Below are 57,671 nucleotides of genomic sequence, written 5' to 3' on the forward strand. Positions count from 1 at the left end.
TGAACTCTAAGGGCCTGTTCCAAACTTTAATATCAGAATAGCCGTAGGGGGTACCAGTCACGGCATCCAAGACCAAACTTGGATGAATAAAGAATCCCAATCCTTGGGAGCCCTTTGCATTGGTAGTACCCACAAAGCTATCTTTGTTGATCCTTTTACCATGGCTGCTTAAGTTGATTTCTGTGGTATCTTGGATACAGACAACGAATCTGGCGGCACATGCCATCCGGCAATTATGAATCAGGTTTTCTATAATATCTTTTTCACTGACCCTGTCGTTCTGCAAAAAACGGTAAACCGCTTTTGCCTCTGATTCATTCCTGTTAATCTGACGGATTGAATGGACGCTTTTACTGAATAAATCCGATAAAATCTTATTGCCTCTATAAACTAAACGTTTATCCTCTAAGTCTGTGAATCCCCTTTTCATTTTATTAGCAAAACTATTATTAGTCAGCTAAAATATTAAAAAATTGTGTCCACACGATAGGATGGTTCGGGAGGAAAATACTTTTGAAATTTCGAGGCATCCCGAGAGTTCGGGACGGAGAACCTGCCCAGCCAGTCAGGCGGGTTAAACCCTCAATGAGGGATAAAATTCCCTGAAAACATTCGTGAATTCGTGGCTTCAATTTAAGTATTTCTAGCATCAGGAAGAAATTCAATAAAATGCCAGTTTCCTATGCTAGATAAATTATTTTGTTACGGGTCTCAGACAGAGATAGGTTTAGAAACATTGAACTTATCGGAATGTGCTTTCCTTTTTGGAAGAAGCTTCGACATGCTCAGCTTGAAATTGAGCTTGTCGAAATGTGTTTTTTCAAAAAAGCCTCCACTAGACACGATTGAAATAATTTTTAAAATTGGTAATACTTGCCAATTTTAGCTCAGGAATAAATGGCAAATTATTCACTAAGATTATATCATTGTTTTAAAGTCCTCCCTCGGGGGAGGATTTAGGAGGGATGGAGTATAATTTATTTTAACTCTTCCTAGGAACTGCCTTTCCCCAAGGGAAGGGAGCAAATATTTTCTCATTATCAAGACGTTTCTAAACTAGAACCTTCACTAATTGTGTATTAAAAATTCCCTGAAAACATTCGTGAATTTGTGGCTTCAATTTAAGTGTTATTCCTCAGGAGAAATTCAATAAAATTGGTAAATTTCCTAGGCTATATATTTTTTTTCACGGATCTCAGCACGACCAAACCCACTTTATTTGTAAATGCGGAAATACAAAGAAAAATTAGCTTGATTTCTTCTTCGAAACCTTATTCCATACTTTTTGCCATTTAGATTCTTCATCTACTCCGTACCCATAGCCGTAAGAGTAACCATATTTTGCTCCATATGAGAATTTAGAATAATCTACATCATTAAGGATTACAGCTAGACCTTTTAATTTACCTTGTTGTTTAAGTTCCTTAGGAAATTCTAACAATTTCTTCTCTGTATATCCTGCACGTGTAACATAAAGTGTGGTATCAGCTAAAGGACTAATTAAGAGGGTGTCGGTGACTATCATAGTTGGAGCAGTATCTACAATAACAAAATCGTAAAGAGTAGAAAGATCATTCAATAAATTATTCATTCTATCGCTCATAAATAACTCTGCAGGATTTGGAGGGATTGAGCCCGACAGTACTATATCTACCTTTATCTCTTTATCCAAAGAATCATTAATAATATCACTTGTTACTAAATCATAATTATAAAGATAATCAGATAACCCTTTGCTTTCCATAGGCAAATCAATATATCTATGTAATTTTGGATTTCTAATATCCGCTCCAATAATTATAACTTTTTTATTTGTAGTAGATAGAGTTCTTGCTAGGTTGAAAGAAATAAAGGTTTTACCCTCCCCTTTAATTGTAGAGGTGATATAAATTATTTCACCCTTATTATCAGCTTTAGGTTTTAATAAATAGGCCAAATTCGTCCTCAAAATTCTAAAAGACTCGGCCAATGGTGATCTGTCATTTAACTGAATAATTTCGTCTTGCTTCTCACCAATTTTTGGAACTTCTCCTAAAAACGGAATGTTTTTAATTAATAGCGCTAAATCTCCTTTGTGATGAACCTTCGTGTCCAGCATAAATTTGATAAGAAGAATAATTATTGGTAAGATAAGCCCAACTAAAAAACCTCCAACTAAAATTAACCATGGTTTAGGGTCTACAGGATCAGAAATTGTATATGCAGGATCTATAACCTTAGCTACTGGGCCAGTCACTGCAAATGCTATTGCGGCTTCCTCCCTACGTTGAAGCAGGAATAAATACAATTGTTCTTTAATTTGTTGTTGTCTCTCAATTCCGCGCATTCCTTTTTCCATTCCAGGAAAAGAACTAAACTTGCTCTGAGCTGATCTATCTAATTGGTTTAATTCGCTCAATTTGATATTTAGTGAACTTTGTTGACTATTAATATTGTCAATTAAATTTTCTTTTAGAGAATTTAATTGAGAAGTAATCAATTCTACTGCGGGGTTTTTAATAGTTGCATTTCTCAGGTAGGCATTCCTTTCCAAAACCAAAGCATTATAAGTTGACATAAACCCCGACAAACTTCCTTCTTCACCAATATTTGATGGTAACAATTCATAACCATCTCTAGAATTTAGTAAATTTTTTACCGATTTTATAATCATCAGCTGTGTTTTAATATCAAAAACTTGCTGTTCAGCTTGACTGGATTTTGATAGAAATTCTTGTGCTCCTGAAGAAACATCCATGAATTTGTTCTCCCTCTTAAAATTTGCCATTCCGCCTTCTACCGAATCCAATTCAGAAGTAATTATCCCTAAACGATCTTGAATAAATTCAGTTGTACTTAAAGCAACCTGTCTTTTATCTGCCACTCCATCAGAATTAAACTGGAACATAAGATTATTTAAAAAATCTTGAGATTTTTCTTTCTCAGCATCTATAATAGACAATGACAAAATATCTGCGGCCTTACCTTTTGGTAAAATTACAAGTCTTGAAATATAGTCGCCAGCAATCTGATCTACTGGGCTTATATTTATCTGAACCGTTCTAGTTTTTTTAAAAATCGACTCAACACCTATAGTTCGTGGTACAATCGAAAATTTTAAGCCCTCTAATTCTATTATCTCTCCAATTGTATGATTTTTCTCATATCCAGTAGCTTCATTCTTTAAGAGAAAACCAGTATCCGAAATAGGAGAAATAAACAATGTTTTAGATGTATTTTGGACAATACTATCTGGGGAAATAAGCTGAATTCTTAAAGGACTGTCTTTATAAGCCTCGGTAGTAATAACATTCCCTTCAATAAAATAGGAGATATTATGATTTAACTCCTCAACTACTTTTTCAACTAATCGTTTAGACTTGAGTGTTATAATCTGATTATCTAATGAGTTATCATCAAAAGTCAAAATAGATCCTCCCCCTGATGGCAAAGCACTGGCCATATTACTTTTTTCTTCGTTCAGGATCATCATGGAAGCCTCTGTACGAAATTGAGGAATTGTATATCTATTATAAAGAAAAGCAAGTAATCCTCCTAACAAAAAACCTAATACTAGCCATTTCCAATAGGCTAGATATTTAAATATTTCTGCTTTTAAATCAAAATTTGATTCTTTTTCTTCTGTAAATTCTTGTAATTCTTCCATTAAATGCTATCTCGTAAATAAGATTACTAAACCAAAAATAGTTGTCGCTATTGATATTAACCCAGTATAACTAGTAATAAAACCGGCCTGCTTAACAGTCTTGTAATTTGGTTCGACATAAACAATGTCATTTTGTTTTAAGTAATAAAAAGGACTTTTAAAAACATCTGCACTTGTCATATCCACATAACCTACGGTTTTAACCCCATTCACTTCTCTAAAAATCATAATATTATCACGCACCCCACCATAACTAATACCTCCTACAGTCGCAAATAATTCTGGAATTGTAATTTGTTCATTTTCAACTTGTACTACAGTTTGACTTCCTGCCTCACCTAAAACAACAACTCTAAAATTTAATAACCTCACCGCTACAACCGCATCCGTAACATAATCATGAATTTTTTCTGTTAACTTAGCCTCAAATTCACTTCTGCTTTTACCGGCAACTTCAATCTTTCCTAGTACTGGAAATTGTATATTCCCATCTACATCCACCAAATAACCCATAAGAGAAGGATTCTGTTGTCCACCTCCACCTTGAGATTGACCTCCTGTTCTCATTTGGAATGGAGCAGCGACCTCCTCATTCATGGAAGAAACTTTAATATGAAGTATGTCATTCACCTCAAAAACAGGTTCGAAATTTTTAATTTTCTCCATTGATTCCAAACTCTCAGGATTCTGAAAGTAAAGAATTTCTTTTTTTGTAGAGCAGCTAAAAAAAAGGGCACTAATTAATAATAAAACAATCTTATTTTTCATGGAATTCTTTTGAGGTATCAAATATAATATGATTTTGATTAAATCATATTTCAGTCTTATTTTGTTCTTGAGAAATATGTTCTTTTCTTAATTTAAATGGGATTTTATCTAAACTCTGATAAGAAGAGTTATTGCTAATAAATTCAGGAATCAATTCCTTCAATTTGGCAACTACTTTGTCATTCTTTAATTTTTCGGAGGATTTTATAATTTTCTCAATTTTCAAATTAATAAATTCATAGTCCTGAATTTTATCAATCCCTATCATAATTTTCTTATGATGGGTTGGTAAAGTTTTACATTCATCATTTAACAATTCTTCGTATAACTTTTCGCCAGGTCTAAGTCCGGTAATCTTTACTTTAATATTTTTATTCGGGGTATAACCTGCCAGCTTTATCATCTTAATAGCAAGATCCATGATTTTTACAGGCTCTCCCATATCGAACACGAAGATCTCTCCACCTTTCCCCATTGTTCCAGCCTCCAATACTAATTGGCAAGCTTCAGGAATTGTCATGAAATATCTGATGATATCAGGATGAGTAATAGTTACCGGACCTCCTTTTTCTATTTGTTTTCTAAACAAAGGAACCACAGAGCCATTAGATCCCAACACATTACCAAAACGCGTAGTTATAAACTTAGTTTCTTTCTTATCAAATTTTGCTTGATCATGATACAGCGCTTGCACATACATTTCAGCAGCTCTTTTAGAAGCTCCCATCACATTACTAGGATTTACAGCTTTGTCTGTAGAAACCATTACAAAATGTCCTACATCATACTTAACAGCTAGATCTGCAAGATTCTTTGTTCCGCGGATGTTTACGGAGATAGCTTCATGCGGATTTGCTTCCATTAAAGGAACATGTTTATAAGCTGCAGCATGATAAACCACATCTATGCTGTGATTTTGAAACATTAACTCCAATCTTTTTTGATTTCCAACATCGCAAATTATAAATCTACATTTCAAACCAGGGAATTTGGCTTCTACTTCTAGTTGAAGATTATGTAAAGGCGTTTCTGCCTGATCTAAGATAATTAGCTTTTTAGGATTGTATTGAGCAACTTGTCTTACGATTTCACTGCCTATAGATCCAGCGCCGCCAGTTACCAGAATTGTTTTTCCAGTGAGCTGAGCCATTTTATTTTCTCTATCCAAGACAATTGGTTCTCTATCTAAAAGATCTTCAATTTGCAAAGTTTTAATCTTCTGTGCTAGCGGTTTATCATCGTCTTCCCAATTAGACACTAAAGGCGCATTAAAAACTTGAATATCATTTTCTAAACAATCTTCTACCAGTGCGAATTTTTCTTCTGAAGTGCAATTTTGCTCAGTAAGTATAACTGCTGTAGCATTTAAAATTTTAAGCTGATTATGAATAGTAGTTCTATATTTTACAACAGGTTTATCAAGAATTCTAATACTATTATTATGCTTGGTTTTTGTTAGAAAACCTACAATTTTAAATCTTCGCGGATGTTCAATATTTAAAGCTCCTGCAATAGAAATAGCATTCTCATCTGCTCCTATGATAACGGCTCTTTTTATTTCATCACCGCGCATAACAATCTTATAAAACTCATAAACTTGTTTGACACCTAGACGAAATAAAAATAGTAACGAAAATGAGATCCATAAATTGATTAGTAAACCTCCAACTAAATAGATCTTTTGACCAATGACAAAAAATATGATATAGTTGATAATAACCAAAGTTATAAACGAAGATGTAGTCGCTAATATTAATTTCAAGGCATCTATATTGGAAGAATACCTAATAATTCCAGCATAGGTTTTAAAAACAAAGAAAAAGAGAATATTGGTTAAAATAACAATAAGAGCCTTTATTGGAAATGCTAATAAAGTATAATAATTGGGTGTAAGATCTACAATTATTAATATAGTAAGTATTGAGGATGCAGAAACTAAAAATATATCAATAAGAAAGACAGCCCATCTTGGGAGATACTTTAAGTTTCTCAAATTCAGTGCGCTGTCTTTAGCGGCCAAACTTAATTTTAATGCTGAAAGTAAACGCTCACCCATTTGTAAAATATTTATTTCTATGCTTTAAAAAACTCATTTATTCCAAGACCTATTCTTTCTCTATCATCATCAGTTAAATTAGAACCTGAAGGTAAACATAAACCAGATTCGAATAATTCTTCCGCTAAACCATCACCATAAAAGGGCATGTTTTTAAATACTGGTTGCAAATGCATAGGCTTCCAAAGAGGCCTACATTCAATATTAAGTCCTTCCATATATAGCCTTAATTGTTCTCTTGTTTTCCCAGTAACCTTTGCATCAACAGAAATTATTGTTAACCAATTATTACAAAAATAGTCATCATTTGGTTCAGAAAAGACAGTAACTCCATCTATATTCAAGAATATATCCCGATAAAACAAATTCATCTCTCTTCTTAAATTTACATGCGCATCTAAGACTTCCATTTGTCCTCTTCCGATACCTGCTGAAATGTTACTCAATCTGTAATTATAACCAATTTCAGTATGTTGATAATGTGGAGCATCATCACGTGCCTGAGTTGCTAAAAATATGGCTTTTTGTTTAACCGCCTTGCTTTTAGCGACTAAAGCACCTCCGCCAGAAGTAGTTATGATCTTATTACCATTAAAAGATAATATTCCTATTTCCCCAAAAGTACCGCATTTTCTTCCTTTATAAGAACTACCCAAGGCTTCTGCACTATCCTCAATAATTGGAATTTCAAATTTATCAGCCACTTGCTGAACTTCATCAATTTTATACGGCATGCCATACAAATGAACAGCAATAATAGCTTTCGGCTTTTTACCTTTAGAAATCCTATCTTCAATTGCTTTCTCCAACTGAATTGGACAAAGATTTAAAGTATCACTTTCACTATCAACAAATACGGGTGTTGCGCCTAAATACATAATAGGGTTTGCTGAAGCTGCAAATGTCATACTTTGACACAACACCTCATCACCTGCCTTAACTCCTAACAAGATCAAAGCTAAATGAAGCGCAGCAGTTCCTGAACTTAAAGCTGCAACATGAATTGAAGTTTCCTCATTTTTTGAGTTCGATAAATAACTTTCTATATCCAATTCAAACCCAGTAACGTTTGGGCCAAGTGGTGCTATCCAGTTTGCTTCAAAGGCTTCATTTACAAATTTTCGTTCACTTCCACCCATATGAGGTGAGGAGAGCCATATTTTGCTCTGTTCCATATATTTTAATTTAAATACTTTATAATCTTACCAGGATTCCCAACTACTACTGCATGGTCTGGAACATCACGTATAATTACAGCTCCAGCACCAATGGTTACCCAGTTACCAATTTTTATACCAGGAATAACGACGGCTCCAATACCAACGTGAGTTCCTTCATTAATAATAACATTTCCAGCAATAGCTGCATTAGGGGATATATGAACATAATTCCCTAAAACACAGTCATGATCTATTGTTGAAGCAGTGTTAATAATACAATGTTCTCCAATCGATGTTGCAGAGTTCACAGAAGCATTAGGCATAATAACTGTGCCTTTCTCTACAATTGCATTTGGGGAAATTATAGCCGATTTGTGGATTATTGCCTCTGCAATTTTGCCCTTAAACGAATCCGCAACCCTCTTTCTAATTTTGTTATTTCCAATGGCAATAATTGTATCAGAATTTAAGAAGTTTTTATTTAAGTCATGAATAACCGATATCTCGTTAAGCGTATAAATTTTATTATTGTCATCAAAAATTTGATCAATAGTAATATTAATTGACTCAGCAATATCTATAATTACTTTTCCATGACCGCTGGCTCCGTAAATATTCATAGTTAATTATTTCCATTAAAAGGTTCAGTAGTGGCCATGTTCTCTGCATTGATGCCTTCAGAAACCAAAACTTTTTGAACAGTTTTAAACAGGATTTCCATATCTACCAAAAAAGATATATTTTGAACATACCAAACATCATATTCAAATTTTTGGGTCCAACTAATAGCATTTCTACCATTCACTTGGGCCCAACCAGTTATTCCTGGTTTCAAATTATGTCTTTTATATTGATGTGCTGTATATATAGGCAAATATTGAGGCAAAAGAGGTCTAGGACCAATAATACTCATATCCCCAATTAAAACATTCCATAATTGAGGAATTTCATCTAATGATGTTTTTCTAATAAACTTACCTATAACTGTCAATCTTTGGGAATCCGGCAGTAGAATGCCATCAACATTCTTCTCATTGGTCATGGTCTTAAATTTAACAATATTAAAAATTTCGCCATTTTTACCAGGTCTTTTCTGTACAAAAAAAGGATTTCCTTTATTCGCCAAAAATAAGAGAATTGTAGCTATTAATAATAACGGACTTAAAATTAGAAGTGCCACTAATGAAATAAGGAAATCACAAAATGGTTTAAAAAATAAAATATAAATCTTCAATAAGTCTGTTTTAAATTATAGAATATCTCCATTTGTATTTGATTAAAATATTCGGAGATAAATTCGAGCAAAAGTACAAAATTCTTTGCAGTAAATATTTTATTACTCCTTACTCGATTTGTTTTGCATTTCCAGGTCTTTATATTCAGCTAAAAGAAGATTCCAAAATTGTTCCCTTTCATAGTTAGCAGTAATATGAACTCTCGCATTCTTTTTTAAGCTCTCTAAAAGGATAGGATCATTTTGCAATTGACTCATTGCATCATATAAACTAATACTATTCTTTACAGGGATTATAATTCCATTTATATTATTCTCAATTATTTCGTTACAACCATTGATATCGGTAACTATAGAAGGTAAATTCATAGCTCCTGCCTGCATAACAACATTTGGAAAGCCCTCTCTGTAACTTGGGAATGTGAGAATATCTGAAATAGCCAAATAGGGCCGGACATCTTCTTGATAACCAACAGAAATAATCGCATTATGGGATTTTATGATTTCTAAATTAGAATCATCAATTGGATCCAGATCACTTTCAAATGGTCCTACCAGCAATAACTTCACATCCGGAATAACTTCGTATAATTTTTTAAATGCTGTAATTAGTTCGTTAATCCCTTTTTCTGAAACGATCCTTCCAATAAAAATATAGACAAGCTCATTCCTATTTATACTTAGTTCTTTTCTAAGCGTGTCATTATCCTTTTCAGAATACAACATTGGATCGAAATATTTAGTATCTATTCCGTTTGAGCTTCCTTTTCCTAAAATTTTAAGCTTTTTGTTTGATGTGAATTTTTGATTAAGGATGATCTTTTTCAATCCAAAAGAATTAGGGTAAATCTTAGTAGCCAAGCTATAAGTAAGCTTTTCTACGAAATTTAAAATCTTTCTTTTAGTTCCTGTAGTTTCAAGCAAGGGTAATCCAGCCACTGTATGCAGTCTAATTGGAACTCCTGCTAATTTCGCAGCAAACATTCCAACAATTCCTGCTTTTGGAGTATGCGTATGTACAATTAGAGGCTTTTCAGTTATGAAATACCTATATAGCTTAAGCACCGCTTTTAGATCTTCAAGAGGTGTTATTTTTCGAGTCATATTGACCCAAAAAGTTTTTACAGAATTATCTCTCCCATACTTTTCAAGACGCTCTTTTTCTGCAGCTATCGCAATAACTTCGTAATGACTATTCATAAAGGAAAGTTGCCCTTCTAAAAGTTTCTCTAAAGAAAGCGGGATGGTGGTAATGCGTATGAGTTTGTGCAAATGAAATCAGATTAAGTATCAAAATTGAAAACGAGAAGGACAAATATATATTAACTGAATAAATTTAGATTGATCATTAACATTAAATATATTAATTGAATCATACATTTGGATTACACCTTATAGAAAGCTAGAATCAAAATTATAATATTGCCAAGATATTTCTAAGCTGCATTTAACAATTGTTTAGAATCAATATTTAAAATTTCCCTAGATTTTAATTTTAACTGCTTTTCATGAGCCAAGTAATAATATATTACAAAAAAGATAAAATACATTATCATAGATTTCTGACGTATTATAATTCCTAGATTAGTCATGACGAAAGTCATGGCAAAAGAAGTAATTAAAAATAAGGCTAAACTCATTTTAACATTAACTGGAGCAAATTTAATGAATTTAAGAAAATCCCATTTCACAATTTTTAAAAAAAGCAGTATATAGATCAAATTCTCAACAGAAACTATAAGCCCTAAAATTCCTGGAGCATCAAAAAATAGGGGTCTAAACCAGAAACTAAATATTTTTTCTGGAAGAGAATATCCAGCCATATTTAAACCAGAGCCTGAATTGCTAAGTGAGTCTGCCCGGTTCGAAGTGAATTTCAGAAAATCTGAAATGAGATTGTTAGAGTTTTCAAGATTGACAACCGAAAGAATTGAATTTTGAAGTAAAATAAGACTTAGCAAAAAAATGCCAACTGCAAAACTTTTTTGCTTCCAAGTAAATTTCCCTACCCCAGTTAGGAATCCGATTAGTGATCCTATTGCTAAAATCAGGAAAATGTGAGGACGAATATAAAAAACCAGCAATGAACCAAGTATTAAGGTAATAACACGTTCTTTTGGTTTGGAAATTGCATATCCAAAAAGCATTAATCCTAAAAATATAAGGGCTCCTTTACCCAAAGAGGCCGTCCAGAAATGCATATTCGGAAGAAAAAGAATTAGGGTAAGCAAATCAATTTTTTTAAACACTTTCACATCCAAAGGGATGTTTTCTTTAAAAAACAAGTATGCATAAACAAACCCCATAAAGCCAATCCAAGTAAAAAGCAACATCATCATTTCATAGCTAAAGCCAAGATAATTGATGAAAGGGTAAGAAATGAATTTTATAAAAGTCGTTTCGGTTCCAAAAAACTCCAACCAGCCTTTGTTAATATTCTGGGAAGCTTTAAAATATTTTATCGAATCTGACCTGTTGAAAAGAGCATAAATATAATATATACCTCCAAAACCTAGATGATACAAAGAAAGTACATTCATCAGTTTCTTATTAAAAAAGGAGTGTCTAAATTGTAACTTGGAGAAAATTTGCTGATTCATAAAAAACAAAACCAACAATAATAAACCGGTTTGAATTAAATTAATAAAGTCAATATCTAAAATTTCCATACTTAACTATAATGTGTTAGCAGGACATTACAATTATAAGACCGCTTGAAAATAAATTTAAGCTTTCCGGACATTAAGCATAAGAACATACTATTAATCAATGCTTTAAGGATATTTGTTTTTTAATTTATTAAGCAAACTATATATCACGTGATCAAATTATCCCACCAATGTGTGGAAATATTACATAATGTAAAAAAAAGTGAGGTTGTGATGGAGTGAAGAGTACGATGGTGTAACGCTGTAACCGACTGAAGGAGTGTCCGTGTGACGCTGTGATGAAGTAACGCAGTGAAGGAGTGACCCAGTAATGAAGTAAAGAATAAAAACTAACGAGTTAACAAACCAACGTCATTCATTGTCACTGATTGAAATCCGTATTTCTCATTACAAACTAAATAATGATTTAGAATTTCCTTTAAGTCGGCGAGGTTCTCATCAGGATTGTTTCCAAAATTATGAGGATGCCACCACAAATGGTAAATTTCATTATTTTTTGCTGCGGTTGTCATTTCCGATTTAATCCTTTCTAATTTTAGATCGTTGAAAAATTTATTTGCAGAATAAGGACGCAATAACCTGCTAGCTTTTTGAGCCAAGGGTTTTCCTTGTCCAACATTCAAATCTGTTAACTTGTATGATTTATTATTGGAACCTAAATATGCATCGCCTGTTCTGAAAATTTTATTTGCTAGAGAATCATTTTGAGTGTCTTTCCAATACCAATCGGTTGGATTGGATCGCACATTTTCGATTCCTAATTCATAACAAGCCTTTAAATATTCTTCATTGAATTGATTTCTCGGAAATACTAGGGATTTAAGTTCTATTCCCAGTTGTTTGGCGAGTTTTATAGATTTCTCTAGATCGGCTTTGAAGGAGGCTAAAGTCTGACCTTCTTCCAGGCAATAATAATGTGAATAGGTATGGGTTCCAATTTCCTGATTAGGAGTTTTTTGGATTTGCTGAACAAGATCCTTTGCGAAGCAAAAAAATTCTGTCTCCGGCGAATTTAATGCTTTGCCATAATCATAAGCTGAAAGATTAGTGTTTTTATAATTTGGCAAAATTTTCGGTATATTATCCTCCCATTCCTCCCAATTTTTATTGAATAACATTCCCACGGTAGCCCATGTACAATGAATTTCATATTCTGAAAACAGGCCTAAAATTTCCGGAATAACTCTTCGCGTATTTTTAAAGTAAGTTTCCTTTTCTTTATAATTCACCTTGTCGAAAACTCCCCAAAGAAGTTCAAAGTCAAGAGAAATTACTAAAAAGCCGTTTATTGATTGGTTCATTCGTTGATTCGTTAATTCGTTTACCCCCCAGCCCCCTAAAGGGGGAGAAGGAGATTTTTTTGTTTACGGTTTTCGGTTCTCTGTTCTCTGTTTAATATTCAAAATAACACAGTATTACTTCATCACAGCGTCACTTCTATACTCCTTCACTCTTTCACTCTTTCACTCCATAACATCGTCACTTCATCACAGCGTTAGATCGTCACAATTTTTCCCACCTCAAGTTCCTTTGCACGCTTAAACTTCTTCAATCTCAAAATCTTATCATACTTTTTCTGGGCCAGGTAATAATAGATCACAAAAAATGCAAAATACATGACCATAGATTTTTGGCGCATAATGATTCCTAAATTGGACATTATAAAAGTCATTGCGAAGGAGGAAAGGAAAAATACCACCAAACTCATCTTTACTACGACATTTGAATTTTTTATAAAAGTAATAAAGTCTTTTTTTAAAATTTTTACAAATAATAATAAATACATTAAATTTTCTACTGAGGTAATTAATCCAAGAATTCCGGGAGCATCAAAAAATAAGGGGCGAAACCAAAAGGTGAATAATTTAAGAGGTAATGGATAATTAGACATATCTACTCCTGAGCCCGACTCACTTAATGAATCTGATCTGTTATCAGAAAAATTACCGAAATCCTCAACCAAATCATCAGAACCTTCCAATCCTGCTACCCCTAGTATGGTATCCTGGACCAAAACCAATCCTCCAATTAAAACGATATATATAAATAATTTTTTACCAAATGATATTTTTTCCTTTCCACTCATATATCCAAGAACCGTACCCACTGCCACAAACATAAAAACATGTGGACGGATATAATATATTAATAATGAACCCAAAATTAATAGTATAATTCTAGATTTTGGATTCTTAATAGCATAGGCAAATAGCATCAAACCAAGGAAAATAGGCGCACCCTTCCCTAAAGATGCTGTCCAAAAGTGCATATTGGGAAAGAACAAAATTAAGGTGAGCAAATCAAATCTTTTGAAAACCGTGATCTTAACCGGAATATTTTCCCTGAAAAAAAGATAAGCATAAACAAACCCTAAATATCCTAACCAGGCGAAAAACACCATCATCATTTCATAATTGAAGCCTAAGAAATTGATAAAAGGATAGGAAAGGAAATCTATGAAGGTAGTACTTGTACCAAAATGCTCAAACCAATTAAGAAATTCATTTTGAGGTCTTTCATAATATGATCTGGAATCAGATCTATTGAACAAAGCGTATAAATAGTAAACCAACCAAAAGAAAAGATGATAGAAAAATAATATATTCATTAATTTCTTAGAAAAGAATTTATGCTTCTTTTGGAAATTACTCAAAATGCCCTGAGTAATTAAAAGCAAAATAATTATAAGAAAAATGGCTCCAAGCATATTAAAATAATTCCAGGTCCCCTAAGGTGTAGGACCAATTGTTAAGCTGTAATAATTCATGTTTTAAATTTGTGGTCAAATTCACATCTCTCAAGGTTAATACCGGACCATAGTTTCCAGAAAAACCTATTGCTAAATTTAAATCTGAAGAAGTTGTTACAACTTGCGCACCAAGTTTCTTGGTCAATTCTTTTGCTCCTTTATTCAACTTTTCCAGACCTAAGTTGTTGATAAAAATATGCTCAGTTATTCGAAGTTCTTTAAAATACTTGTGTTGTTTTATATATCCTGCGATAAAAAAATCTTTATCTGCCTTGACCTCGTATTCTTGTAAAGGATTATTCTCATACCGCCAGGAGAGATATTCCGGAGATTTCAAAGTAAATAATTTATTTTTCTCAGCTTTTATTAAATTATATTTTGAGATCAACTCAATTAATTGAGCATCGGAACTATTATTGTTTATCCCATAGTTCCCGGGCTTTTTATTTCCAAACCAATTCAACGGATTAACAGAAATAATCCGGATCTTTAATTTATCCACTTCTTCCCAACCCATTTTCAGATATCCCGGTAAACTTTGGGTATTCGGGGTGTTAAAAATAAAATGATCACTTTGCTCCCTAGCAATTTCTATAGCTTTCAAAGTAAGTTTTTTAAAAACCCCTTTACCCTGGTGTTCGGGATGTGTTGCAGTATCTACTGCTCTCAATGTTGAAAACACCTGCTTACCCAATTGCCATTTCCATCTCATCAAAGCACGAACCCCAATAAGTTTGTCATTTTCCACAGCCACCAAAACAAGTGATTTTCCAAAGGGATTTTCAATGTGTTTGTACCTCCACACCGCTTCCGTCTTTTTTGAGGAAGTTTCACCAAGGCTTGCCTTTAGTACCTCTAAAATTTCCGATATATCCAGTTCTGTAGCTTCTCTAATTTGCATTTTTTCGGTTTTCAGTTTTCAGTTTTCAGTTTTCAGTTCTCGGTTTTCGGTTTTCAGTTTTCAGTTTACTATTCAAAATAACACAATATTACTTCATCACATGGTCACAATTTCACTCCATCACAACGTAACTTGTTTACCCTTCACTCTTCACTCCATAACATCGTCACTCTTAACCCTTCACACCTTCACAGCATCACTCCTTCACAGCATCACTCCTTCACTTTACGCAGCTTTACTTCATCACTCCGTCACTAAATTTTACCCCCCGCCCCCTAAAGGGGGAGAAGGAGATTTTTCTGTTTATTGTTTATTGTTCCAAATAACACAATATTACTACTTCATCACTACCTCACTCCGTTACAATTTTACTTCGTCACTTCATCACTCCTTCACTTCATCACAGATAAATAAATCTCCTCTAAAGAATCCACCATCCTTTTTAAGCTAAACGAATTCACTGCGCGTTCACGGGATGCTTTTTTATACTTGCTTAACTTTACAGGATCATCAATTAAGAACTGGCACAAATTTGAAAGTTTTTCCCAGTCTTCCACTTTGCATGTCAGTCCGTCCTGTTTATCGCGAATTACTTCTTTTATCCCTCCAGCGTTAGTAGAAACAATGGCACACTCCATACTCATAGCTTCCAAAAGGGCAATGGGCAATCCTTCAAAAGAGCTGCTCATCATAAAAATATCCATTGCAGAAAAATAAGGTTTAACATCGGTTTTTAAACCTGGAAAGAAAACTTTCTTTTCTAATTTCAATCTTATCAATTCAGCTTTGATCTCTTCTTCCAAAGGTCCGGCGCCGACTATTATCCCATATACGTTTGGATTTTTAGCTTCAATTTCCTTAAAAACCTGTAACCATTCAACAAGTCTCTTCTGAAACCGGAAAACAGCCACATTTCCTATGACTAATGCGTTTTCGGGAATTCCCAATTCCTGCTTTGTTTTAATTCCCAAATCAGGATTTCTTCTGAATGAATCTGTATTGGCACCATTTAGAAGTGTTTTAACAGGAATTTTTGGGTTGATATTTTTCTTTATTGAACTGGTTACATCCTCTGAAACACCTAAAGCTAAACTCTGTGAATTAAACGTAAGTTTATTTATTGTTTTAGTAGCTATATGATACCTCTCTTGCATATTATGCTCTGTATATACAACAGGAATTTTAGTTTTTGCAAAAACCAGTCTTCCTAAAAAGCCAGCCCAGGGTAAATGACAATGGATAAGATCTATTTCATTTGCTTTACAATAATCAATAATTCCGGAATACTGTTGCATTAATTTTATATTATTGGAAGCCGAAAAACAAGTTACCTTTCCCCCTGCATTTTCAATACTAGAGACCATCTGATCTTTCCACGGAAGAAAATAAATTGTATGAAACTCAAATTTGGAAGTATCATGAATTTTTAAGGTTTCAGGCAACAACATTTCAGCTCCTCCTCTACCTAAAGATTTTATGATATGAAGAATTTTCACTTTGCTCATGTATTAATCAACTTAAAATTTCAAATAAAATTATTAACAAATAGAAACAGCTTTTGCCAGTGATTTTTTATTTTATAGATACACTCGCGATTGATAAAGATATTATAATAGGAAAAAATTATTTTTTGGTAGATTCAATAAGACTACGATATAAACTTTCAAACTTCTTAACATTTTTTTCTGGGTCAAAACCTTTCGAAATCATATTAAATGCGTTCTCTCCAAATAAGATTCTTTTTTCATCATTCTCCATTAAGTCTACAAGTCTATCTTTAAAGCTCATTACATCAAAGTTCTCTATTAAATACCCAGTCTTATCATTAATTAAGACCTCCGATACACCGCCAACATTTGTAGAAATAGATGGTGTTTTTTGCGTTCCAGCTTCTAAAATAACACCTGGCACTCCTTCTATTTTACTAGATAATACTAAACAGTCAGAAGCAGCGATAAGCTCAGGAATATCTTGTCTAAATCCAAGCAAGAATACGTTTTGTTCTAATCCCCTTTGATGAATAGTCTGTTTAACTTTTTCAAATAAAACACCATTCCCCACGCAAACTAATTTAATATCTGGATGCTCATTCTTTAATTCATAAAATAAATCTAAGAGGAATTCATGATTTTTTTCAGGGCTAAAATTACCAACATGAATAGCTATTTTCGCATTTCGTTTAAAACCTAAATCTCTCCTTAATTCCTTTGCTAAATTCTTTCCATCTACTTTTTTAACTGGAATACCCCTCCGAATTACCTCTGTTTGAGTTACAGGGTAATCATAGGTCTTAATAAAATCTGCCATTGCTTCTTCACCTACTGAGGTGACATAAGCTATGCGGGTAAACATTCTTTTATATAGTAGTTTTTTAGGTTTGCTATTTACCCATTCACTAATTATACTAATATTTCTATACACAATTGGAATTTCTTCTAAAAAGCAGGAAGCAGAAACCATGTATTTGAGCGTATCTGAGCCATTGCACTGAATTACATCAGGTTTTATCTCTTTTACAAGCTTCGTAATTTCTTTAACGATTTTGAACGAAAAAACGCTCTTTTTTACTTTAACTAAATCTCTGTTGTCCGCACCATTCACAACTAAGATATCACTATCGTTTTCGTAAATCCCAACAAAAGTTACTTCATGGCCCAATGCTATTAGTTCAGCACTAAGATCTGCTGCAAAAAGCTCTGCTCCCCGATATTGACGTTTTGTAACGAGTTGTAAAATTTTCATAGAAAAATATCAATATTAACACCCAATAAAATTTCTGGGTAGCTATCATTTATGATGCTTCGACTGAAAGACTTTTTAAATATTAAAAAACATTCTTAACTTATATTATTTAAAAAACTGAATTTGGGCAAAAATAGCCTAATTCTAGTAGAGAGCAATGTTTTGGTTAATTATAAAACGTAAAGTAAAAAAACATTAATCTTAGATTGAATGCTAAACTATTATTTTCTTAATTTATTTAAAAAAAGATAAATTGATCCCACGTTAATTAACTTATATTTCAATAAATTAAATATCATTTTATTTTGAAAATTTAATCGCTTGTAAAGGGTTTCTATTACAGATAGATAATCTTTTATAATAGAATAAGGCTCTTTTACCAATTGGGATCGCATGATTTGCTTTAAACAAAACATGAAGATATTATTGCTTTCAATAAATTTTGAATTCTTTTTTATAAAATAAAAGCTTGAAGTATGTTGCAGCTTTTGACTCATTCTAGCTTCACCTTGTTCCACATAAATATTAACAGTCGGAGTTGGATCCAAAATAAAATTATATTTAGCATCGAAATTAATAGCCAAATCCCAATCTTGATGTTTTTTTAGATTTTCATCAAACTTTACTTTAAAAAATAATTCTTTTCTAAAAAAGAAAGTAGAAGTTCGAGTATCATACCTGGCTGCAGATAATATGGCATTACCTACATTTTTATTATTATTCGCAATTTGATCATTAAATATAACCTCTGTTTTGTTCGTTCCTTTTTGTAGATAAAACGTTCCATATACCCCATCTGCATTATTTGATTTTAAAACTTGCAGTTTATTTTCTAAATGATTAGCCAACCATTCATCATCACTGTCTAGAAAGGCTATATATTCTCCAATAGCTATTTCAGAACCTTGATTTCTTGCCACTGCCCCACCTCGAGAAACCTCATTTCGAATTAGTCGGACTTTTGGATATTGATTAGAAATAATATTAAATGTATCATCTGTTGAACCGTCATCAATTACAATTATTTCATGAGGAGGTATAGATTGTGCTATTACAGAATCGATGCTTCTAAAAGTGGCTTCTATTCTATTCTTAGTGGGAATTATTACACTTACTTTATCAACCATTTTTATAAATTAACTTGAATTCGCAATATTAGTAAATAATTAACCGGCTCTTATTTCATTTAACTTAAATTTATTCTTGAAGCACATACTCTTACTACATACATTTTATTATATCGTCTAAAAAATATCATATTTATGTATGAAGTAATTAGAAAAATAAAACGAAAATCTCAGGAACACAAACGATTTTCTTTGTTTTATTTATTAAGAGGGAAATCCGAAAGAGTTTTTATAAAAGAGATTAGGGCCGACTTTTCCTCCTGTGTAAGATTGAGAGATTCAGGAGGCAAGGTTTGATGGGGAAGGTTTAATCCAATACCCGAACCGCCGCCAAGATCATAGAATTCAATAACTTCCTCAAGCGTGCTATACAACCCATTGTGCATATATGGCGATGTTAGTTCTGTATTCCTTAAAGAAGGTGTTTTAAACATGCCTTTCTGAAAATCTAGCTCGTACTGCCAGAAGATACCAAAGTCACGATCGAGAGCCAAATTTTCCGTGGTTTCCGGAACACCAATTACCTCTCTTTCAGTTTCTTTGTAAAAAGGAGGAACCGTCCCATTAGTTAATGGAATAAAATGGCAGGTCGCACATAAAGCTTTTCCCATATATACATTAAAGCCTAATTTCTCCTGAGTTGTATAGGTTTTTTCCTCCCCTCGTATATTTCTGTCAAATTTGGAATTAAAGCCATTTAAGGTTGCAATGTATGCAGACAGTGCCTTTATAATATTCGTATATCTAGAAGAACTTTTTCCATAAGCATTTTGAAATAACTGTTCATAAGAAATATCCGTAAGCATTTTATCGGATAATTGATGAACCCCTGAATTGAATTCTTTCTTATTTCGGAATACCGCAGTAACCTGATCCATAATATTTCCCGATCTTCCATCCCAGAAAAAGCTTTGTTGGAAAATTACATTTAGTAAAGAGGGTGTATTTCGTTCTAATAAATTACCTGTATTATCGAAATTGGAAACCATTCCGTCTGCATACGCTTTTTCAGGTACATGGCAAGTAGCGCAAGAGATCTTTTGATTTTTAGAAAGATTTTTATCGGAGAAAAGCTTTTTACCTAATTTAATTTGATCAGCAGTAATATTTTGGTTAACCGGAGGCATAAAAAAACTGATATTAAAAGAATCCTCTTCAAAAAAAGTTGGAGCAAGAAAATTAAAAACTTCATCTTCTGGTCCAGACCAGCCACTATTATTCGTAATACGAACCCAATTTGACATCATTGGATTAAAATAGTCGCGTATAAATGTGAATCTGTCAAACACTAAGAAATTATCCTCAGCTTTTAAAAATTTAATCGAACTTCTAAGAGACTGGGAAAAATCCTGGTCCAATTCCGGATTTTTTCTTCGAACTATTTCACGAATACTAGCGTTATATACCTGCCCTAAACTTTCCAATGAGATTGCAGCTTCTGAAATTCCCCAGGAAATTACAGGAGTGTCAAAACCTGTTATTGAGAAACTAATAAGCCTTAAAAGTTGTTGATGAATTGCAATAAAGAATCTATCAGGGGTGAGTTCCCTTTTGCCCATGATTTCAAGTAAATGTTCCATCATTCCTCTTGTTATCTGAACTTCTTTTAAAAAATCGTTTTCCGAGGTATCCCCGTCAAAAATGCTTTCCTCAATCTTTTGCAAACCTACAGGAGGAAGAATACTTTCACTGTCTTCAATAAATATTGGTAAGGCCGGTCCATTAATTCTATGGCCAACTTCGGGATTAAGATAAGCTGCATAAGGCTCCGCTTTTTTCCATTCCTGCCGGAGTTCCCTAAATATTTTAGGAGAATTGGAATGTTCAGATCCTAAATTTTCAATTTGTGAAAGAAGATCAATTGCATTTTGCAGACTTACAACATAGATTTTTTTCGTTTCTTCCCATTGAATTTTTTCAATCTCCAATTTTTCCTCATTAACTTTTATATATTTTGTCTCTTCTTTACAAGAAACAAATAAAAGCAGGAAACCCATACAATAAAAAAACTGGTTGGGTTTTGAGGAACAAAATTTCATAGAATTCTTAAATTACCTTGGTAAGCCTTTTAAAAGAATTATTTGTGACTTAATCTCTCTTTTAGGCATGATGGCAAGCATAAAAGTATCTGGTATGCCAACCTTATCAGAAATATCTATTAAAGACCCATATTCTCCTTTAAATTGCCCATTGCTTCGAGGGGCTATTTCCATTACAGTTTTTATGTTATCCCCATTAAGACTACTTTGATAAATTCTAGCTGAATGACCACGCAAAAAAGATCTAGGATCTTCTTGAATATATACAAAATTTTCAGTGACACAAAGATTATCCGGACTTTCTAATTCTCCTAAATTTCCATCTCTATTATTGGTATTGGTATTACCACTTATAATTTGAGTGAGTTTGCCAGTTAAAGGTGAATCGTTATCCAGTTCCAACTTATAAACTGTACCCCAATCATTATATGTTCCCGATGCTGGACCGCCACCGCCTGTAACGGCGAAAAAAATATTTCTTGCATTTTCTTCCTTTCCTTTTTGGTAATCAAGATCTTCCACTCTCATAAATTGGGTGGCAAAATTATCAATACAAGCATTTTCCATTTCAGTCTGTGTAAGGTTTCTCCCATTTTCAATCTCGACAAACTCAATTTCATATGTTTTTCTAAAATCAAAGCTTGCCTCGGTATAGATTTCATTACTATTAGCCAATTGCTGAGATCCAGATCCATCCGATACTTGCTTCGTTCTTAAAACATATATTTTTCCGTTATCAAAATCAGCATCCCCATTTTCAGAATAGTATAGAACGACCTGACCAGCTGAATCTGTACTATCATCATCTCCTCCCAAGATTACAGTTTTTCCAGGATAGGTTTTTTGAGGGAGAGGAACTGCGTTTTCCCAAGCGAATTCTCCTAAAGCCTCAAGACCAAAAGAAGCCGTAGGAGTTGGTATTTCTATACGAGGGTCTAAAGCTTTTACTTGATAATGGTAAGATTCTGAAGCAGATAAAAAAATATCTTTTCCTCCTCCATGTATGGCAGATTCCCACATTGTTCCAGAACATTGCCGGGCGTAATCTGCTACTCCTGCGTCAAGAAGATAATCTCCTGAAATCGGATTTAAAAATTCGTCAAATCTTATACGACCAATAGATCTATCACTCTCAAAATTCACTACATAAATAAAATCATCTCCATCTTCTAAAAACCCAGACCCATCCGCCGTACCGCCAATTCTAAAATTTCCTCCAAGAGTATCAGTAGTACTTACCATCGCAAAAGCTTCTAAAGAAGAAAAATTCTTTGATATATCAACCAAGGGTGGAGTGTTGGATTTATCCATAAAAATCTTTGCCATTTTTTCAGGATCAATCTCAGGTATAGCTTCGATTTCAGGTTCTTCTTCAACAATATTTTCATCTGTTTGACATGAATAAATTAAAAAAGTAGAAAACAATAGAAAAAGAAAATAAAAAATTGGATAAGTAGAAAATTTCATATGTGTAGATCTTGGGAGTTCTCAAATATATAAAAATACTTCCTAAGGAATGAAATCAGGATATATTAATTTTTTATTTTTTAAAACAAGATTAACAACTATTTTTGCTGTGTTTAAAAATAAATAATGAAATGTTATTCAACTCCATTGAATTTGCTCTCTTTCTGCCTATCGTATTTTTATTGTATTGGTTTATAGCCCATAAAAATTTATCGGTACAAAACTTTTTAATTGTTCTAGCAAGCTATGTATTTTATGGATGGTGGGACTGGAGATTTCTTTCATTAATAATATTTAGCACCCTAATTGATTATTCAATAGGGTTAGCACTAAAACAAACAAGTTCAGAAGTAAAAAGAAAAGTTTTACTCTGGACCAGTATTAGTATAAATTTAGGATTTTTGGGGATATTTAAATATTATAACTTTTTTCTAGACTCACTTTACAATTTAATGCCTGGTTTACAAACTACAAATGGTTTTAACACATTAGATATAATTTTACCGGTAGGTATCAGTTTTTACACATTTCAAACTCTTAGTTATACTATTGATGTTTACAGAAAACAATTAGAACCAACCAAAGATTTTATTGCATTTTCAGCCTTTGTAAGTTTCTTTCCTCAATTAGTTGCAGGACCAATTGAACGAGCTACCAATTTACTTCCTCAATTTTATAAAAAAAGAAACTTCAATTATAACCTCGCTGTAAATGGTTTGAAACAAATCCTCTGGGGCCTTTTTAAGAAAGTAGTTATTGCGGATAATTGTGCTGTATTTGCAAATTATATTTTTGAAAATTCCTCAGATCTATCTGGTAGTACACTATTATTAGGTTCATTATTTTTTACATTCCAAATTTATGGAGATTTTTCAGGATATTCGGATATAGCTATTGGAACCTCCCGATTATTCGGTTTTAGATTAATGCAAAATTTTGCTTTTCCATACTTTTCGAGAGATATCGCAGAATTTTGGAGACGATGGCATATTTCACTTTCTACCTGGTTCAGGGATTATTTATACATACCTTTAGGTGGCAGTCAGGGAGGCATGGCAATGAAGATTAGAAATACTTTTATTATTTTTCTAGTAAGTGGTTTCTGGCATGGTGCAAATTGGAATTTTATTATTTGGGGAGGATTAAATGCCTTATATTTTTTACCATTGTTAGTATTAAAAAAAAATCGACAAAACTTAGACATCATAGCTTCAAATTCCTATATACCATCACTTAAAGATTTTTTTGGTATGGTATCCACATTTACACTTACTGTTTTTGCGTGGATATTTTTTAGAGCAGAAAACGTAAATCATGCTCTTAACATTCTTTCTAAGATTTTTTCAAGGTCGTTGCTTAGTGTTCCATATTATAACGGTCTAAGTAAAGCTATTGGCTTAGTAATTCTAATATTTTTATTTCTTGTAATCGAATGGATGGGCCGTAAAAATCAGTTTGCTATCGAAAATGTGTCTTTAATAAAAAAAAGACCAATGCGATTGACGTTCTATGCCTTTATAGTTTTTTTAATAGGAATGTTTATGCATACTAGTGAAATGGAATTTATTTATTTTCAATTTTAAATATGAATAAAGAACTCACCAAATTTATCAAACTAATTATTACCACCATTCCATTTATCATTGTTAGCTATCTTCTCCTAATAATTTTATGGGGTGTAATATCCCCATCATTTATGAACGATAATTTGGCTGTACCGAGCTATGGTTTTCTTAAAACAAGATTAAAGGAAGCAAAAACCACATCAAATGTAAATATTGTGTTTCTAGGTTCCTCAAGAGCTTATCGTCATTATGATACCCGAATTTTTGAAGTAAATGGATATAAAACTTTTAATCTAGGTTCAAGCGCTCAAACCTTCCTTCAAACTGAAATCCTTTCAAAAAGGAATTTAAAAAGATTAAATCCAGATTTTATTATTTTAGATATTTATCCCGAAATGTTTAGCTCTGATGGAGTAGAATCTTCTATTGACCTAATAGCTAATGATAATAATGATTGGGATACTTTTAATTTAAATTTAAAACATTTAAATGCAAAAGTTTTCAATTCATACATTTATAGTTTATTCCAACAAAATTTTACTGCTTCCTTACATAAAAAGGAACCACTGCAAAGAGGCTCAAGCAAATACGTTAAAGGCGGATATGTCGAGAGAAAATCAGGGGGAACAAGTGAGCCGTCCAATGACACGATTCTCTTTGATCTTAAAAATAACAATCAAATTGAGGCTTTTTTAAGAACCGTGAATTATATAAGAAACCAGGGGATAGAGTTAATTCTTGTACAATCTCCCCGCCATAGTCAACTTGAATATACCCAAGAAAGTAAAATGGATAGTTTAATAAAGAAAAATGATTTAGAATACATAAACTTAAGTGATTTTAACTCTTTAAATGATACTATTGATTTTACCGACCCTTTACATTTGAACCAAAAAGGAGTCAAAATATTTAATTCATATCTTATTAGAACGGTTTTAAAAGATAAAATTTAACACTAAAAAAAACTCCTTATTCAATTAGTTAAAAAATCTATAAATCTTTAAATTTATCCAAAAGATTAGATGCTATTTCCTTATTTAAGTGATTTTCATTTACAATAATAAAGGAAATTACAATTTGATCATAATCCAGTCGTTCCTTAACCTTCTACAAAGCTTTACTTATTAATCATCTGAAACAATAAACAACTCTTTTAATTTAGAATTTCAAATAAACCTCAAAAATTAAGAGCTAACACAGGTGCTTTGTATTACTTAGCCTCCAGTATAAGTGCAGGAAGTCCCCTCTTATTGCCGAAGCAAATGGCAACATAACTCCGAAATAGACAATTGGCCACATCTGATTAAATGTAGGTAGTTATGAGATTTTTTACTTAAACTTTTTAAAAGTTTTAAAATGAATTTATGGTTTTTGGTTTTAGTAAAGGATCCCAATTGGAAAATATTAAATATAAAATTTCACCTTGATACTTCAGTAATTAATTTATCCCATTTTCTTCCTACTGCAGGTCTATTGAAATTCAAAGCGCTATTATGTGCATTATTCGATAGACGCTTAACCATATTTTCGTTATTATACCACTCATCAAGTTTTGCCTTTAATTCTCCGACATCATTATCCGCAATAAGAGCACCATTCTCACCATTTTGTATCATATCTGCAGGGCCATAATTACAATTTGTAGCAATTACAGGCTTACCAAGAAGCAATGCTTCCAATATTACATTCCCAAAACTTTCAAATTTAGAAGGATTTACAAAAAAATAGGAGTTTTTAATGATAGGAAAAGGGTTTTTAAGCTTACCTGTAAATATTATATTATCAGATAACCCTTTCATTTTAACTAATCTTTCCAACTTAGTTCTATAAGCACCATCTCCAATTATTATTAGCTTAAACCTATTTCTAATTTCACTTTCTGAATAGGCATTTATTAATAGCTCAAAATTCTTCTGTGGTGAAAATCTACCCATTGCAGAAATATACTCAAAATTATACGAACAGGGATCCTCTGCTTTTTCAAGTATTGAATAGACGTCGATAGAATTAGGAATCAAAATATATTTCTTAATACCATAGGGTCTTTTTTCATTCATTGCTTCAATCATATCCGAAGAGGGTAAAACAATTTTTTTTACAAAGGGAGAGTAAATAATAAAATCTGCCCAAATTCTTTGTTTTCTATTCATTCTATAAGGGTAAGCATCTAATCTTGCTATTATATTTGAGTTAAAACTGAAATTTGCAAGAAAACTGCTAAACCTTGAAAAACCAATTGTAATTTCAGGATTAATTCTTTTTGTCTCTTTATAGATACCTAAAAATAATGCCTTGAGAATTTTATATGCACCAATATCCTCACTCTTTCTTAAAACCGTGATCTTCTCCGAAGGAATATCATGAGGTATTTCAAAAATAGGTTGCTGAATGATATAATGAACATCATGGCCCAGCTGCATTAATTCTTCACCTGTATTGATGCTCATTCTTTCAGCACCACCCATTTTAAAAGAACCAATTATAATTAAGATTTTCATTTTACGGAATTTAATTCTTGGAGATTAAAAAAAACACGAAGTTTTTACTTAAATAAAAAAGTTGAAATGGTTAAAATTTATTTTAAAAATGCTAATTGGCTATAAATTAAAATGAAAACAATCATTTCGAAAGTTTATGTATCTGCCACTTATTAATTGCTTCTGGATGCAAAAGGCCTAATTGAGCAGGTATAGATTCAAGCTTTAAAATCTTTGCCATTGAAAATCGATGCATCCCTCCACCCCCAAAAATTAATTGATTATCTCTATCAATGTGAAAAAGCAACCCGCCATCTTCGTTAAAGGAGGAAATATCTAATTCTTTCTGAGTCTTAAATTTTCTAGAAATTTTAATTTCTAGAAATAATTTATCTAACTTTTGATACCTAATAATTATGTCTTGTAAATCATAACAGCCGGCTACCGACCCATGTATCTTAATCTTATCCAACAAATACTCATAAATACCTGTTTCAGCCCAGGGAATATTTTGCTCCCATCTCATTTTGCAAAATATGTATCTTGGTATTTCATCGATGCTATGCTTCTCTGCTAAATCCCAATCTCCACCCAAAATTTTTCCCGATTGGTTTCTTCTGGCAATGGCTAAATAATTATCAACTGTTCTTGGATCAACAAAAATTAATTCTCCAAATTCCGGCGCTCCAAAACCAAATTTCAACTTATTTTGAAACCCTACAATTGTCTTATACAAATATTTTTTAATCTTAACAAAATTTTCTTCCACCTTTCTTTATTATTATATCATGAATTTTTTAATATCAATTCTAACAATACATCACTATTTGTTCCTAGATAAACAATACCGTATTCGCTGTCTACAACCTCGGGATAAGTTTCAACTCCAATGCTACTTAGAATAATAGACTTTTTGCTCATCATAAATGCTTCTAATATAGATCCAGAGAACTTCGACAAATGTACGGAGGTTTCGTTTAGAATTCCCGGTAAAGGCAATTTAGTAGCATCCTCTATATTTACCAAACAATTAATACCTTCCTTAAATAAAACTTGTTCTAACTTGCTTTTTTCTCCTAATTGTCTTGGATGAAGTCTTAACCACCAAACGTAATTGCGAGGAGTTTTCTTTATAGCCTCAATAATATATTCATCAATTAGCTTTTCTCCTATAGGTTGAAGAGTATATAAGATAATTTTCTTTCCAGAACTCACTTCAGGGCTTAAATTCTTTATACAATAATCAATCCAAGGGTTTCCACCGTGAAACACTTTATGATAATTCTGCTTACGAGTCCAATTTTCAATTTCATCTCCAGAAGCACGATTCCATACCCAGAAATATTTTGGCAATAATTTATAACCCTTTAATGGAACCACATTATAATTCGCGTAAGCGAAATGTAAATTACCTTGTCCACCATGCTGAATATCATAATTAGATAAATTCATTTCCGAGGCGGCAAGGTTCATTGCATACATTTCAGACACGTAATAACATAATATATAAATTTCTTGTACATTATATTTGAACAGAACCTTTTTATAAAAATATTTAAGCAAATCGATATAAGCAAATTGTTTAACTATATCGCTTTTATTTATTGTTAGTCTACCCAATTTATCATTTACCTCTTCAATAAAATCTTCGAAGTGTTCCCATTTTGAATCCTTTAGATGCTTTTTCCAAGTAAATTCCCTAATTATTAGAGATATATATTTAATGCCTTCCAAATAAATGGTAACATCAGGATAATCTAAATTTTTCCTGTAAAATGATTTAGTATTACCGTATTCTGCAAAATAAAAACTACTATCAGACTTAAGGCAATCATCTATTAATCGGTTAAAATATCTATTAATAAACTTTCTTCCATCGTAATATCTAAAATGAGGAGCTAAACAAAAAAGTTTAGCTTGTTTATTATTTTTTTTGGTAAAAAAAAATTTAACAATGTAGAATATTCCAATAAAAATCTTTCTAAGCTTAGCTAATCGAGTTTCGGTATGTTTCTTTGTAGAACTATTATGATATGCAAAGGAAAGCCGCATTTTAATTAAAGGCCAAACATTAACCCCTTTTATTTTCCAATCATTTACTGGATAAGATTCCTCTAGCTTATTAATTAGTTCAGCATATTGCTCTCTGTTCATTATAACATCTTAGAAAATTTAGCACTTAACCTACTAAAGTTTTGGCAATATGAGAAGGTATATTAGAATGCATCCATAAATAATTTGTAAGAGCATATCTGTAATCCTTTGTAATCGGTTTTCCCCTGTGAATACCTCTAGTATCTGTAAGTATAACTGTTCCAGCTTCTGCAGTAAAGGTCTTAAGTCGTTCTGGTTCTTTCTCAATTATTCGATTGACTTCAGCATCTTCAAACCTATTCTGAAACTGATCATAATTGTATTTATAGGAATCTCTGTAAACTGCTCTGGAGGTATGGCTACCTTCTATATATTGAAACGGACCATTTTCTTCCGTAACATATGTTAGGTAAACTATAGATTTGGATTGTTTAACATTTGCATGATCTCGATGCCAGCCACCACCAGAACCTTTATTCCCTGGAGCCGCCTCCAATTTGGCGGCTAAAGTAAAACCATCCTTAACTTTGGTACCTTCATACGTCTGCAATAAAGAAATAAGATTTTTATCTCGATAATATTCTTTTATGAATGTACTAACTCTATCTGCACCAAAAATTCTATGATCCGATTCTGCAGTGTCTTTCCAAATTTGAGAATTGTAATCGATGATTAAGCGATCAATTTCTTGCTTAGCTGTTTCGCACCATTCTCTTGTAAAGAAATTTTTTAAGACATAATATCCTTTTTCCTTAATTGACTTCACAATCTCTTCCTCTACTTCAGTAGTAATAAATTTTTCTGAATGAGTAAAATCCAATCGGAGATTATTCATTTCAACTTTAGCAGATTTCAAAATTTTATTATACTTCATTTTGAGGACTTTAGTTATTTAAGGTTATACTCTACAAATATATTTTAATCCAATCTATCCTAAAAATCTTTAAGAAAAACTTATTATTTAAATGATTTCAAGAATTCAGCAAACTTCCAATCAAATAATGTATCTATGTCGTGAGAGGTCTCTTCATCCATGACGTATTTTTTTACTTTTTTGAAATGGCTTATAGATGAGGTTAGCAGGCTTTTCACATTAATCACATATAGTGCACCATTTATTTCCCATACAGGAGGACAATCCTGCCTGCGAGTGAAATTCCCAACCTTTGACGGTTCAAGATAACCAAAGCTATTTTCCTCTCTTAGTATGTAATAAGGATTTGCTTTGGTCTCTTTTACAGAAAGAACCATATCTACATCCTTAGATTTTTCATAAAGATTTATTGCTTCACGAACTTGTTCAGAATTTCTAAATGGTGATGTTGGCTGCAATAATAAAATCGTGTCATACTCCTTACCTATCGACTTAGAGTAGTTTAATGCATGAATTAAAACTTCCTGAGTACCTGATTTATCTGTTGCTAACTCATCAGGCCTTATAAAAGGCACATTAAGACCCAGCTTTTCAACAGTATTTTTTATAGCACGATCATCCGTAGAAACAGTAATATCTGAATCCTCAAATAATTCTCTTGCGAGATCTACAGTATATTGTATTAATGGTTTACCATCTAATACTTTTATGTTCTTTCCAGGCACGCCTTTAGAACCACCTCGAGCAGGTATTACAACTAACATTAATTTAGATGTTTTATAAATTCCTTTGCCTGCTTATAGTCAACTGGGCTGCCAATATCAATCCAAAATCCAGTGATTGGATTATGTATAAGTTTTCCTCCATCTTTAACTAGATTCTCCATTAAGTCTGTAATATCGAAAAATTCGTTTTTCGGAATTTTATCTATTAGTTCCTTCTTCAGAATATATATTCCAGCATTAGAGTGATATACATAAGAAGGTTTCTCTTTAAATTTGATAACCCTATTCTCTTCCGTTTCAAAAACGGCATAGGGTACATCTACCTTATATTCGGTAGATGCCACGGCCATATCGGCATTTTGATTTATTAGATCCAGGTATAAATCTTCAAAATCTACATCTGTAAATAAATCGCTGTTCATCAATAAAACATGATCGGTCTCAAACTTCTCAACTAAAGATAAGGCTCCAGCTGTTCCAAGAGGTTTATCTTCCCATAAATATTCAATGATTATACCTTTACTACTACCATCTCCAAAATATTCTTTAATTTGATCTCCCAGGTATTTTACTGATATATATATTTTTTTTATTCCAAAAGCTATTAGCCTATCAATATTATACTCAATTATTGGCTTATCACCTAATGGTAACATTGGCTTAGGAACTGTGTCGGTTAAGGGACTTAAGCGCTTACCTCTTCCCCCAGCCATAATCATACATTCCAGCGGTAACTCAGATTTTGTTTTCTCCAAATCTATAATTCTCACCAATCTGTTTTCTGAATCTAGAATTGGTAAAATTTTAATATCCTTTTTCCTATATGGTCTTAAATCTAGGAATTCTTTAGTGTCTTGTTCGTATGCAAAATTTCTAAAACAAACATCTCCAACCTGTTTTGTGACATCTGCATCCTGAGCTAATGATCTTCTAATATCACCATCTGTTAATGATCCTAAAACTGATTCATCATTATCAGTTACAAATAATATAAGACGGCTTACATCACGAATCTTATTTAATTTGCGAAGGGCATCAAGGATGGTTTTATCTTTATGAATTTGTATATCTTGGGATTTCATAATTTAGAATTGAATGTCATAAAAGGATTTTTTTAAGTTGTTCACATTTTGATTTCGTAGTATATTCATTATTTTACCAACGGTATTCCCAGAACCAAATAGTTGCTTTTGGCTTTTAATGTTATTTCTATATAAAGGATCATAAGCTCTTTTATATGCAGAAGTAATCGACTCAAATGTAGCATCAGCTTGAATAATACTTTCTGATAATATTCGACCTTTCTGTCTGTCGCCAATATTAATTGTAGGAATATTAAAGTATGGAACCTCTACAATTCCACTAGATGAATTTCCTAAAACAATATCGATATGCTTTAATGCAGATAGATAGCGCAACTGTCCTAAAGACTTAAATGCAACGGAAATTTCATTATTTCTTAAAACAAATTCATCAATCATTTGATTTATTATACGGCCATCCTTATCTGAGTTAGCATGCGTAAATATAAAACTTGTATTCATAAAGGAGCTTAGAGCTTCTAAAATATTCTGAAACTGACTTTGGGCAGAATGATCTTCAAGAGTTACTGGATGAAAAGTAATTAGTATATTCTTTTTTCCCAACTTAAAATTTATAGAATCTTCAAACTCTTCTTTATTTAGAAGAACTAGATTCTTTATAGAATCCATACTAATGGAGCCAACATTATAAACGCGACTCGGATGTTCTCCTAGTTGAATTATCCTTTTTCGATAAATCTCAGTAGAAGCAAAATGCAAATAACTCATTTTAGTTATTGCATGTCTAATACCCTCATCATAAGCACCTTCCGTTGTTTCTCCTCCGTACATATGAACTATTGGTATGTTAGCTAACATAGATGCCGTTGCAGCAGCTAACATTTCAGTTCTATCTCCTAGAATGATAACGAAGTCTGGATTCAATTCATTTAAAGCATCCGCAAACCCTATCATAGCTAAGCCTACAGATTTAGTAATTCCAACAGCAGAATCTGATGAAAGCAGGCACTCTACTTTTTTATCTATTTTATAGCCTTTCTTTTCAATCTCATTAACAGTATAGCCGAATTCAGGAGCAAGGTGCATCGCCGTTACAATAAGTTGTAATTGAATTTCTTGGTCATTTTGAATTTCATCTATCAAAGGATTCAATAATCCAAACTCTGCTCGGGTGCCTGATACAATCGTTATCTTTTTCAAACTAATTCTATTAAATCGTCTTCCCTAAAATCTCTTATTGCTTTAAGCCCAATGACTTCATCCCATTTCATTGGACTAATTCCAGTCCCTGGTCTTTTGACAGAAAGGTTTTCTATAGAAAACACTTCCCCTTTGAGAATTTTTTGAGAAGCAACAATACTTTTACGCGCTATCGGTTTATTTTTTGCTTCAGATGGAGAAGGTTCTTTTATCCCAGAACCGCCTATTGCAATTTCTATATTCCTTATCGCTCTTACCATATTTTTAAGCTCAACTGGTTCTAGAGACGCACTATGATCAGGTCCTGGCATATTTCTGTCTAGAGTAAAATGCTTTTCTATTATCATCGCGCCCATAGCTACGGCAGCAGTAGACACTTCAATTCCTAAAGTATGATCTGAATACCCCACTTGCACACCCAATTTTTCCTTTATATTCAACATTGCTCTTAAATTCACATCTTCCATAGGAGTTGGGTATTCAGTATTGCAATGAATAATAGAGATTTGATCCTCACTCAAACCTTCATTTCGAAGAACTTCAAATGCATTTTTTACTTCTTGGATGTTTGCCATTCCAGTAGACATTATAACATTTCGTCCAAAACTTGCGATTTTTCTCAAATATGGCAGATTGGTGATTTCTCCCGAGGGAATCTTATAAAATTCTGGACTTAAAGTTTCCAAAAATTCTAGACTTGGGGAATCAAAACCAGTAGATAAAAATTTAATGCCATGAGAATCACAATGCTTCTTCACTAATAAAAATTCATCATAAGATAATTCAAGTTTTTTAACCATATCATACTGAGATTCCCCAACACCAGTACTCTTTTCCTGATATCCTGCTTTTTTAGCATTTTTAGTAAGATTCAATTCGGTTTTAAAAGTCTGAAATTTCACAAAATCAGCACCTGCTTCTGCAGCCACTTCAACCAATTTCTTTGCGTTCTCTAAACTGCCATTATGATTAACTCCTGCTTCAGCAATAATTGTAACGTGTCTCATATTAATTTTTTAAAAATAAAATGGTTGCCTCACCATCCATAACAATTTCATCATTCTTAGTCGCCCATGTACGCAATTTTATTATTGGTTTATCTTCACGAATTGAAAGAATTTCCACATTCGCAGTTACAGTATCTCCAATAAAAACAGGTGCAATGAAATTAGTATTTTGATTTATATAAATTGTCCCCGGCCCAGGCACTTCGGAGCCCAAAATGCCCCCAAATAAAGCTGCAACATAAGGTCCTTGAACAATTCTTTTTTTAAATCTTGTAGTTAATGCATACTCTTGATCAAAATGAATAGGGTTTTCATCCCCAGATAAAAGAGAAAATTTTAAAACATTATTTTCTGAAAAAGTTTTAGTTAGACTGGCATTATCACCAACTTTAAGATCCTTGTAATTAACTTTATTCATTTTTTTAAATTAAATATTTTTCAATTATTTATTCAGTACATCATCAAAGTTTGATGGTATAATATTGTTTTTTTTATAAATTTCTTTTTCCATAGCCTTAATTGTATCCATATTTCTACCTCGCACTTTTCTTGCAGGGGACCCCATATATATGCCCCATGGCTCTAAATCTTTAGTTACTAAACTTCCGCTAGCTACTACAGCACCTTCACCAATAGTAACACCAGGATGGATAATAACATTGGTACCTATAAAAGAATGCTTTTTAAGTACAACATGTGAACGATAATAGGATCTAAATTCATCTGACACCATAGGACTCGGAATTCCGTTGCCTGTAATATCATCTGAACCTGTAATTATTCTTACTCCTGCACAAACTCCAACAAAATCTTCTACAACTAATATTCCGCCACCGGCTATTGAAACATGATTTGCTATATGAACGTAGTTACCAATATAAACGCCTTCCCCTCCGGAAATCAAAGTAAATTCACTTAACCTAACATTGCTTTTTATTGTTAATTTACTTTCATCAATTATAGAAATAGGTTCAAATATTTCTACATTATCTCCAATCTCTTTGAATTTATACATATTATAAATTTACTTTCTGTTTGGGTTATACACCCTAAAAGGTTAATTAACATATTTTTCCATGTGGAAAATAGTTATATAACCACACTACTAGGTATATTTACTATTCTATCAACCAAAAATTTGGCATTCACCTGCTCATCTTTTAAACAGTTTTCATACATAGGTAATCTAAACATCAATTCCCAAATAGGTCGAGTCATTACCTTCGCCTCATTGGTTCCTTTTAAAAATTCATCTCTGGTATTTCTGTTATCCAGCTCAACACACATCAACCAGTAATTAGCTTTTGTTTCCGGCAAACCTGTCCTGAATTTAGCATTTGCTCCTTTGAAAAATTCTTCATATTTTTTTGCCAATTCCCTCTTTTTTTCAAGAAACCAGCTGAGCTTTTCAAGCTGTGCACAAGCCAGGGCTGCGTTAAGATTTGGCATTCTATAATTATATCCCAGCTCATCGTGAACATATTCATAGGCATGAGGTTTTTTAGCGGTAGTGGTTAAATATTTCGCTTTAATTCCTAAAGCAGCATTATTTGTAACAATTGCTCCTCCCCCTCCACTGGTTACTATTTTGTTTCCGTTAAAGGAGAAAACGCCTACTTCTCCAAAGCTTCCTGTTGGCTGCCCTTTAAATTCACTACCCAAAGATTCAGCTGCATCTTCTACTACCGGGATTTTCCAAAAATTGCATATCCTAATTATTTCATCAATACGAACTGGGAAACCAAAAGTATGCATAGGTAAACACGCACTAATACGATTGCCAGTTTTCTTATTATAACATCCATCTTCTCGAATGTCACCATACTCTTCTAAGAAGTTTTGAATTGCACCCGGAGATAGTCCCATTGTGTCCAGACCTACATCCAAAAAAACCGGTTTAGCCCCATTATAAGCAATTGCATTGGCTGTAGCTACAAAAGTAAGCGCCTGGGTTAAAACTTCATCTCCAGTTTTGACTCCAACCAAACGCAGAGCAACCTGAATTCCGGAAGTTCCGTTAACAACCGCTATCGCTTTTTTGGTTTTAGTAATATCCTGCATCATATCCTCAAACTTATCAACATAAGCTCCTACTGAAGAGACAAAGGTAGAATCAATGGTATCCAGAAGATATTTTTTTTCGTTCCCCACAAATCGCGGTTCGTGCAATGGCATAAAATCCTGAGTCTGGTATATTTCCCGAATAAATGAGATGGTATTTTTAATTTCTGACATTACATTTTTGAATCTAAATATTTACCGGTTTCCTTATGACCAAAATCAGGGATCATTTTATGAAACAACGATATGATATCATTTTTATCCCAACCTCTCGAATTTCTGAAATTAGCTATCTGCTCTTCAAAAAATTGAAGTTGTTCGTTTTCTAATTTCAATTCATTCTTAATAATTCCTAAATTTTGAAACCTATCCAAATCCAAAATTTCTTTATTTGTAAAGAACTCTTCAAAATCTTTTTCTCCGGTGGTATCACTGCCTGTAAATAAACAAGGCCACTTTTTTTGATCTGGCAAGGTTTTTACAAGTTCGCGGGCTTCCTCCTCATTTTCGCAAAGATAAGGTTCATATCCCAACTGCTCCAGATATTTAACAGCAATATCAGCAAATGAAATAAGATGTAATTTTTCGCTTAATTTCGGAAAAAAAACATCCCTGTTCTCCCCAAATATACAGGACATTAAACATAATTCCCCGCTTTCCTGCGGAGTTACGAAATAACGTTTCACATCATTAGGAGCTACTATAGGTTGTTTTTTCTGAATTCTTTGATTAAAACCGTGAAGTAATGAGCCATCGGAAAATGCAACATTGGCAAACCTCGCGGTAGAAATATTAATTTCCTCACTTCTACGCATCAAAAACATTTCCATAATTCGTTTGGAAGCTCCCATCATGTTTACGGGATTTGCGGCTTTATCTGTAGAAACACAAAAATATTTTTTGGTGCCATTTTCAATAGATTGAAGCAAGGTTTTATCTGTATTAAAAATATTTACATCAATCATTCTCATTAATGTAAAGGGATCCTTTTCACTTCTAACATGCTTCAACGCGGAAAGGTTAAGAACATAATCGTATTTTCCATCTGCTTTTATAAATGCTTCATATTCCAGAGATCCAATATCTAATGCAAAAGTTTGAAAATCTCCATTGATATAACCAAAGGAGCTACGTAAATCCCTAACCAGTTCTACCATGTTATTTTCGCTAATATCCACAACATGCATTTTTTTTGGTCTTCTTTTGAAAATTTCTTTGGTAACAGCCTGACCTATGGAACCAGCTCCTCCAAGAATCAAGAAGCTTGATTCCGAAACAATGGAGCTTAGCTCATCCTTCCATGCAGTAATATCCTGATTGAATAAGGGTTGTGATCTACCTATTAATTTTAAAATATCCATTTAATAGTTTTATTTTGGTCGAAAGGCAAAAATAACTTTTACAGATTTACTTGCCTATTGTTTAACTTTTTTTTTAGCAATTAATTTTTTAAAATGTTTATAACTATCCATCTTAAAAATTATACTTAAGCCTATATAACTTATAGCTCCAATACTACCACCAATCAACATCCTGACAATATCCAACTTAGAATAAATATAATAATCTACTAAATAAATCAAAGCTCCACATACGGTGGCCAAGGCAATAATTGGGATAAGCGTTTTGATTTGTTCCCAGGCAGAATAATCAATAAATTTATCTGTATAATGAGCATTCATAAAAAATGTTGTTGCACTTACGGCAACCTGTGCATAAAGAAGACCATATATTCCAAATTGCAGGCCTATAAGAATTCCAATAATAATCAATGCTTTCTCTATAACTGAAAGTCGTAAAAAAAGATCGCTTCTACCTTTAACTTTCAGAACATTTAAATTATAGGAATGTATTGGCTTTAATATCCCTGTAATGCATAAGATTTGGAAATAAGGAACAGCAGGCAGCCACTTTTCGGTAAAAAGAAACCTAAACGTAGGCTCAGCTAAAACAGCTAAAAAAATTAAGACTGGAGAAATTAAATACACCACCATTTGCATAATTTGACGATATGCCCTTTTTAATCTTTTATTATCACCTTGTATTGAAGCAAACAGAGGAAATGTAACTTTTTTTAACGCGTTACTAATATTATTTACTGGCAACTGATTCATAGTTTCAGCTCTTGTGTAAAATCCAACTTGCTGAGGTGGAAAGAACTTTCCTATTATAATAAGGTAAGAATTTTTAAATAGAACATCAATTATTCCTGATAATGCCAATTTATATCCATAATTAAAATGATCTTTAAATTTAGTATAATTAAACTGCCAACTTGGCTTCCATTTTGAATAAAACCACACTTGAATCGTACTAATAATAGATATTACAATTTGACTCCAAACCAAACTATAAACCCCGTAGCCTGCATACGCCATATAAATACCAGTAATGCCACCCACTATATTTGAGGGTAGAGTGATCATTGTTTGTAGTTTAAAATTCAACTGTTTAGTTAACCTGGTCATTTGCACGCTCTTAAAAGCAGAAAAGACGAATGTTAAACAATATAACCTTATAATTGTAGTTAGGATAGGTTGACTATAGAAATCAGAAACTAATGGCGCAATAAAATATATTAATATGTAAACTAATATACTGGCCACAAGATTGAAATAGAAAACTGTAGAATAATCCTCCTGATCACTATTTTTATCTCTAATTAAGCTCTGTGTAAGGCCTGAATCAACAAGAACCCTTCCCAAACCTACCAAAATTGCTATCATCCCAATTAAACCAAATTCTGCCGGGAGCAGTACTCTCGCTAGTATTAAGGATACTACAAACCCAATCAGCTGATTTCCAAACTGTTCAGCAAAGGTCCAGACAAGACCTGAGGTCGCTTGCTTTCTTAAAGACATTCTTTGGGTTTTTTATAGTTGGAAATTTTAATAATCATAGTTTATAGTTCTTGAAGTTGCACTAATTTTCTAAAATACTTGGATTGGTCTAATAACTCATGAAAACTCCCAATATTATATACTTTTTCATTTTTCATTACCACTATTTTATCTAATTTTTAATCGTAACCATCCTGTGTGCCATTATTATAATCGTTTTTTCTCCTTTAATGCCATCAATGCTTTTTTGAATTGCACTTTTGTAAGCTTTAGAAAAATTCTCGAATGGCAGTATTAAAAGGTTTCGAATTTTAATTGAGGAATACCCTCTATTGCAGTTTTTTGAGCAAAATGATTAACTCTTCTCCGTGCTTGGCATTGGTAATACAAAGATTTTTCTGAGTAAATTTCCATATAAGATCATTAAAAAACTTAATCTGAAGTGTACCGAATTTGTTATTGGTCATTTTTGAATAAAGCTTTAACCATTTAGGTTCTTTATACACATAATCTACTTTTTCAATTTCAAAGGGAATATTTGCTGCCTGAAGCTGATTTTGAAACAACTCCAAATCATAATGTCTATAGTGCTTGGCAGATACCGGTTTTACCTTTGTTGGAACACTTATTAAAATTCTACCGCCATCGTTTGTTTTTGCAGCAAGTTTATTGAAAAAACCGTTGACTTCTTCATCCGGGATATGTTCTAAAACTTCGATTGCAGTTACCATATCAAATTTCTCTTCAATTTCTGAAGCATCTTTAGTTAGGAATTCAACCCCAGGATGAAAAGCTCTTGCAAAGCCTATAGCTCTCTTAGAAAGATCTACACCCACTTTTCTAATAATTCCATCATCCAGTAAGCCTAAAAATCGACCTTCTCCGCAGCCCACATCTAAAACAGAATTTAAATCTAAGGATTCTATAATTTTTTTACAATGTAATAGATAGCAAAAATATTTAAATCCCCAGGTCAAAGTGCGATAATTCACTGCATTATTCTGTTTATCCAAATAAGCAATGTGATGGTATGGAAACACATACTGATTCTCCTGATATTCAAATTTTGGTTTTATGTTATTCATTTAAAACAATTTAAATAATTTAAAAGTTTTATGAAACTAAATAGTTCCCTCTAAATCACCTAAAGAAAATCCTATGTTATGTATAATTTCTGGTTCCTCTTCTAAATAGGTAATCACTGCTTGCTTATGGCGCTTTGAAAGCAACAGATTTATTTTAGCAGTAATTTCATTCTTTAAAAAATAAATAAAACAAGTTCTTTCTATCCTACAAACTTCTTTTATAGCTGCATTAATATAATTTTCATCGCCAATATAATCGCATAGTATTATCAGCTTTAAGCTGGCTTTTTTATGAAGGCGAAATACTATATAATTTTCCCCATCTGTAGTTTGAATTTTTTTAATCTTATATCTTTTATCTGAATATCTCCATTTTAGCATATCTGTTGTGCCTCCAGAAAGATAATATTCATGACTGATTTTTATTTCTTTAGAAATACTAGGTAAAGAATGGGAGGTCAAATTTAAATTATTTTGAGTGTCCCAAGGAAAAATGATTCCGACTCGATACTCATAGCTGGTTTTTTCTTTCCATCCCATTTTCATAAATTCTGGATGGCTAAATCTATTCGGATTTGCAAAAAGAAATTTATAATCTTTTTTATAAGATTCCAGACAGAATTTCATTATATTTTTAAAAATACCCCTTCCCCGATAATCCTGAGCAGTACACCCAGATATAGGGCGTGCAGCATTTATAATTTTCCCATTCCTATAAAAATTAAAAGGTAAGTAGAAAACAACCGCTACTATTTTATTGTCTACTTCTGCAACTGCACCCGTGGATTTACCTCCAGGATAATTAATATATTTCCATTGAAAGAATTCTTTATTATTTCTAGGGGTTAAATTTTGATTCAATAATCTTATTACCTCACTCTCATCTTTATCGAAATCAATCAGCCGGTATTTTACCATTAAAATACTTGTTTTAGATTCAAAATTAGTGTGTGTATACCAGAAACTTTAACTTTTAATTCAGGAATGGGCATGTCTGCATTTACTTTAATACGAGAAATTCGAAGGGGTGAGATTACCAAGGGATTTATTTTATGATCGAATAAAAAAGCTAGATGAATATTGTTTTTTCTTAACAGGTTTTCCGAAATCTCATTCCAATTTCCATTTGGGTAAGCAAAGATATCAAAGCCCTTCATATTCCATTTATTAAATAATAATCTCGAACAATCCATTTCATTTTGAATTTCTGTTTCGGTACATTTATCCAGCATAGGATGACTGTGGGTATGATTGCCTACAAACATATTATTTTCCTGCATATAAATGAGATCTTCTGAGCTTAATTGCTCTAACTTTATTGGAGCATACTTTTCTAACAACTTTAACCTATCAAAATTGCTTACTTCCTTCAAATGATTAATTTGTTTTCGAGTTATGGATGGGGGTTGATGATTTTTCCTTCCATTCTCTATTATTCTTTCCCACCAGAAACTATTGTTGGTATTTATATGTTCTGTTATTATAAATACAAAACTACTAATTTCCTGCTCGATCAAAATCGGCAAGCCATTTTTCAGGGTCGTTTTATCTCCATCGTCAATAGTTATTAATAATGGATATTTGGGGAGCTTTCTATCTTTATTTTCTATTGATTCTTTTAAAGTGGCAATATCAATTATATTATAATTGGATTTCAAATATTTAATTTGTTGTGAAAAAATTTCTTGGTCATGAATTTTGTGAAAAACAAGAACCCGCAGGTTCTTTTTATATAAAGCTCTAACAACATCACTAAATATACTAAGAAAATAATAATAGAAATTTCTCATTTAATTTATCTTTTTGAACCAGCATTAGTAAGGATAAAAAATCTAGTCTTACCAGGAACTCCATTCCTTCTAATCTAGAATAAAAGAATGCTATTATTTTAATATGATATATAATATTGAAATGCTGTATTGAATATCCGTTTAGAGTCCAGTGACCAAATTATCCTATCTGAAATATTCGCGGTTCCCAGTCCCGAACCATCGGGAGTTTCAGGGTCTTATATTACATATTTGAAATGCTGAAACTCCCGCCTATTCGGGACAGTATGACGGTAACAACCTGTAATCAATTAATAAAAACTATTTACTGGAACAAAAGCGGACATACAGAATGCTGTTTACATATATAATTCCAATTTGTGATTTGGTAGGTTTTCATCCTCAACCGTTTTTATTCTGGCTCTATTAGATACTCACGTGCCTTTATCATACTTTTATCATCTAAAGGGGTTATATTATAATTTAAACTTTTCATAAGTTTTAAACAGGACTCTCGAATTTCATCACCGTGTGTGGAAAGAAAAATTATAGGTTTTTGAACCCTTAAATAAGGCTCCAGATCTTTGAGCACCTGGTATTCCGCTCCTTCGATATCCATTTTTATTAAATCTGGAAACTGAATTATATTTTCATCAACTAATCTGCTAAGTTTTATAGCAGATACATCCATATCTCCTGTCAAACTCAGTTTACCCCCTACAGAATTCCCTCGCGCAAATCTTAAAACGCCTTCTTTATCTGCTACAGCTTTGTTAAAATGAATAATATTTTCAAGATTATTCATTTTAATATGTTTCAGCAAAAAATCATAATTACTTTCAACGGGTTCAAAGCTATAAACATTGGATTCTTTATTTACAGATTTATATAAAAGCGTATAATATCCTGCGTGGGCACCTAAATCCAAAAATATTTTAGATCCTTTAGATTTTTGAACAAATGTTAAGCTCTGGTTACGCTCGTAAGTTCCCAACCAAACACTATTGTTATGTGAACCTGCAATCCATTTTTTTCCTCTTAGTGGCCCAGTAAGAATCGGAATTACCATACTATCGGGAATTATCAAAAAAGGCAATCTTAATAACCTTCCTAAAAGATTACTCCTTCTCAATAAATTGTGTTTCCTTAGGTTCAGCATAGTGATTTAATGGGGAATTTATTATTTCTTTTGGAACTATAAATGTTCTGCCTAGTTCAAAATTAATCTTGAGTAACACAGTTTGAAAGATCAAAATTACAACTAAAATCTTTTCTCTCCATTTTTAAAAAGTATTTGTTACCAAGGCTCTAGTTTAATTTGGCGTTGATATTTTAAAATGAAATGAAAAATCCGAAGGTTTCAAGTAGGTCTGAAAATAGAAAATTCAATTATTCCCTTTAGGGCCAGGGTAAAAATAATTGAATTTTCGCCTATAATACCTATTTTAAACTAAAGCCGTTTCCAATAATCACTGTATTAAAAAAAAGTATTCTTTTCAGATATGAATAGGTTCTAAATTTCCTGCAGCTGCACCATTTTTTTGAAATAGGGCGATTTTCTAATCAATTTATTGTAACTATCTATTTCCGAAATTCTTCCATTTTTCATTATAACAATTTTATCAGCATTTTTAATTGTAGCAATCCTATGCGCTATAATAATAATAATATAATCTCCCTTTAGGTTATCCATATTATGCTGAATAGCCATTTCTGTTTCAGAATCTAATGCTGAAGTTGCTTCGTCCAAAATAAGAACCTCAACATCTTTATACAATTCTCGTGCAATAGAAATACGTTGTTTTTGCCCACCACTTAATTTGATACCGCTATGACCAAGTTTTTCATTCTCTTTTTCGGGAAGTGAAGTGACAAAATCTGAAAGCGCTGCCTTATTTACTGCTTTCCAAAACCGTTCTAGATTTTCCTCCGTTTGTTCTGCCCAAAAAGAAATATTGTTAAACAGCGAATCGTCGAAGATCACAGGATCCTGGGTAATATATCCTATCTTTTTTTGTAAATTATTAATATTTATATCTTTCGTTTGTATTTTATTTATATGGAATTCTCCTTGATCAATTGGCAATAAACCGGCGATAATATTTACTAAAGTGGTTTTCCCGCTGCCACTTTCTCCCACTAAAGCAATAGTTTCTTTTTTGTTTATTCTGAAAGAAATATCTTTTAATATTGCAGTTTTGCCATAATTAAAAAAAACATTTGACAATTCTATAATTTCAATTGGTTCTTCAAAATTTATATTCCCTCTTTTTTCCTGATTTGCCTGTAACTCTTTACCAAATTTTGTCATATTTTCTAAAGACCCTGATGTGCCTAAGAACTTATTCCATCTTATTTGTAAATGCACTAAATAACCTAGAGCCCTGTAGAAAATTATTAAGCTGATTATAATAGGGCCGAGATCGGAATCGAAATAAGTGATTTGAATAAGAATTACAGCTACTACCACCGTTATTAGAATAGGTTCTCTTCCTGCATTTAGCAGCGCCTCAAGTTTGCCGATTTTTTTATTACTATGCTCAATCCTACTCGTTGAATCTATAAGTTTATTTGTATAATTGTCTGATGTACCTGTAGCTTTGAGATATTTGAAATTTCCAACATTCTGAATTATTAAGTTTTCAAAAACATTATTTTCTCCAGTTAATTTTCGAGAAGCTTCTTTAGTGTTCTTATATAAATTTTTATAAAGAAAATTAGTCAAAAAACCTCCCAGGCTAACTAAAACAGCAAATTGAGCATCTATAAAGAAAGCAAATACCATATATATAAAAACTAGAATACCATACTGAAAGGAGGTAAAATATTCCGAATATGCATCTGAGACCTTATTTATCTCTCCAGTTAAAGTATTTTGAATTCTGCCAAAATCAGCATTTGCGAAAAATTTGTATGAAAGTCTATTTAAACCTTTTACAAGACTTACTCTTAGTTTTTTAATAAACCATTGTTGAACATTAACCTTATATATACCTGAAATGTAGAGCATCAAGCCTTTTGCGAAGAAAAGAAACAACATAAGGCAAAAAATAGAAATTAAATTTAGCGGTATATTTACCACTTCGAAAAAATCTACTAAAAATCGTAATCTTCCCAGTGAATCAGGATTAACCGTTCCTGATTCACTTACTAGCTGCAGTAGTGGTAAGAACATTGTTAAACCTAAGCCATCTAGGAGCCCAACTATCACACTAAGAAAAACAATCACAAAAATTCTATATCCTAAAAAAGAATAAAAATAGGATAGCCCTGCAAAATACCTTTTAATAAATCTTTTTAATAAATCCAATTTTCTCTTTAATTTAAAGCAAAATTAATGTTTTCTTAATCATAAGGCTTTGCCTGATAAAACCGGAATTAATAGTGAATAAAATTTTTCTCAATCATACTAATCTTCGACTGAAAGAACTTCATATTTTTCTCTAAATTCATCATCCGGTTTAAAGCCATATCTATACCCTATTTCTTCAAGCACAGGATTGCGGTAATCATTTAGAATATATAAGAATCTAAAATGTTTGTATAAAAAAACATCAGAGCCTACAGGATATTCTTTCCTGGTTTCTGCAGCGAGCTCCAACTGTTCATCATATACCCCTTTATATCTGTTTATTCTAGCTATCAACAAACCCGCAATTATCATTAGTACAAGATTTGACATCATAAAGAATTTTTTATTAGATACGTCTAAATTCCTTGCTAGTAATATAAAAACAAATGGAAAGCTAAGGATAAAATAATGAGACACCGTTTGTATATATAAAGGCATTAGATTAACGAGAATGCCGAGAATTAAAACTGCATTAACTTTATTCCGAAACGGATTAATCCGAACAAATATAAAGGGTATGAGCAATAAGATGAAAATCTTTGCACCTGCCAAAAAACTGAACCAGGATGTCTCCAACTCTATCATCTCTTGGTCATATCCAGACCCGGTTAATTGTAGCGCTAAAGCCGTGAAACTAATTTGTTGCACAAGAACAAAATAGGTTAGAAAAAAAATCAAGGGTAAAAATGCTCCTAATATGAATTTTACCAAGTAACCCTTTTGATAACCATGATAAATAAAAATTAAAAGAAAAAAGGGCAGAAAATTGAAAATCCCATATTGTTTGGAAAAGAAACCTAAAGCCAGAAAAAATCCACACCAAAAGAATTCCTTTTTGAGTAAAAAGTAGTAAGCAATTAAGCAAAACATAATCACATATACCTCAAGATTTATATAAGAACCGTCTGAACTTAAAACCGCTATAAACAAAAAAAAACTCAAGAAAGTAGATAGTGCTTTTCCGAGCCCTTCCCTCCTGCTTATTTTGTAAAAAAACACTACCGATACTGCCGTAATACAATATTGAAAAGTCAAGAAAAGGTGATAGGAAGGGTTATCTGTCATCAATCTTACAAGAGAGTTAAGATACATAGCTACAGGTGTATAACTACTAAAAATATCTCTATAGGGTACATAGCCTAGGGCAATATCGCGTGCCATAGAAAGATAGTAAGGTGCATCGGTACTAATATAAGTGCAAACCACACTTAAAATAAGCAGAAAGAAAAGTACAATACCCCAAAAATAGTTAGTTAGCTTTAATAGTTTCATCTATCGTGTTGGTAATTAGATCTATTGTATTTTCCCCGAGCTCAAAAAAGAATGGTAATCTTAGTAAACACCGGCTATATTTATCTGAATTTTCCAATGCCGGACCTTTGTATTTTTCTTGATAAAATGGGCTTTTATGGAGGCTAAGATAATGAAAAACAGCTAGGACATTGGCCTTTTTTAGCTTTTCAATAATCGAGGAACGTTGTTCTTCGCTATTGCAAACCACATAAAACATATGGGCATTATTGGTTGCATAAGCTGGAATAACAGGAAGTTTTACGTTCGGATTTTCCTCTAGATGCTTAAGCCTATCTTTATATGATTTCCAAATTGTAATTCTCTTTTTTTGAATTTTTTCTAAATTCTCCAACTGTGCCCATAGAAAAGCAGCTATAATTTCTGAAGGCAAAAAAGAACTACCAATATCTACCCAATTATACTTATCTATTTCTCCTCTAAAAAAAGCAGAACGGTTTGTACCTTTTTCCCATATGATTTCTGATCTGTCAAAAAATTGTTCATCATTTATTGCTATCATCCCTCCTTCCCCGGAAATAATGTTCTTGGTTTCGTGGAACGAAAAAGCACCTATGTGTCCTATGGAGCCCAAAGCTTTTTTAATCCCGTCTTTGCCTGTATAATAACTATCAATTGCGTGTGCGGCATCTTCTACCACAAAAAGCTTATATTTATTGGCCAATCCCATAATCAAATCCATATTGCAAGCAACGCCAGCATAGTGAACCGGCACAATTGCCTTAGTTTTTGGAGTAATTAATTCTTCAATTTTAGATTCATCCATTCCGGGATGATCTTCCCTGCTATCACAAAAAATAATTTTCGCACCTCTTAAGACAAAAGCGTTAGCTGCACTCACAAAAGTATAGGAAGGCATAATTACCTCGTCTCCGGGCTCAATATTTAAAAGGATTGCTGCCATTTCCAGGGCATCGGTACAAGAAGTGGTTAAGAGGCATTTTTTGAAACCGTATTTTTCCTGAAAAAGGTCCTGACATTTTTTCGTATAAAAACCATTTCCGGAAATTTTACCCAGGTCAACTGCATCTTTAATGTAGTTCATTTCATTACCTGTAAGGTATGGTTTATTGAAAGGGATATTCTTCATTAAAATAATAGACTATTTAATTAAATCTTTCAAGTTTGGTTTCTGTTGCTCCTTTATTATTCGTAAAAGGTACTCTCCTATTATTCCAAAAGCAAAAAGGTTAAGTCCCCCAAAAAAACTGATTAGGGTTACCGTAGAAGCATATCCAGGAAAATCTATACCCACCGCTAATTTCCTGAAGATTATGGAGATAATAAAAAGCATGGAACCTAAAAACCCAATAATCCCCACGATTCCCAAAATACGCAAAGGAAGGGATGAATAATACAAAATCCCGTTCAAGGCCAGGCTCAATAACTTCGAGAAAGTGTAATTGGTTTCTCCAAACTCACGGGAAGTATGTTTAACTTTAACGTTTATTAAATTATTGGACGCATTTACCATGAGGCTAGATACCGCTGGCATTGCATTATAACTATTTAAGGTAGCTTGAGCCAAATCCTTGGTCATTATGCGATATGACGAAAGGATTAAACCTTTTGGTTTTTCTAAAAAAATGGAATCCGACTTTTTCAATAGATAACTGGCAACGCTCCTCCAAAAGCTATGTTTTCGATTCCTGTAATTTGGAATGGCAAAAACACCCTCAGCATTGCTAGTTTGAATACCTTCAATTAATTTGGGTAATTCGGAAACAGGATGTTGCAGATCATCGTCCATAGTTATAATGAAATCTCCTAAAGCAATGTTAATACCTGCCAAGGTAGCAATATGCTGTCCTTGATTTTTCCTAAAAGTTACAATTTTAACATTATCATTTCCAATTCTCAAGTTTCCCAACATATTTACAGTTTCCAGGAAAAAAGGGCTGTCATTCACAAATATAATTTCAAACTTATAACCTAATTCGGTTTGCATCTTTGAAAGTTCAGAAACTATAATTTTTAGGCTATCCGAACTTTTATAAACAGGAATAATTATTGAATATAATGCCATTGAAAAAAATATTTATGAATCCTTAATTGTTATTTGAGTGATGATACATTATTTTATAATAATACATTAATTTAATTTCCATTCCGTATTTTCTCGAATAACTTTACAAGGGTTCCCGTAAGCAATTACTCCAGAAGGTATGTCTTTAGTGACCAAACTTCCCGCTCCTACTACAGAATTTTCACCTACATTAACGCCATCTAATATTGTAGCACCTGCTCCAATTACTGAACCTTTACCTATGTTAACCTTACCCGCTATAATAGCACCAGGATTAATATCCACAAAATCTCCAATAATACAATGATGCCCTATTAAAACACCTCGTTTAATTGTAACTCCAAAGCCCAGTCTTGTTTGAGAACTAATTGTAACATTTTGCTCTACAAAACATCCCGCCTCCATTATTGTCGATTTTGCTACATAGGAAGTATGGTGAACTACATTAATAAATTGATCTTTTGAAAGGTTGTAAGTATCCATAAAATAATTGAATATAGGATATTTATTTTTCGGACCGGATGCACCAAAGATAACAGGAGAATTTTTATCTGGACTCTCCCCTAGTTTATGAATCGTAATAGGGAATTTTAGAATAGGCATTTGCGGGACTGAATTCATTTTCATATTTACGAAGATATCTAAATGATCAGCTTGATCATTATCATTTAGAATATCGTAAATCACGCATACCAAATACTCGGACATGCCTAATACTTGGATTTTATTATCCATTCCTATGGCGATTATAAAACCCTAATTCCCCAAGATCCTTTGGTTTAAAAAATTCTTTTTGGTTAATCTCTATCAACTCATGTGTTCGCTTAATCAACTCTACATTAGAAGCATGTTTTGTTCTTTTAGAATCCCACCAAATATTATCTTCTATCCCTACTCTTGCACCGTAACCCATTGCAATTGCACAAGCATTTATTGGTAACTGATCTGCTCCAAGTCCAGCTAAAGCGACAAAGTGATTTTTTGGAATTTCACTTAAAGCTGTTCCTATTTGATTAAAAGTAGCTTGAAACCCTGCTATATTTCCAAAGAGAAGATTCCAATAATAAGGTCCGTCCAAATAACCCTTATCTATTAAATATTTACCATAGTTAATCATTCCTAGATCAAAACATTCAAGCTCCGGTACCACTCCATTTTCCACCATCTTTTCCAGTAAGCCTACAATAGTGTGAGGTTCATTAACAGAGGCCTGTCTCACAAAATTTAAAGAAGATAAGGTTAAGGAACACATGTCAGGTTTCAGGTCTATTACCGCTGAGCGCTTCTCAAACTCAGGAAAATTTCTTCCAGAGGTACTACCACAGATAATTAAATCTGGACAGTGTAATCTAACACCTTCAAATATTTTCTGATAAATTCCTGGATTCCAATCGGGTATTCCATTTTCATCTCTTGCATGAAGATGGGCAATTGTTATACCCAATTCATATGCCTCATGTGTTTGTTCAATAATTTCGGAAGGCGAAATTGGAACATGTGCTGTGATATTTTTAGTTGGAATCATTCCTGTAGGACAGAAATTAACTATAATTTTGTTTTTATTCAAAATACATAAATTATTAGTGCTTATTTCAATCAATTTAGAGAAATTTAAAAAATTATTGGCTCTAAAAAAAGAATGATTTAAGAGTGGTAAATTACAAAATAGAGTACAAGTTGGCGTTAAATATTAGAATAATTAGCTACCAATTGCATAAAATTCAAAACCAAAGTCTTCCTTTGTCTTTCTATTTAAAAGTCTTCTACCGTCAAAAAGGAATGCTGGTTTTAGCATCTCAATATAGATTTCTTGCCAATCTAATTCTTTAAATTCATCCCATTCGGTTAAAATCGCAACCGCGTGAGAATCTTTACAGGCATCCTGTGCTGCATGTACCACCTTTACCCTCTCTCTTATTTCCTCAGAGCTATGAGTACCCAGATATTCAAGATCTGCATAAATCTGTTCCTTTTTAACCTTGGGATCATAAACTATTATATCTGCCTGTTCATTCAAAAGATAATCTGTAACATAAATTGCTGCAGATTCCCTGGTATCATTGGTATCTTTCTTAAAGGCCCACCCCAGAATTGCTATTTTCTTACCTGAAACAGTATTGTATAAAGTTTTTACGATTTTTGCGGCAAACCTTCTTTTTTGATGATCGTTCATTATAATTACCTGTTCCCAATAGTCAGCAACCTCATTTAATCCGAAGGATTTGGAAATATAAACCAGGTTCAAAATATCCTTTTGAAAACAAGAGCCACCAAAACCTACTGAAGATTGAAGGAATTTTGGACCAATTCTGGAATCCATTCCTACTGCTTTTGCCACTTCATTTACATCTGCCCCTGTTTTTTCACATAATTCGCTCATTGCGTTGATGCTTGAAATTCGCTGGGCTAAAAATGCATTAGCAGTAAGTTTTGATAATTCGGAAGACCAAACATTAGTAGTCAAAATATTCGCTTCAGGAACCCAATGAGCATATACATCTACCAGAGCCTGTACTGCATCCAGGCCTCTCTCAGTGTCAATATCGCCTCCAATTAAAATCCTGTCGGGATTTTGAAGGTCCTGGACTGCCGTCCCTTCTGCTAAAAATTCCGGATTGGAAAGTATTTGGTAATTCACGCCGTTCCCGGTGTTATCTAATATATTTCTCAAAGCCTCGGCCGTACGCACCGGCAATGTAGATTTTTCAACTACTATTTTATCGTTTTTTGAAACTCTGGCAATTTGCCTTGCGCAGAGTTCGATAAATTTTAAGTCGGCAGCCATCCCCTTTCCAATTCCGTAGGTTTTGGTGGGGGTATTTACCGAGATAAAGATCATATCAGCTTTATCAATAGCTCCGTCCACGTCTGTTGAAAAGAATAAATTCCTTCCGCGGGCTTCTTTTACAATATCAGACAATCCCGGTTCGTAAATAGGAATATTCTCTACATCCTCATCATTCCAGGCAGCGATCCTGCTCTTGTTTATATCTACAACGGTTACATTAATTTCAGGACACTTTTGGGCAATTACAGCCATTGTTGGCCCTCCTACGTAACCGGCGCCGATGCAGCAGATGTTTTTTATTGTACTCATTTTAATGTTTTTTTTAACCAACTAATTTTTTAAGTGATACAATGATCCTGCTTGTTATTTGTGACGGAGTAACGAAGTGACCAAGTAAACATGTAACCCAGTGACGAAGGGTTTTAGTTACGGAGTGACCATGTGATGCAGTGACGGAGTTTTGTGCATAGTTCTATAACACCATTTCATTACTTCATCAGTGACGATGTGACGCAGTAACGTAGTCTCTTTTTAACTTCGTTAATCTATCACAGTAAACATGTAATGTAGTGACAGAGTAACGTAGTTTTTATTCAACTTAGTTGCTCATTATAGTTCACTCCTTAACAACATTACTTCATCACTGCATCACATGGTCACTTCTTCACTTCTTTTCATCACAGCGTCACTTCGTCACAACATTACTTCGTTTCTTCATCACTCCTTCAAACTCTGTATTAATTTCAACAACATTCTGCGAATGTAAATTGATTGTTCTTCTAATTCTTTATTTTCTGCTATAAATTTTAACTTACCAGCAATTTCCAATTGCGTTTCTACTTCTGCCAGTGAACCTAATGAAATATGTAAAAATCTAATAAATTCCTTTTTACTATTTCTGGCAGCGCCTTCTGCAATATTTGAAGGGATAGAAATCACCGCCCTTCTAAGCTGACTTGTTAAACCAAATCTTTCCTCAACAGGGAAATTTTTAGTTAAAGTGTATACTGCAACAACAAGATCAATACTTGATTTATAAACGGTTAAGTCTTTGTGTGATTTCATTTTTTTGTTATTTGTGACGCAGTGAAGCTGTGAAGGAGTGACGCAGTTTTATTTAAACTTAGTCTCATAACAGCATCACTTCGTTACAACATTACTTCTTCACTTCGTTACTCCATCACTGCGTTACAACATTACTTCATTACAGCGTTACTTCATTACAACTTCACTTTATCACTTAGTTACAACTTCACAGCTTAACTTCTTCACAACTTTACAGCGTCACTTCGTCACAACTTTACAACTTCTTATCACACCTGTCTCCCAAAACACCCTTAACATCATATACCACGGCATTATCAGACTTAAGATCATTAAATTCTAAATTCAAAAACTCTTTATGAGCCACTGTTAAAACAATTGCATCAAATTTTTGATCTGGCAATGATTTAGATGTAGACAAATCATATTCATGCTTCACTTCTTCAGGATTAGCCAATGGATCGTAAATGGTAATATTAACTCCATATTCCTTCAAGTTCTTAATTACATCCACAACCTTTGTGTTTCTTACATCCGGACAATTTTCTTTAAAAGTAATTCCCAAAATTAAAATTTCTGCTCCTTTTACTTTTATGTCATGCTGAAGCATAAGTTTAACTACCTCGCTAGCGACATATTGTCCCATAGAATCATTCATTCTTCTTCCTGCAAGAATAATTTCAGGATGGTACCCAACTTCCTGAGCTTTTTGTGCTAAATAATAAGGATCTACCCCTATACAATGCCCACCAACCAAGCCAGGCTTAAATGGTAAAAAGTTCCATTTTGTACCTGCTGCTTCTAAAACATCATTGGTATCTATATCCAACATATTGAAGATCTTAGCTAATTCATTTACAAAAGCAATATTGATGTCTCTTTGAGAATTTTCTATAACTTTTGCAGCTTCAGCAACCTTAATAGTTGGAGCTAAATGGGTCCCAGCTGTAATAACAGATTTATAAAGATCGTTGACTCTTTGTCCAATTTCAGGTGTAGAACCTGCGGTTACTTTTAAAATTTTATCTACGGTATGTTCTTTATCTCCTGGATTTATACGCTCTGGAGAATAGCCTGCAAAAAAGTCCACATTATATTTTAATCCACTAACTTTTTCAAGCACAGGGATACATTCATCTTCAGTTGCACCTGGGAATACCGTAGATTCATAAATTACAATATCTCCTTTTTTGAGAACCTTTGCTACCGTTTCACTACTCTTATATAATGGAGTAAGATCTGGTCTATTATTTTTATCTACCGGTGTTGGTACAGTAATAATATAATAATTACAATCTTTTATGTCATCTAAATTAGTAGAGCAATAAAGACCTATTTTATCTGATGGCTTATCTACTAAAGATGCCATTAATATATCTTGTTCTACTTCTAAAGTGGAGTCAACACCAGTCATGAGTTCCTTTACTCTAGAATGATTAATGTCGAATCCAATTACAGGAAACTTTGTTGCAAATAATCTAGCTAAAGGTAATCCTACGTATCCTAAGCCAATGATTGCAATTTTAATATTGTTCATTTTATAATTTGTTGATTCGTTAATTTTTTTTGTAACGGAGTGACCATGTGATGGAGTAACGTAGTTTAATCGTTTCCTTCGCTCAATATTACTTCATTACATTTTTACTTCTTTTTTTTCACAGCATTACTTCATCACAGCATTACTTCTTCAAAGCATCACTTCAAATTCCTCCAATACCAATCCACCGCCTCCTTTAAGCCGGCTTCAATGTTAAACTGAGGATCATATCCCAACAATGTTTTAGCTTTTTCAACTGAAGCCAAGGAATGCGGGATATCCCCTGCTCTATTTGGACCGTGTTTGATTTCAATTTTCGCTATTTCAGGATCGTATTTGGATAAATATTCTTTCAGCAAAGATGTTAGTTCCAATAAATTTGTTCGGTCTCCCACTGCAGTGTTGTACACCTGATTTACGGCTTCTTTATTTTCAGAAGTAAGCGCCAGAAGATTCATTTGAATTACGTTGTCTATATACGTGAAATCGCGGGAATACGTGCCGTCTCCATTAATCAAAGGAGATTCGTGGTTCATCAACTGGATAACGAATTTTGGAATTACTGCTGCATAAGCTCCGTCCGGATCTTGTTTTCTCCCAAAAACATTAAAATATCTAAGTCCGATAGTGTCCAGGTCATAGGCAGATTTAAAAATATCGGCGTATAGCTCATTTACATATTTTGTTATTGCATAAGGGGATAGCGGTTTCCCTATCACATCTTCAACCTTTGGCAGATTTTCTGAATCTCCGTAGGTAGATGAACTGGCCGCATATACAAAGCGTTTTACTTTAGCATCCCTGGCCGCAACCAACATATTTAAAAATCCTGAAACATTCACCTCATTGGTGGTAATTGGATCATTTAATGAACGGGGAACCGAACCTAATGCGGCTTCATGAAAAATATAATCAACCCCTTTAGCTGCTTTGTGGCAGGTTTCAAGATTTCGGATATCTCCTTCTATTAAGGTGAAATTTGAGTGCTCTATAATGGCAGAAAGATTTTCTCTTTTCCCGGTGGCGAAGTTATCAAGACAAACCACCTTCGCATCGAGTTCTATAAGCTTTTCACAAAGATTAGAACCTATAAAGCCGGCTCCACCTGTCACCAATATTTTTTTAGAACTTAATTTTAAAAATTGTTCTTTTTGCATAAATCATTTTTAGAATCAGTCGGCAAAGATAGGATTTCTATTTTAAGCTTGGAGGTTGGTCATCTTAAAGAAATGTGAAAAGGTTTGAGCGTTTTTGAAAAAAGAATTTGATTGAGAACTAATTGTGTAAAACCTGATAATTAGAATTCTTTACGATGGGATTTCTTAAGCATTTCTATTCTATAGCTCAAAAAGCTCTTAAAAGTAGAAACCTGAAGATTATTTTTTATCTACAATCTTCATCAAATATTTCCCATATTCATTTTTGCTTAATGGGGTTGCTAGATCACGCAACTGTTCTCTGGAAATATATTTTTTATTGAAAGCTATCTCTTCAATACATGCTATTTTTAATCCTTGGCGTTTTTCTATTGTATGTACAAAATTGGAGGCATCTAAAAAAGATTCATGTGTCCCTGTATCTAACCATGCAAAACCTCTTCCCATTAATTCAACTTCCAATTTCTCTTTAGCTAAATACTTTTGATTTACTGAAGTGATTTCTAGCTCACCACGATCACTTGGAGTTACCTTTTTCGCAATACCAATAACAGAATTCGGATAAAAATAAATTCCGGTTACCGCGTAGTTACTTTTGGGGTTAATTGGTTTCTCTTCTATACTTTTAACTTCACCTATACTATTGAAATCTACAACTCCGTATCTTTGAGGGTCATCAACGTAATACCCAAATACGGTTGCTTTTTCATTTTTTGAATTTTCTACCGCTTTTTTAAGCATTCCAGTAAATCCTTGTCCATAAAAAATATTGTCTCCTAATATCAAACAAACATCATCGTCTCCTATAAACTCTTCCCCAATAATGAATGCTTGAGCAAGGCCATCTGGAGAAGCTTGCTCTTCAAATGAAAAATTCATTCCCAAGTCTTTTCCTTCTCCTAATAATTTTTTAAAGTTGGGAAGATCTTCCGGGGTAGATATTATTAAAATTTCACGTATTCCCGCTAACATTAAAACAGATAAAGGATAATAAATCATCGGTTTATCATAAATAGGCAATAGCTGTTTAGAAATTCCTTTTGTTATAGGGTAGAGCCTGGTGCCGGTTCCTCCTGCTAGTATTATTCCTTTCATTTTATACGAATTTTTATTACAAATTAATCCGAATTAATCCGAATTTTTTGAATTTAATATTCTTTTATACGTTAGAGAAGACGTGCCGAAATTAATCAACATTCCTAATTCCGTATTAGTACATTTTAAATAGTTTTTTAATTGAGCATAAAATACGATAGGAATTAGTTTAACCGCTTTTATTTCCAAAATAATAGAGTCATAACAAACGAAATCTGCTCTATATTGTTTTTTCAATTTTTGATTTTCGTAATATAATTCCAGCTTAACTTGTTTCCTAAATTGTATTTTTTGGTTCTGAAATTCTTTCTCCAAAGCTTCTTCATAAACCGCTTCCAAAAATCCGGGACCTAAGGTTCTATGAACTTTCATACAGGCTCCTATTATTTTATAACTCTCTTCCTTGAATAATATCTTCTCATTGGAATCCATTCGTGTTATTAGTATAAATTCGGATTAATTCGCAATATATTGTTTTGTATAATATTCCTGATATTTCCCTGAAGTCACATTTTTCAACCAATCCTCATTTTTTAAATACCAATCTATTGTTTTTTCTAATCCTTGTTCAAAAGTAACAGAGGGTTTCCATCCTAATTCTTTATTTATCTTGGATGCATCTATAGCATATCTTTTATCGTGACCTGGACGATCTTTGATATAAGTAATCAAACCTTCCGAAGCACCTTCAGCACGATCTAATTTCTTATCCATTATTTTACAAAGCAATTTCACTAAATCTATATTCTGCCATTCATTGAAACCTCCAATATTATAGGTGCTTTTTGTTTTGCCTTGATGAAATGCCAAGTCTATTGCAATAGCGTGGTCGATAACATATAACCAGTCTCTAGTGTACTTTCCATCTCCGTAGACAGGTAGTTGTTTATTCTGGATTATATTATTAATAAAGAGCGGGATCAGTTTTTCCGGAAATTGATTGGGTCCATAATTATTTGAACAGTTCGAAATCACATAAGGTAGATCATAAGTTTCTCCATAAGCCCTCACAAAATGATCTGAACTCGCTTTGGATGCTGAATAAGGGGAATTAGGATCATAAGCAGTATTTTCGTTGAAGAGTCCAGTTTCCCCAAGGGTTCCATAAACTTCATCGGTACTGATATGATAAAACAGTTTGTTTTTAAAATTATCTTTCCATAACTCCTTCGCTGCATTTAGTAAATTCATAGTCCCAATCACATTAGTACGTACAAATGCGAGAGGGTCAGAAATTGAACGATCTACATGAGATTCTGCTGCCAGATGAATTACTTTATCAAATTGATGTTTTTTAAATAAATCATCTATTTCCAAGGCATTATTGATATCTCCTTTCAAAAAAGTGTAATTGGATGCATCTTCAATATCTCCCAAATTCTCTAAATTCCCAGCGTAGGTTAAAGCATCTAAATTGAACACTTCATAGTCAGGGTATCTATTTACAAATAACCTGACTACATGAGAGCCAATAAAACCTGCTCCACCTGTTATTAAAACTTTCATAATAATTATTTTTGAATATAATACCCCTTATACCACTCTATAAACTCCCCCACTCCTTTTTCAATACTAGTATTTGGCTCATACCCAAAATCCCTAGTTAGATCACTTACATCTGCCCAGGTTCTCTCTACATCTCCGGCTTGCATAGGTAACATTTCTTTTTCTGCCTTTAAGTCAAGTTGTTTTTCTATCTCGTCGATAAAATCTAAAAGTTTTACTGGCTTGCTGTTTCCTATATTATAAAGACTATAGTTTGTGTTTTGATCTTTGCTATTTGTAACGATCTTTATAACCCCATCTACAATATCATCTATAAAAGTAAAATCGCGTTCTAAATTTCCGTTATTGAATACCTTTATCGGCTTTCCTTTAATTATGGCATCTGTAAACAAGAACATGGCCATATCTGGCCTTCCCCAAGGTCCATAAACGGTAAAGAATCTGAGTCCCGTGGTTTTAAAATTAAATAAGTGACTATAAGTATATGCCATTAATTCGTTGCTCTTTTTGGTAGCTGCGTACAAACTAATGGGATGATCCACATTATCCTTTACCGA

At 32.9% G+C, this 57,671-nt stretch carries 50 protein-coding genes (1 of these 50 running past the window's edge); 2 read left to right on the top strand and 48 right to left on the bottom strand.

Annotated features, from left to right (window positions below; all coding sequences use genetic code 11):
• From ES724_RS12145 to ES724_RS12225, 17 genes are all read right to left on the bottom strand, one after another.
• On the bottom strand, positions 1-430 hold a 430-nt coding region (locus ES724_RS12145), incomplete at its 3' end, for a transposase DNA-binding-containing protein (protein ID WP_262712814.1).
• Between the two features lie 816 nt (positions 431-1,246).
• A complete protein-coding gene (locus tag ES724_RS12150; RefSeq protein WP_146933293.1) occupies positions 1,247-3,646 on the bottom strand; it encodes a polysaccharide biosynthesis tyrosine autokinase in 2,400 nt (799 codons plus the stop codon).
• Positions 3,647-3,652: 6 nt separating this feature from the next.
• Positions 3,653-4,414 (bottom strand): polysaccharide biosynthesis/export family protein, encoded by a 762-nt coding sequence (locus ES724_RS12155; RefSeq protein WP_146933295.1) that lies wholly within the window; start codon positions 4,412-4,414, stop codon positions 3,653-3,655.
• Positions 4,415-4,457: 43 nt separating this feature from the next.
• Positions 4,458-6,470 carry a polysaccharide biosynthesis protein gene (locus tag ES724_RS12160; protein WP_146933297.1) on the bottom strand — a complete coding sequence of 671 codons (2,013 nt, stop codon included), beginning with the start codon at positions 6,468-6,470 and terminating at the stop codon, positions 4,458-4,460.
• Positions 6,471-6,487: 17 nt separating this feature from the next.
• Positions 6,488-7,645 carry a DegT/DnrJ/EryC1/StrS family aminotransferase gene (locus ES724_RS12165; RefSeq protein WP_146933299.1) on the bottom strand — a complete coding sequence of 386 codons (1,158 nt, stop codon included), beginning with the start codon at positions 7,643-7,645 and terminating at the stop codon, positions 6,488-6,490.
• A 5-nt stretch (positions 7,646-7,650) separates the two neighbouring features.
• On the bottom strand, positions 7,651-8,250 hold the full coding sequence (locus ES724_RS12170; RefSeq protein WP_146933301.1) for an acetyltransferase: 600 nt from the start codon (positions 8,248-8,250) through the stop codon (positions 7,651-7,653).
• A gap of 2 nt (positions 8,251-8,252) precedes the next feature.
• On the bottom strand, positions 8,253-8,858 hold the full coding sequence (locus tag ES724_RS12175) for a sugar transferase (protein WP_146933400.1): 606 nt from the start codon (positions 8,856-8,858) through the stop codon (positions 8,253-8,255).
• A gap of 108 nt (positions 8,859-8,966) precedes the next feature.
• The gene (locus ES724_RS12180; protein ID WP_146933303.1) at positions 8,967-10,136 is read right to left on the bottom strand and encodes a glycosyltransferase family 4 protein; all 1,170 of its coding nucleotides are present in this window, start codon (positions 10,134-10,136) and stop codon (positions 8,967-8,969) included.
• 164 nt (positions 10,137-10,300) lie between these two features.
• Entirely contained in the window at positions 10,301-11,404 is a 1,104-nt protein-coding gene (locus ES724_RS12185; protein ID WP_246136870.1) for a hypothetical protein, read from the bottom strand.
• Between the two features lie 458 nt (positions 11,405-11,862).
• Positions 11,863-12,834 (bottom strand): polysaccharide deacetylase family protein, encoded by a 972-nt coding sequence (locus ES724_RS12190; protein WP_146933305.1) that lies wholly within the window; start codon positions 12,832-12,834, stop codon positions 11,863-11,865.
• Between the two features lie 194 nt (positions 12,835-13,028).
• Positions 13,029-14,141, bottom strand: a complete 1,113-nt coding sequence (locus ES724_RS12195; protein ID WP_246136871.1) for a hypothetical protein — start codon at positions 14,139-14,141, stop codon at positions 13,029-13,031.
• Positions 14,142-14,241: 100 nt separating this feature from the next.
• A complete protein-coding gene (locus tag ES724_RS12200; protein WP_146933309.1) occupies positions 14,242-15,183 on the bottom strand; it encodes a GNAT family N-acetyltransferase in 942 nt (313 codons plus the stop codon).
• 392 nt (positions 15,184-15,575) lie between these two features.
• Positions 15,576-16,688, bottom strand: coding sequence for a glycosyltransferase (locus ES724_RS12205; RefSeq protein ID WP_146933311.1), 1,113 nt, complete (start codon positions 16,686-16,688; stop codon positions 15,576-15,578).
• A gap of 118 nt (positions 16,689-16,806) precedes the next feature.
• The gene (locus ES724_RS12210; protein WP_146933313.1) at positions 16,807-17,925 is read right to left on the bottom strand and encodes a glycosyltransferase family 4 protein; all 1,119 of its coding nucleotides are present in this window, start codon (positions 17,923-17,925) and stop codon (positions 16,807-16,809) included.
• A 221-nt stretch (positions 17,926-18,146) separates the two neighbouring features.
• Entirely contained in the window at positions 18,147-19,052 is a 906-nt protein-coding gene (locus tag ES724_RS12215) for a glycosyltransferase family 2 protein (RefSeq protein WP_146933315.1), read from the bottom strand.
• A gap of 197 nt (positions 19,053-19,249) precedes the next feature.
• On the bottom strand, positions 19,250-21,049 hold the full coding sequence (locus ES724_RS12220) for a cytochrome-c peroxidase (protein WP_146933317.1): 1,800 nt from the start codon (positions 21,047-21,049) through the stop codon (positions 19,250-19,252).
• Positions 21,050-21,103: 54 nt separating this feature from the next.
• A complete protein-coding gene (locus ES724_RS12225) occupies positions 21,104-22,558 on the bottom strand; it encodes a PhoX family protein (protein ID WP_146933319.1) in 1,455 nt (484 codons plus the stop codon).
• 131 nt (positions 22,559-22,689) lie between these two features.
• Here ES724_RS12225 and ES724_RS12230 point away from each other — a divergent pair, with 131 nt between their 5' ends.
• Positions 22,690-24,141, top strand: coding sequence for an MBOAT family O-acyltransferase (locus ES724_RS12230; RefSeq protein ID WP_146933404.1), 1,452 nt, complete (start codon positions 22,690-22,692; stop codon positions 24,139-24,141).
• Positions 24,142-24,143: 2 nt separating this feature from the next.
• On the top strand, positions 24,144-25,076 hold the full coding sequence (locus ES724_RS12235; protein WP_146933321.1) for a hypothetical protein: 933 nt from the start codon (positions 24,144-24,146) through the stop codon (positions 25,074-25,076).
• A 465-nt stretch (positions 25,077-25,541) separates the two neighbouring features.
• On the opposite strand, the gene ES724_RS12240 is transcribed toward ES724_RS12235, so the two are convergent.
• From ES724_RS12240 to ES724_RS12390, 31 genes are all read right to left on the bottom strand, one after another.
• Entirely contained in the window at positions 25,542-26,621 is a 1,080-nt protein-coding gene (locus tag ES724_RS12240; RefSeq protein ID WP_146933323.1) for a glycosyltransferase, read from the bottom strand.
• Between the two features lie 121 nt (positions 26,622-26,742).
• On the bottom strand, positions 26,743-27,369 hold the full coding sequence (locus ES724_RS12245) for a hypothetical protein (RefSeq protein WP_146933325.1): 627 nt from the start codon (positions 27,367-27,369) through the stop codon (positions 26,743-26,745).
• 17 nt (positions 27,370-27,386) lie between these two features.
• Complete coding sequence (locus ES724_RS12250; protein ID WP_146933326.1) at positions 27,387-28,754, bottom strand: hypothetical protein; 1,368 nt, start codon at positions 28,752-28,754, stop codon at positions 27,387-27,389.
• Between the two features lie 25 nt (positions 28,755-28,779).
• On the bottom strand, positions 28,780-29,568 hold the full coding sequence (locus tag ES724_RS12255; RefSeq protein ID WP_146933328.1) for a phytanoyl-CoA dioxygenase family protein: 789 nt from the start codon (positions 29,566-29,568) through the stop codon (positions 28,780-28,782).
• An 83-nt stretch (positions 29,569-29,651) separates the two neighbouring features.
• Positions 29,652-30,332 carry an acylneuraminate cytidylyltransferase family protein gene (locus ES724_RS12260; protein WP_146933330.1) on the bottom strand — a complete coding sequence of 227 codons (681 nt, stop codon included), beginning with the start codon at positions 30,330-30,332 and terminating at the stop codon, positions 29,652-29,654.
• The gene (locus ES724_RS12265) at positions 30,332-31,375 is read right to left on the bottom strand and encodes a nucleotidyltransferase family protein (RefSeq protein ID WP_146933332.1); all 1,044 of its coding nucleotides are present in this window, start codon (positions 31,373-31,375) and stop codon (positions 30,332-30,334) included. Before ES724_RS12265 ends, ES724_RS12260 begins: the two co-directional genes overlap by 1 nt.
• Before the next feature lie 3 nt (positions 31,376-31,378).
• On the bottom strand, positions 31,379-32,536 hold the full coding sequence (gene neuC / locus ES724_RS12270; protein WP_146933334.1) for a UDP-N-acetylglucosamine 2-epimerase: 1,158 nt from the start codon (positions 32,534-32,536) through the stop codon (positions 31,379-31,381).
• Positions 32,533-33,543, bottom strand: a complete 1,011-nt coding sequence (gene neuB, locus ES724_RS12275) for an N-acetylneuraminate synthase (RefSeq protein ID WP_146933336.1) — start codon at positions 33,541-33,543, stop codon at positions 32,533-32,535. The genes neuC and neuB overlap by 4 nt, the downstream gene beginning before the upstream one ends.
• A 1-nt stretch (position 33,544) precedes the next feature.
• Complete coding sequence (locus ES724_RS12280) at positions 33,545-33,961, bottom strand: MaoC family dehydratase (RefSeq protein WP_146933338.1); 417 nt, start codon at positions 33,959-33,961, stop codon at positions 33,545-33,547.
• 24 nt (positions 33,962-33,985) lie between these two features.
• Positions 33,986-34,558, bottom strand: a complete 573-nt coding sequence (locus ES724_RS12285) for an acyltransferase (protein ID WP_146933340.1) — start codon at positions 34,556-34,558, stop codon at positions 33,986-33,988.
• Between the two features lie 74 nt (positions 34,559-34,632).
• Complete coding sequence (locus tag ES724_RS12290) at positions 34,633-35,778, bottom strand: LegC family aminotransferase (RefSeq protein ID WP_146933342.1); 1,146 nt, start codon at positions 35,776-35,778, stop codon at positions 34,633-34,635.
• The gene (locus tag ES724_RS12295) at positions 35,778-36,965 is read right to left on the bottom strand and encodes a UDP-N-acetylglucosamine 4,6-dehydratase (RefSeq protein WP_146933344.1); all 1,188 of its coding nucleotides are present in this window, start codon (positions 36,963-36,965) and stop codon (positions 35,778-35,780) included. Before ES724_RS12295 ends, ES724_RS12290 begins: the two co-directional genes overlap by 1 nt.
• Positions 36,966-37,019: 54 nt before the next feature.
• Entirely contained in the window at positions 37,020-38,465 is a 1,446-nt protein-coding gene (locus tag ES724_RS12300; RefSeq protein WP_146933346.1) for a lipopolysaccharide biosynthesis protein, read from the bottom strand.
• Positions 38,466-38,773: 308 nt separating this feature from the next.
• Positions 38,774-39,529 carry a class I SAM-dependent methyltransferase gene (locus ES724_RS12305; RefSeq protein ID WP_146933348.1) on the bottom strand — a complete coding sequence of 252 codons (756 nt, stop codon included), beginning with the start codon at positions 39,527-39,529 and terminating at the stop codon, positions 38,774-38,776.
• A gap of 36 nt (positions 39,530-39,565) precedes the next feature.
• Positions 39,566-40,447 carry a GNAT family N-acetyltransferase gene (locus tag ES724_RS12310; RefSeq protein WP_146933350.1) on the bottom strand — a complete coding sequence of 294 codons (882 nt, stop codon included), beginning with the start codon at positions 40,445-40,447 and terminating at the stop codon, positions 39,566-39,568.
• Entirely contained in the window at positions 40,447-41,319 is an 873-nt protein-coding gene (locus ES724_RS12315; RefSeq protein WP_146933352.1) for a polysaccharide deacetylase family protein, read from the bottom strand. Before ES724_RS12315 ends, ES724_RS12310 begins: the two co-directional genes overlap by 1 nt.
• 391 nt (positions 41,320-41,710) lie before the next feature.
• Positions 41,711-42,367, bottom strand: a complete 657-nt coding sequence (locus ES724_RS12320) for an FkbM family methyltransferase (RefSeq protein WP_170249893.1) — start codon at positions 42,365-42,367, stop codon at positions 41,711-41,713.
• Between the two features lie 444 nt (positions 42,368-42,811).
• Entirely contained in the window at positions 42,812-44,608 is a 1,797-nt protein-coding gene (locus tag ES724_RS12325) for an ABC transporter ATP-binding protein (RefSeq protein WP_146933356.1), read from the bottom strand.
• A gap of 99 nt (positions 44,609-44,707) precedes the next feature.
• Positions 44,708-45,922, bottom strand: a complete 1,215-nt coding sequence (locus ES724_RS12330) for a hypothetical protein (RefSeq protein ID WP_146933357.1) — start codon at positions 45,920-45,922, stop codon at positions 44,708-44,710.
• Entirely contained in the window at positions 45,900-47,051 is a 1,152-nt protein-coding gene (gene rffA / locus ES724_RS12335) for a dTDP-4-amino-4,6-dideoxygalactose transaminase (RefSeq protein ID WP_146933359.1), read from the bottom strand. Before rffA ends, ES724_RS12330 begins: the two co-directional genes overlap by 23 nt.
• Before the next feature lie 12 nt (positions 47,052-47,063).
• On the bottom strand, positions 47,064-47,987 hold the full coding sequence (locus tag ES724_RS12340) for a glycosyltransferase (RefSeq protein WP_146933361.1): 924 nt from the start codon (positions 47,985-47,987) through the stop codon (positions 47,064-47,066).
• A 66-nt stretch (positions 47,988-48,053) separates the two neighbouring features.
• Positions 48,054-48,722 carry an acetyltransferase gene (locus ES724_RS12345; RefSeq protein WP_146933363.1) on the bottom strand — a complete coding sequence of 223 codons (669 nt, stop codon included), beginning with the start codon at positions 48,720-48,722 and terminating at the stop codon, positions 48,054-48,056.
• Positions 48,715-49,554 (bottom strand): BKACE family enzyme, encoded by an 840-nt coding sequence (locus ES724_RS12350; RefSeq protein WP_211362765.1) that lies wholly within the window; start codon positions 49,552-49,554, stop codon positions 48,715-48,717. The genes ES724_RS12345 and ES724_RS12350 overlap by 8 nt, the downstream gene beginning before the upstream one ends.
• 132 nt (positions 49,555-49,686) lie before the next feature.
• The gene (locus ES724_RS12355) at positions 49,687-51,084 is read right to left on the bottom strand and encodes a nucleotide sugar dehydrogenase (RefSeq protein WP_146933365.1); all 1,398 of its coding nucleotides are present in this window, start codon (positions 51,082-51,084) and stop codon (positions 49,687-49,689) included.
• 408 nt (positions 51,085-51,492) lie between these two features.
• The gene (locus ES724_RS12360; protein ID WP_146933367.1) at positions 51,493-51,840 is read right to left on the bottom strand and encodes a four helix bundle protein; all 348 of its coding nucleotides are present in this window, start codon (positions 51,838-51,840) and stop codon (positions 51,493-51,495) included.
• Positions 51,841-52,075: 235 nt separating this feature from the next.
• Positions 52,076-53,356 (bottom strand): nucleotide sugar dehydrogenase, encoded by a 1,281-nt coding sequence (locus ES724_RS12365; RefSeq protein ID WP_170249894.1) that lies wholly within the window; start codon positions 53,354-53,356, stop codon positions 52,076-52,078.
• A 158-nt stretch (positions 53,357-53,514) separates the two neighbouring features.
• On the bottom strand, positions 53,515-54,513 hold the full coding sequence (locus tag ES724_RS12370) for an SDR family oxidoreductase (protein WP_146933369.1): 999 nt from the start codon (positions 54,511-54,513) through the stop codon (positions 53,515-53,517).
• Positions 54,514-54,732: 219 nt separating this feature from the next.
• Positions 54,733-55,608 carry a glucose-1-phosphate thymidylyltransferase RfbA gene (gene rfbA, locus ES724_RS12375; protein WP_146933371.1) on the bottom strand — a complete coding sequence of 292 codons (876 nt, stop codon included), beginning with the start codon at positions 55,606-55,608 and terminating at the stop codon, positions 54,733-54,735.
• Positions 55,609-55,641: 33 nt separating this feature from the next.
• Positions 55,642-56,040: a GxxExxY protein gene (locus ES724_RS12380; RefSeq protein WP_146933373.1), complete on the bottom strand. Its 399-nt coding sequence runs from the start codon at positions 56,038-56,040 to the stop codon at positions 55,642-55,644.
• Between the two features lie 24 nt (positions 56,041-56,064).
• Positions 56,065-57,114, bottom strand: a complete 1,050-nt coding sequence (rfbB, locus tag ES724_RS12385; RefSeq protein ID WP_211362766.1) for a dTDP-glucose 4,6-dehydratase — start codon at positions 57,112-57,114, stop codon at positions 56,065-56,067.
• 5 nt (positions 57,115-57,119) lie between these two features.
• On the bottom strand, positions 57,120-57,671 hold the 3' portion of the coding sequence (locus tag ES724_RS12390) for an NAD-dependent epimerase (protein WP_146933377.1). It continues 480 nt past the right edge of the window; 552 of the gene's 1,032 nt are visible here — the last part of the coding sequence; the start codon falls outside the window, past its right edge; the stop codon is at positions 57,120-57,122.

Origin of the sequence: Gillisia hiemivivida, from assembly GCF_007997295.1 — a bacterium.
Taxonomy (GTDB): domain Bacteria; phylum Bacteroidota; class Bacteroidia; order Flavobacteriales; family Flavobacteriaceae; genus Gillisia; species Gillisia hiemivivida.

Coding starts and splice junctions, on each gene's coding strand:
- ES724_RS12185 (WP_246136870.1), bottom strand. CDS start 11,404: ATGAATGTACTTTCTTTGTATCATCTAGGTTTTGGAGGTATATATTAT.
- ES724_RS12360 (WP_146933367.1), bottom strand. CDS start 51,840: ATGAAATCACACAAAGACTTAACCGTTTATAAATCAAGTATTGATCTT.
- ES724_RS12320 (WP_170249893.1), bottom strand. CDS start 42,367: ATGGTAATTCCGATTCTTACTGGGCCACTAAGAGGAAAAAAATGGATT.
- ES724_RS12265 (WP_146933332.1), bottom strand. CDS start 31,375: ATGAAATCCCAAGATATACAAATTCATAAAGATAAAACCATCCTTGAT.
- ES724_RS12260 (WP_146933330.1), bottom strand. CDS start 30,332: ATGTTAGTTGTAATACCTGCTCGAGGTGGTTCTAAAGGCGTGCCTGGA.
- ES724_RS12290 (WP_146933342.1), bottom strand. CDS start 35,778: ATGTCAGAAATTAAAAATACCATCTCATTTATTCGGGAAATATACCAG.
- ES724_RS12345 (WP_146933363.1), bottom strand. CDS start 48,722: ATGGATAATAAAATCCAAGTATTAGGCATGTCCGAGTATTTGGTATGC.
- ES724_RS12300 (WP_146933346.1), bottom strand. CDS start 38,465: ATGTCTTTAAGAAAGCAAGCGACCTCAGGTCTTGTCTGGACCTTTGCT.
- ES724_RS12315 (WP_146933352.1), bottom strand. CDS start 41,319: ATGAGAAATTTCTATTATTATTTTCTTAGTATATTTAGTGATGTTGTT.
- ES724_RS12235 (WP_146933321.1), top strand. CDS start 24,144: ATGAATAAAGAACTCACCAAATTTATCAAACTAATTATTACCACCATT.
- ES724_RS12305 (WP_146933348.1), bottom strand. CDS start 39,529: ATGAATAACATAAAACCAAAATTTGAATATCAGGAGAATCAGTATGTG.
- ES724_RS12225 (WP_146933319.1), bottom strand. CDS start 22,558: ATGAAATTTTCTACTTATCCAATTTTTTATTTTCTTTTTCTATTGTTT.
- ES724_RS12310 (WP_146933350.1), bottom strand. CDS start 40,447: ATGGTAAAATACCGGCTGATTGATTTCGATAAAGATGAGAGTGAGGTA.
- rfbA (WP_146933371.1), bottom strand. CDS start 55,608: ATGAAAGGAATAATACTAGCAGGAGGAACCGGCACCAGGCTCTACCCT.
- ES724_RS12160 (WP_146933297.1), bottom strand. CDS start 6,470: ATGGGTGAGCGTTTACTTTCAGCATTAAAATTAAGTTTGGCCGCTAAA.
- ES724_RS12255 (WP_146933328.1), bottom strand. CDS start 29,568: ATGAAGTATAATAAAATTTTGAAATCTGCTAAAGTTGAAATGAATAAT.
- ES724_RS12370 (WP_146933369.1), bottom strand. CDS start 54,513: ATGCAAAAAGAACAATTTTTAAAATTAAGTTCTAAAAAAATATTGGTG.
- neuB (WP_146933336.1), bottom strand. CDS start 33,543: ATGAGACACGTTACAATTATTGCTGAAGCAGGAGTTAATCATAATGGC.
- ES724_RS12195 (WP_246136871.1), bottom strand. CDS start 14,141: ATGAATATATTATTTTTCTATCATCTTTTCTTTTGGTTGGTTTACTAT.
- ES724_RS12150 (WP_146933293.1), bottom strand. CDS start 3,646: ATGGAAGAATTACAAGAATTTACAGAAGAAAAAGAATCAAATTTTGAT.
- ES724_RS12340 (WP_146933361.1), bottom strand. CDS start 47,987: ATGGCATTATATTCAATAATTATTCCTGTTTATAAAAGTTCGGATAGC.
- ES724_RS12220 (WP_146933317.1), bottom strand. CDS start 21,049: ATGGGTTTCCTGCTTTTATTTGTTTCTTGTAAAGAAGAGACAAAATAT.
- ES724_RS12365 (WP_170249894.1), bottom strand. CDS start 53,356: ATGAACAATATTAAAATTGCAATCATTGGCTTAGGATACGTAGGATTA.
- ES724_RS12165 (WP_146933299.1), bottom strand. CDS start 7,645: ATGGAACAGAGCAAAATATGGCTCTCCTCACCTCATATGGGTGGAAGT.
- ES724_RS12155 (WP_146933295.1), bottom strand. CDS start 4,414: ATGAAAAATAAGATTGTTTTATTATTAATTAGTGCCCTTTTTTTTAGC.
- ES724_RS12170 (WP_146933301.1), bottom strand. CDS start 8,250: ATGAATATTTACGGAGCCAGCGGTCATGGAAAAGTAATTATAGATATT.
- ES724_RS12285 (WP_146933340.1), bottom strand. CDS start 34,558: ATGTATAAATTCAAAGAGATTGGAGATAATGTAGAAATATTTGAACCT.
- ES724_RS12210 (WP_146933313.1), bottom strand. CDS start 17,925: ATGAAAATTTTACAACTCGTTACAAAACGTCAATATCGGGGAGCAGAG.
- ES724_RS12280 (WP_146933338.1), bottom strand. CDS start 33,961: ATGAATAAAGTTAATTACAAGGATCTTAAAGTTGGTGATAATGCCAGT.
- ES724_RS12380 (WP_146933373.1), bottom strand. CDS start 56,040: ATGGATTCCAATGAGAAGATATTATTCAAGGAAGAGAGTTATAAAATA.
- ES724_RS12295 (WP_146933344.1), bottom strand. CDS start 36,965: ATGGATATTTTAAAATTAATAGGTAGATCACAACCCTTATTCAATCAG.
- ES724_RS12330 (WP_146933357.1), bottom strand. CDS start 45,922: ATGAAACTATTAAAGCTAACTAACTATTTTTGGGGTATTGTACTTTTC.
- ES724_RS12250 (WP_146933326.1), bottom strand. CDS start 28,754: ATGAACAGAGAGCAATATGCTGAACTAATTAATAAGCTAGAGGAATCT.
- rffA (WP_146933359.1), bottom strand. CDS start 47,051: ATGAAGAATATCCCTTTCAATAAACCATACCTTACAGGTAATGAAATG.
- ES724_RS12240 (WP_146933323.1), bottom strand. CDS start 26,621: ATGAAAATCTTAATTATAATTGGTTCTTTTAAAATGGGTGGTGCTGAA.
- ES724_RS12190 (WP_146933305.1), bottom strand. CDS start 12,834: ATGAACCAATCAATAAACGGCTTTTTAGTAATTTCTCTTGACTTTGAA.
- ES724_RS12215 (WP_146933315.1), bottom strand. CDS start 19,052: ATGGTTGATAAAGTAAGTGTAATAATTCCCACTAAGAATAGAATAGAA.
- ES724_RS12205 (WP_146933311.1), bottom strand. CDS start 16,688: ATGAGCAAAGTGAAAATTCTTCATATCATAAAATCTTTAGGTAGAGGA.
- ES724_RS12200 (WP_146933309.1), bottom strand. CDS start 15,183: ATGCAAATTAGAGAAGCTACAGAACTGGATATATCGGAAATTTTAGAG.
- ES724_RS12230 (WP_146933404.1), top strand. CDS start 22,690: ATGTTATTCAACTCCATTGAATTTGCTCTCTTTCTGCCTATCGTATTT.
- ES724_RS12355 (WP_146933365.1), bottom strand. CDS start 51,084: ATGAGTACAATAAAAAACATCTGCTGCATCGGCGCCGGTTACGTAGGA.
- rfbB (WP_211362766.1), bottom strand. CDS start 57,114: ATGAAAGTTTTAATAACAGGTGGAGCAGGTTTTATTGGCTCTCATGTA.